Source organism: Lacibacter cauensis, assembly GCF_007830055.1.
Classification (GTDB): Bacteria; Bacteroidota; Bacteroidia; order Chitinophagales; family Chitinophagaceae; genus Lacibacter; species Lacibacter cauensis.
On sequence record NZ_VLLE01000004.1, the window covers coordinates 461,370 to 519,040 of the forward strand.

At 41.8% G+C, this 57,671-nt stretch carries 45 protein-coding genes (2 of these 45 cut by a window edge); 21 read left to right on the forward strand and 24 right to left on the reverse strand.

Annotated elements, in window-relative coordinates; genetic code table 11:
- A protein-coding gene (locus IQ13_RS12105; protein WP_144886640.1) for a hypothetical protein crosses the window boundary here: on the reverse strand, window positions 1-311 show its 5' portion. 298 nt of this gene lie to the left of the window's left edge; only the first 311 of its 609 coding nucleotides appear in the window; its start codon is at window positions 309-311; the stop codon falls past the left edge of the window.
- Between the two features lie 25 nt (window positions 312-336).
- On the reverse strand, window positions 337-3,609 hold the full coding sequence (locus IQ13_RS12110) for a TonB-dependent receptor plug domain-containing protein (protein ID WP_144886641.1): 3,273 nt from the start codon (window positions 3,607-3,609) through the stop codon (window positions 337-339).
- Between the two features lie 119 nt (window positions 3,610-3,728).
- On the opposite strand from IQ13_RS12110, the gene IQ13_RS12115 reads away from it, so the two are divergent.
- From IQ13_RS12115 to IQ13_RS12125, 3 genes are read left to right on the forward strand one after another with little or no spacing between them, the layout of a single operon-like run.
- Complete coding sequence (locus IQ13_RS12115) at window positions 3,729-4,574, forward strand: alpha/beta hydrolase (protein WP_158637384.1); 846 nt, start codon at window positions 3,729-3,731, stop codon at window positions 4,572-4,574.
- A 39-nt stretch (window positions 4,575-4,613) separates the two neighbouring features.
- Window positions 4,614-5,105 carry an RNA polymerase sigma factor gene (locus tag IQ13_RS12120; protein WP_144886643.1) on the forward strand — a complete coding sequence of 164 codons (492 nt, stop codon included), beginning with the start codon at window positions 4,614-4,616 and terminating at the stop codon, window positions 5,103-5,105.
- Window positions 5,092-5,700 carry a hypothetical protein gene (locus IQ13_RS12125; RefSeq protein WP_144886644.1) on the forward strand — a complete coding sequence of 203 codons (609 nt, stop codon included), beginning with the start codon at window positions 5,092-5,094 and terminating at the stop codon, window positions 5,698-5,700. The genes IQ13_RS12120 and IQ13_RS12125 overlap by 14 nt, the downstream gene beginning before the upstream one ends.
- A gap of 248 nt (window positions 5,701-5,948) precedes the next feature.
- Here the strand turns inward: IQ13_RS12125 and IQ13_RS12130 are convergent, their stop codons facing one another.
- From IQ13_RS12130 to IQ13_RS12155, 7 genes are all read right to left on the reverse strand, one after another.
- Window positions 5,949-7,394, reverse strand: a complete 1,446-nt coding sequence (locus IQ13_RS12130) for an RtcB family protein (protein ID WP_144886645.1) — start codon at window positions 7,392-7,394, stop codon at window positions 5,949-5,951.
- A 115-nt stretch (window positions 7,395-7,509) separates the two neighbouring features.
- On the reverse strand, window positions 7,510-7,950 hold the full coding sequence (locus tag IQ13_RS12135; protein ID WP_144886646.1) for a hypothetical protein: 441 nt from the start codon (window positions 7,948-7,950) through the stop codon (window positions 7,510-7,512).
- Between the two features lie 9 nt (window positions 7,951-7,959).
- Window positions 7,960-8,088 carry a hypothetical protein gene (locus IQ13_RS21650; RefSeq protein ID WP_262711287.1) on the reverse strand — a complete coding sequence of 43 codons (129 nt, stop codon included), beginning with the start codon at window positions 8,086-8,088 and terminating at the stop codon, window positions 7,960-7,962.
- Window positions 8,089-8,640: 552 nt separating this feature from the next.
- Window positions 8,641-9,471, reverse strand: a complete 831-nt coding sequence (gene purU, locus IQ13_RS12140) for a formyltetrahydrofolate deformylase (protein WP_144886647.1) — start codon at window positions 9,469-9,471, stop codon at window positions 8,641-8,643.
- A gap of 135 nt (window positions 9,472-9,606) precedes the next feature.
- Window positions 9,607-10,014, reverse strand: a complete 408-nt coding sequence (locus tag IQ13_RS12145) for a Dabb family protein (RefSeq protein ID WP_144886648.1) — start codon at window positions 10,012-10,014, stop codon at window positions 9,607-9,609.
- 35 nt (window positions 10,015-10,049) lie between these two features.
- Window positions 10,050-11,159 carry a PA0069 family radical SAM protein gene (locus tag IQ13_RS12150; protein WP_144886649.1) on the reverse strand — a complete coding sequence of 370 codons (1,110 nt, stop codon included), beginning with the start codon at window positions 11,157-11,159 and terminating at the stop codon, window positions 10,050-10,052.
- Between the two features lie 121 nt (window positions 11,160-11,280).
- On the reverse strand, window positions 11,281-11,904 hold the full coding sequence (locus IQ13_RS12155; RefSeq protein ID WP_144886650.1) for a 2'-5' RNA ligase family protein: 624 nt from the start codon (window positions 11,902-11,904) through the stop codon (window positions 11,281-11,283).
- Window positions 11,905-12,206: 302 nt separating this feature from the next.
- Between IQ13_RS12155 and IQ13_RS12160 the strand changes: the two genes are divergently transcribed.
- The 3 genes from IQ13_RS12160 (at window position 12,207) to IQ13_RS12170 (ending at window position 14,839) form a co-directional block, all read left to right on the forward strand.
- Window positions 12,207-12,644, forward strand: a complete 438-nt coding sequence (locus tag IQ13_RS12160) for a LexA family protein (protein WP_144886651.1) — start codon at window positions 12,207-12,209, stop codon at window positions 12,642-12,644.
- Between the two features lie 130 nt (window positions 12,645-12,774).
- A complete protein-coding gene (locus tag IQ13_RS12165) occupies window positions 12,775-13,365 on the forward strand; it encodes a hypothetical protein (RefSeq protein WP_199758247.1) in 591 nt (196 codons plus the stop codon).
- A gap of 118 nt (window positions 13,366-13,483) precedes the next feature.
- On the forward strand, window positions 13,484-14,839 hold the full coding sequence (locus IQ13_RS12170) for a Y-family DNA polymerase (protein WP_144886652.1): 1,356 nt from the start codon (window positions 13,484-13,486) through the stop codon (window positions 14,837-14,839).
- A gap of 24 nt (window positions 14,840-14,863) precedes the next feature.
- Here the strand turns inward: IQ13_RS12170 and IQ13_RS12175 are convergent, their stop codons facing one another.
- The 3 genes from IQ13_RS12175 to IQ13_RS12185 form a co-directional block, all read right to left on the reverse strand.
- Window positions 14,864-15,811 carry a DUF72 domain-containing protein gene (locus IQ13_RS12175; RefSeq protein ID WP_144886653.1) on the reverse strand — a complete coding sequence of 316 codons (948 nt, stop codon included), beginning with the start codon at window positions 15,809-15,811 and terminating at the stop codon, window positions 14,864-14,866.
- Window positions 15,812-15,867: 56 nt separating this feature from the next.
- Entirely contained in the window at window positions 15,868-16,248 is a 381-nt protein-coding gene (locus tag IQ13_RS12180) for a DUF779 domain-containing protein (RefSeq protein WP_144886654.1), read from the reverse strand.
- Between the two features lie 77 nt (window positions 16,249-16,325).
- Complete coding sequence (locus tag IQ13_RS12185) at window positions 16,326-17,858, reverse strand: aldehyde dehydrogenase family protein (RefSeq protein WP_144886655.1); 1,533 nt, start codon at window positions 17,856-17,858, stop codon at window positions 16,326-16,328.
- Between the two features lie 153 nt (window positions 17,859-18,011).
- On the opposite strand from IQ13_RS12185, the gene IQ13_RS12190 reads away from it, so the two are divergent.
- A complete protein-coding gene (locus IQ13_RS12190) occupies window positions 18,012-18,953 on the forward strand; it encodes an AraC family transcriptional regulator (RefSeq protein WP_144886656.1) in 942 nt (313 codons plus the stop codon).
- Here the strand turns inward: IQ13_RS12190 and IQ13_RS12195 are convergent.
- Together IQ13_RS12195 and IQ13_RS12200 are read right to left on the reverse strand one after the other, a co-directional pair.
- Complete coding sequence (locus tag IQ13_RS12195; protein WP_144886657.1) at window positions 18,950-21,559, reverse strand: MGH1-like glycoside hydrolase domain-containing protein; 2,610 nt, start codon at window positions 21,557-21,559, stop codon at window positions 18,950-18,952. The genes IQ13_RS12190 and IQ13_RS12195 overlap by 4 nt on opposite strands.
- 176 nt (window positions 21,560-21,735) lie before the next feature.
- The gene (locus IQ13_RS12200; protein ID WP_144886658.1) at window positions 21,736-22,542 is read right to left on the reverse strand and encodes an N-acetylmuramoyl-L-alanine amidase; all 807 of its coding nucleotides are present in this window, start codon (window positions 22,540-22,542) and stop codon (window positions 21,736-21,738) included.
- 139 nt (window positions 22,543-22,681) lie between these two features.
- Here IQ13_RS12200 and IQ13_RS12205 point away from each other — a divergent pair, with 139 nt between their 5' ends.
- Entirely contained in the window at window positions 22,682-23,269 is a 588-nt protein-coding gene (locus IQ13_RS12205; protein ID WP_144886659.1) for a WG repeat-containing protein, read from the forward strand.
- 49 nt (window positions 23,270-23,318) lie between these two features.
- Here IQ13_RS12205 and IQ13_RS12210 read toward each other — a convergent pair whose 3' ends face one another.
- The 4 genes from IQ13_RS12210 to IQ13_RS12225 form a co-directional block, all read right to left on the reverse strand.
- Window positions 23,319-26,690: a methylmalonyl-CoA mutase family protein gene (locus IQ13_RS12210; RefSeq protein WP_144886660.1), complete on the reverse strand. Its 3,372-nt coding sequence runs from the start codon at window positions 26,688-26,690 to the stop codon at window positions 23,319-23,321.
- 123 nt (window positions 26,691-26,813) lie between these two features.
- Window positions 26,814-28,166, reverse strand: coding sequence for a RagB/SusD family nutrient uptake outer membrane protein (locus tag IQ13_RS12215; protein WP_199758248.1), 1,353 nt, complete (start codon window positions 28,164-28,166; stop codon window positions 26,814-26,816).
- Window positions 28,167-28,185: 19 nt separating this feature from the next.
- Complete coding sequence (locus IQ13_RS12220; RefSeq protein ID WP_144886661.1) at window positions 28,186-31,275, reverse strand: SusC/RagA family TonB-linked outer membrane protein; 3,090 nt, start codon at window positions 31,273-31,275, stop codon at window positions 28,186-28,188.
- A gap of 165 nt (window positions 31,276-31,440) precedes the next feature.
- Window positions 31,441-32,133, reverse strand: a complete 693-nt coding sequence (locus IQ13_RS12225; protein WP_144886662.1) for a zinc metallopeptidase — start codon at window positions 32,131-32,133, stop codon at window positions 31,441-31,443.
- A gap of 563 nt (window positions 32,134-32,696) precedes the next feature.
- Here IQ13_RS12225 and radA point away from each other — a divergent pair.
- From radA to IQ13_RS12245, 4 genes are all read left to right on the forward strand, one after another.
- Window positions 32,697-34,091 (forward strand): DNA repair protein RadA, encoded by a 1,395-nt coding sequence (gene radA, locus IQ13_RS12230; RefSeq protein WP_144886663.1) that lies wholly within the window; start codon window positions 32,697-32,699, stop codon window positions 34,089-34,091.
- A gap of 61 nt (window positions 34,092-34,152) precedes the next feature.
- Entirely contained in the window at window positions 34,153-34,848 is a 696-nt protein-coding gene (locus IQ13_RS12235; protein WP_144886664.1) for a ComF family protein, read from the forward strand.
- Window positions 34,849-34,881: 33 nt separating this feature from the next.
- Window positions 34,882-36,306 carry a choice-of-anchor Q domain-containing protein gene (locus IQ13_RS12240; RefSeq protein WP_242009535.1) on the forward strand — a complete coding sequence of 475 codons (1,425 nt, stop codon included), beginning with the start codon at window positions 34,882-34,884 and terminating at the stop codon, window positions 36,304-36,306.
- Window positions 36,307-36,409: 103 nt separating this feature from the next.
- On the forward strand, window positions 36,410-36,943 hold the full coding sequence (locus IQ13_RS12245; protein WP_144886666.1) for a glutathione peroxidase: 534 nt from the start codon (window positions 36,410-36,412) through the stop codon (window positions 36,941-36,943).
- Between the two features lie 98 nt (window positions 36,944-37,041).
- On the opposite strand, the gene IQ13_RS12250 is transcribed toward IQ13_RS12245, so the two are convergent.
- Together IQ13_RS12250 and IQ13_RS12255 are read right to left on the reverse strand one after the other, a co-directional pair.
- Window positions 37,042-38,163 (reverse strand): DUF4249 domain-containing protein, encoded by a 1,122-nt coding sequence (locus IQ13_RS12250; RefSeq protein ID WP_144886667.1) that lies wholly within the window; start codon window positions 38,161-38,163, stop codon window positions 37,042-37,044.
- Entirely contained in the window at window positions 38,160-40,529 is a 2,370-nt protein-coding gene (locus IQ13_RS12255) for a TonB-dependent receptor (RefSeq protein WP_144886668.1), read from the reverse strand. Before IQ13_RS12255 ends, IQ13_RS12250 begins: the two co-directional genes overlap by 4 nt.
- 122 nt (window positions 40,530-40,651) lie before the next feature.
- Between IQ13_RS12255 and IQ13_RS12260 the strand changes: the two genes are divergently transcribed.
- The 3 genes from IQ13_RS12260 to IQ13_RS12270 all read left to right on the forward strand — a co-directional run bounded on the left by IQ13_RS12260 (window position 40,652) and on the right by IQ13_RS12270 (window position 44,684).
- A complete protein-coding gene (locus IQ13_RS12260; protein ID WP_144886669.1) occupies window positions 40,652-41,827 on the forward strand; it encodes a DNA polymerase III subunit in 1,176 nt (391 codons plus the stop codon).
- 463 nt (window positions 41,828-42,290) lie between these two features.
- Entirely contained in the window at window positions 42,291-43,724 is a 1,434-nt protein-coding gene (locus tag IQ13_RS12265; protein ID WP_144886670.1) for a PSP1 domain-containing protein, read from the forward strand.
- 138 nt (window positions 43,725-43,862) lie between these two features.
- Complete coding sequence (locus IQ13_RS12270) at window positions 43,863-44,684, forward strand: alpha/beta fold hydrolase (protein ID WP_158637385.1); 822 nt, start codon at window positions 43,863-43,865, stop codon at window positions 44,682-44,684.
- Window positions 44,685-44,932: 248 nt separating this feature from the next.
- Here the strand turns inward: IQ13_RS12270 and IQ13_RS12275 are convergent, their stop codons facing one another.
- Entirely contained in the window at window positions 44,933-47,869 is a 2,937-nt protein-coding gene (locus tag IQ13_RS12275) for a serine hydrolase domain-containing protein (RefSeq protein WP_144886672.1), read from the reverse strand.
- 180 nt (window positions 47,870-48,049) lie between these two features.
- Here IQ13_RS12275 and IQ13_RS12280 point away from each other — a divergent pair, with 180 nt between their 5' ends.
- Both IQ13_RS12280 and mutL read left to right on the forward strand, forming a co-directional pair.
- A complete protein-coding gene (locus IQ13_RS12280) occupies window positions 48,050-48,592 on the forward strand; it encodes a Uma2 family endonuclease (RefSeq protein WP_144886673.1) in 543 nt (180 codons plus the stop codon).
- A gap of 57 nt (window positions 48,593-48,649) precedes the next feature.
- Window positions 48,650-50,491, forward strand: coding sequence for a DNA mismatch repair endonuclease MutL (gene mutL / locus IQ13_RS12285; protein WP_144886674.1), 1,842 nt, complete (start codon window positions 48,650-48,652; stop codon window positions 50,489-50,491).
- On the opposite strand, the gene IQ13_RS12290 is transcribed toward mutL, so the two are convergent.
- A complete protein-coding gene (locus IQ13_RS12290; RefSeq protein ID WP_158637386.1) occupies window positions 50,488-51,759 on the reverse strand; it encodes a D-alanyl-D-alanine carboxypeptidase/D-alanyl-D-alanine-endopeptidase in 1,272 nt (423 codons plus the stop codon). The two genes, mutL and IQ13_RS12290, sit on opposite strands and share 4 nt — an antisense overlap.
- Window positions 51,760-51,894: 135 nt before the next feature.
- Here IQ13_RS12290 and IQ13_RS12295 point away from each other — a divergent pair, with 135 nt between their 5' ends.
- Window positions 51,895-52,344, forward strand: a complete 450-nt coding sequence (locus IQ13_RS12295; RefSeq protein ID WP_144886676.1) for a GreA/GreB family elongation factor — start codon at window positions 51,895-51,897, stop codon at window positions 52,342-52,344.
- A gap of 121 nt (window positions 52,345-52,465) precedes the next feature.
- Here the strand turns inward: IQ13_RS12295 and IQ13_RS12300 are convergent, their stop codons facing one another.
- Complete coding sequence (locus tag IQ13_RS12300; RefSeq protein ID WP_144886677.1) at window positions 52,466-53,602, reverse strand: arginase family protein; 1,137 nt, start codon at window positions 53,600-53,602, stop codon at window positions 52,466-52,468.
- Between the two features lie 261 nt (window positions 53,603-53,863).
- Here IQ13_RS12300 and pheS point away from each other — a divergent pair, with 261 nt between their 5' ends.
- Entirely contained in the window at window positions 53,864-54,895 is a 1,032-nt protein-coding gene (gene pheS / locus IQ13_RS12305) for a phenylalanine--tRNA ligase subunit alpha (protein WP_144886678.1), read from the forward strand.
- A 52-nt stretch (window positions 54,896-54,947) separates the two neighbouring features.
- On the opposite strand, the gene IQ13_RS12310 is transcribed toward pheS, so the two are convergent.
- Window positions 54,948-55,838: a hypothetical protein gene (locus tag IQ13_RS12310; RefSeq protein WP_144886679.1), complete on the reverse strand. Its 891-nt coding sequence runs from the start codon at window positions 55,836-55,838 to the stop codon at window positions 54,948-54,950.
- Window positions 55,839-55,921: 83 nt separating this feature from the next.
- On the opposite strand from IQ13_RS12310, the gene IQ13_RS12315 reads away from it, so the two are divergent.
- Together IQ13_RS12315 and IQ13_RS12320 are read left to right on the forward strand one after the other, a co-directional pair.
- The gene (locus IQ13_RS12315) at window positions 55,922-56,770 is read left to right on the forward strand and encodes a 3-hydroxyacyl-CoA dehydrogenase NAD-binding domain-containing protein (RefSeq protein ID WP_144886680.1); all 849 of its coding nucleotides are present in this window, start codon (window positions 55,922-55,924) and stop codon (window positions 56,768-56,770) included.
- A gap of 74 nt (window positions 56,771-56,844) precedes the next feature.
- Window positions 56,845-57,671, forward strand: the 5' portion of a protein-coding gene (locus tag IQ13_RS12320) for an NAD-dependent epimerase/dehydratase family protein (RefSeq protein ID WP_144886681.1). It continues 160 nt past the right edge of the window; only the first 827 of its 987 coding nucleotides appear in the window; its start codon is at window positions 56,845-56,847; its stop codon lies off the right edge, out of view.

Consider the following 57,671-nt stretch of genomic DNA (forward strand, 5'->3'; position numbering starts at 1 on the left):
ATCAATACTATAATAACAGCAGCCAACAATACAATCGGCCACATATCCTTTGCAAATAACTGCTCGTAATACCAGCTTGATATGAAAATACCGGCAAAACCTACAAAGGCCCATATACCCCACGGGTAAGCAGCTATAAATACAGCCATTGGACGATCGGTTGTTACCGGGTATTCTTTCAACAGTTCATTGCTCGCAAAAAACTTCGATCCTGATGTTTGCCACCAACTTTTTTCTACAGGTGCATAACGTTCTTCCAAAGCCTGCAACAGCTGTTTCTTTCGTTCGTTAAATGATGTACTACTGTTCATTCAAAATTTAAATTACAGAAAAACATCAGTCATTACCAACAGCTGCTATTTCAATTTCGCCATACTGGTTATCCATCGCAATCGTTTCAACCTGTATCGATTGATCGGGTTTTCCAAAATTGCGGAACACACAAAGCCGGATATAGGAAGGTGAAGTGCTGTTATAACTCCGGCCAGCATAATAATTCACCGTTACTTTATACTTTCCTTTCGATGCAGTTTTAATCGTGTAGGTTTCAATTCCGCTGGCAGAACCATAAACATACGCACTGTTTTTTTCGGTTGCTACAAAGCCGCCGTTCTTTGAAGGATGACCGTACAGCACCATCGATTGCACACCCGGTTCATTGATCTGCAGGTTTAGCCTGCTGCGTTCATTATCTTCTGCAACAATCAGCAGATCTGCAGATAGTGCTTTGATCAGTGTAGGATTGATGGCAGACAGATCAAGTTTTGCACGATGCAGCTCAATCATGGCATTCATATCATTCAGTAATACTGCTTTCAACCCGGCTTGTCTTCCTTCATCTGATCCAAAATTGACATTGATGCCTTGGTATAACAGATCAACTGACTGTTGGTATTTCTGCTGTTGATAATACACCCATGCAAGATCACGATAGAGATATAATTCCGCTGCATGCACACTCAACAGATCGGTCAATAATTCTTCTGCTTCGCTGTACTGCTTCCAGCGTTCCAAAATAAATACAGCAGTGCGATGCATATAAAAATCGTTGGGCACAAGTTCCATTGCTGTCATCAACGCAGCCAGCGCATTGCTGTTAAATCCGCAGGAAAATAAATGTTCAGCCATATCTACATGAAACGCCGCAGATTGACCATATTCCATTTTCAACGCTTGATACATGGCAATCTTCTCAGACAATGCAACCGACTTCATTTCCTGCAAATACTCTACATCTTCCTGTTCACTCATTTTATACTTACGATAACGGTAATAGTAATGCGTATAGTTCTTGCCCTTTTTTAACTGAATGACGATGGCCCCATTCGCAGCTCTTGACCCATACAATGCTGTAGCCGATGCATCTTTTAATACAGTGATGGATTCAATATCGTTCATGTTCAATGATTGAAAAACAGTTTCGGCCTTCACCGGCATACCATCAATTACATACAGCGGTTGCGCCGATGCACCTAACGATACAGCGCCTCGTATGCGTATATCGGGTATTGCACCCGGCACACCGGAATTGCCCGTTACCTGCATACCGGCTACTCTCCCCGCTAACACTTCACCAATATTTGTGTATCCCTGGAAAACATCACGCTGCTGTACGTACGCAACAGATCCTGTCATCTCTCTTTTTTTTGCAGAACTATAACCAACCACAACTACTTCACTCAACTCATTGTTTCTTTCAATGGAAATGCCGGCTGCATGTCCCTGCAGTGCAGTTTGTACAGAGGAAGTTTCACCAATCTGTTGTTGCATTTCGTTTCGTACAGGTGCCGGACCAACAACAACAGGCTTCGCTCCGGGTTTGTATTGTAATAAGGTTGCCGATGCATCCCAGTTTTTGATCCGTTGATTATACAACTCAACAACACTGTTAAGATTCGTTTCTGTTGGTTGCTTGTCCATTGCACGGCGTTGCATACGTGTGTCTTTCTTTACATAATTCAATCTTCTGCACTCCTCTTCCAGGTCTTTGGGCGGCGCAATATTAAAGCGGATATAATCTTCTACACGTTCCAGCACAAGAAACGCTGTTCGTTGTGTGACCACCCGTTCATCCAAACCAAAATCGAGTACATCATTCCAATCGTTGCTAGTTGTTGCCTCCCTGTAACGCATCAACATCTTCAAACGATCGATACCCGATGATACCTGCGTTGATGCAGTTGATAACGGAATCACTTCCACATTACTTGCTAACTGATTGTTGCCATAATAAAAACGAAGCGTATCTGTTGGCACATGCATGCTGCCATAGATCAAAATGGGTTGATCGATCTTTACAGGCAACGCCGATTCGATGATCGTTTTTCCGTTCACCGATTCTACAGCCATCAGCATCCGCTCGGCCTGCGATGTCTTTTCAATGGCTTCATCAATAGTCAAACGCCTGAGATCAACAACTGCACCACCACTGCCTGCAACAGCTTTTAAATAAACACTGTCGGCCGGTGCAGAATGTAATGCATAAAGTAATGTATTGCCCTGTGTTGGCATCCGTTTGCCAAAGCTGTTATAGCCATCAGAAAAAAGAAAGGTCACAGTAGAGCTAACAGTTGCAAAATTTAACCGGCCGATGCCTGTTGCACCTTCGTAGGTCAATGCAGTTAAATACTGTTCCAGCTGACGAATAGTTTTGCTGTTGATGTTGTACACAACTGTATCGAATGGTTTATGCCGGAATGGAATAACTGTAACTGTTTTTGTTTGATGATAAAGCAGGTATTGTTTTAAAAAGCTGATCTCTTTCTTAGTATCCCGTTTTGCAGAAGAAGCAGAAGCATCCCAAAAAACGGTTACTGTTTTTGGACTGATGGCATAATAACTCGACAACTCTTTATGGAGTTGCAAGGCAAAATAAAATTTACTTGCAGCAGGTTTTGTAACCAGTATCTGAGTTGCAGTTAATGGAAGTACAACATCAACAGCTTTGTTTAACACAACCGAATGCATTTCGGCTGTTGACAGAAATCCATTGGGGATAGCTGTAAATTCTGCTCCGCTGCCGGGCAACGAGCGAAAAAATGGTTTTGCTGTTTGAATGATCGCTTCAAACCGGAAAGAGAACGCAGTTGTGACATCATTATTATCAAAAGGAAGCAGATAGGTTTTCTCGTTTGCAACAATGGGCAATACTTCGTGCAAGGCGATGGTTACCTTTCTGCTTTTCATTGCAGGCACAGGATAAATACGCAGACTATAAGTGTTATCATATTCTTTTACAAGTAACGCAGGGTCGATGCGTTTACCCACAATAGTATTGTATGCATTCGTCGCCTTCCATCGCTCTTCAATAGAACCTTCCCTGTATTGACCATTGAGCTCCAATTGAAAATCGGTAACAACCTGTCCCTTTCGTAAATTAAACCGATACAACCCTTCTATTTCTGTATCCCGGTTGTTATAAAACTCCAGCTCTATAAATGTTACAGCTGTAATACCATCGGTTTTTACTGCTACCGAACAACGTTGCAGGATCATCTTTCCATCAAACACCCTCGGCTGAACCGTCGTTTTTACAGGCAGCGAGGGTTTAACCTGGGCAGTTAACAACAAACAAGTGCTGAGCAGAAAAACAGTAAAGAGCAGGCGCATAAGACAGAGTTTGCCTGATGGATGCAGCCTGTTTTCCAATTACACAAAATATTTTTTCTTTTTTCTGTAATAATTCTTCCGCACCTGCATCCAATAAACAGAAACAAACAACAGACAATATGAAAAAGCTTATCAGTTTCCTTATCATCAGCCTTATCTTCTTTCAGTCTAACGCTCAAATAAACGCCTTTAAAGTTGAAGTAACCGGTAAGGGCAAACCCGTTATTCTGATACCCGGCTACAGTTGCAGCGGCGAAGTGTGGAACGAAACCGTTGCGCATTTGAAAGACCGTTACGAGTGTCATGTCATCACCATAGCCGGCTATGCAGGCGTACCAAAGCTGGATACGCCCATTTTAAAAACTGTACGCAACGAACTGATCAACTATGTACAAACAAACAAGCTCAACAAGCCGATACTGATCGGTCATAGCCTGGGTGCTTTTATGAGTTTGTGGGTGAGCAGTGTAGAGCCCGATCTGTTTGGAAAGATTATTTGTGTAGATGGGTTACCGTTTGTTTCTGCAATTGCAGATACAACTGCCAATGCAGAAGTATTAAAAAAGAATCCGCAGTTCAATCCGGAAACTGTAGCAAAGAATTTTGAAATGCTCCCCACCGAAAATTATGTAAAGAATATGACTGGCGCCATGTTGTACCAGGTTAGTGATACAGCCCGTGCAATCCAGATTGCAACCTGGAGTGCACAGTGTGATCGTCGCACATTGGGTTATACCATTGTAGAAATATCAACGACCGATCTGCGTGAAGCGATTGCCAACATCAAACAACCGGTATTGGTGCTCGGCAGTATTTATGGTACAGAAGCCAACAGTCATATCATGTTGAATCATCAGTATAGAAAAGTACCCAACAAAACCATTGAGGTTGCCAACAGTAAACATTTTATCATGTACGATGTGCCCGAATGGTTTTATGCAAAAGTGGATGCGTTCTTACAATAAGTTTTGCAAAACCAAATTCAACATTATCTTACCAACCGAATGAAACAGGAAGAACAGTTTACGGCATTATACAAGCAATACGCTCCCGGTATTCGCAAGCTCTGTTTGGGTTATACCGGCGATGCCATGCTGGCCGAAGATCTGTTGCAGGAAAGCTTTGTAAAAGTATGGAAGAATATGGATAAGTTTCGTGGAGATGCTGCCTGGAGCACCTGGATCTACCGCATTGCTGCCAACACCTGTTTAACACATCTGCGCAAAAAGAACGAACAGTTTGTGGATGCGGATGAAGAACGATTAGCAATGATACCTGATGACGAACGCAATAAAGAACAGGAAGTACAGCTGTTGTACAAATGCATCAGCAAGTTAGCAGAAACAGACAGGCTCATTATTACACTGGTACTCGAAGACAAATCGTATGAAGAGATTGCCGACATTACCGGCATTACCGAAAACAACCTGCGAGTAAAAATTCACCGTATTAAAAAACAGCTCAGCGAAATTTATAGCAGTTATGAAAGACTTTGATGCATTAAAAGATTTGTGGCAGCAATCGAAACCCGCTGAACAAAAATCAGTGGATCTGCAAGCCATCACCCGTCAATCGAAAGATACAAAGGCAAAGCTGATGCGTCCTTTACTGATTGGAAGTATTACGTTGTTTCTTACTCCGTTCTTTGTTATTTGGGTGGTGTACTTCAGCAAGGTGCAATTGAACTGGATCAGTACACACATCAGCGTAGCAATTATAGCACTGGTAGTTTGGCTGCAATCGATCCTTACATTCTTTACCTGGAACAAACTCCGATTGATTGACGATACAGCAGCACCCGCACAACATTTGCAGCAATGGGAAACCTATTATGCGTTTCGCAAAAAACAAATTCAATGGAATAAGCCGCTTTATTTTCTGTTCCTCAATTTAGGGATGGGTTTGTATTTCCTGGAAGTCGTGAATGGTCGCCCGATTGGTTATGTTCTTACGCTGGTTGCCTTTTATGCAGGCTGGATGCTGTACGCTTATTTTATTCTCGGCAAACGCATTTTGGAAAAAGAAGAAAAACGATTGAAAGGAATTATGGATGAGTTGAAAGGAATTGAAGAGCAGTTGAAGCAGGAATGATAAATTATTACATACGATTTTCTTCCGAAGGAAGTAAACGTTTATAGAACAAACATAAATAAATCACCTGCTCCGTAGGAGCATCCCGTTTATTACAGGCCGCTCCTACGGAGCGAAACCTCCTCTATCTTTATCAGTCTATCAACAGGTAGTCCCTACGGGACACAAAAACTCCTGCTGCATTTCTGCAACAGGAGTTGAGCTGGATTATAAATTATCAATTATTCATTACCACTTTATCCGTTCATCTACTCTCCTTCCACTTCTCTGCTTTTCTGCCAAGGTTTTATACTGGGGCCATCCATCTTTACAATCTTTGGTGTAAACTTTCCAACAACATCAACCAACGATTGCTGACTCTGCATCACCAGTTCAATATCCTTGTAAGCAAATGGCGCTTCATCCAATCCGCCGCCCATTAATTTCACGCCATGTTTTTTCAATTCATCTTTCAATGCATTATGCGTAATACTTTGCATGGCTCTTGAACGGCTCATTAAACGTCCAGCTCCATGCGATGCTGAGTTAACGGATGCGGATTCACCTTTGCCTTTTACAATAAAACCTGTGGCGGTCATACTTCCGGGAATAATACCCAGTACATCTTTGCCTGCAGGCGTTGCGCCTTTCCGGTGAACGATCACCTCTCTTCCTTCCCACTTTTCTTTCCATGCAAAGTTGTGATGATTCTCTACCATCTTCATCGGTCTTCGTCCAAGCTGTTTGGCGATCTTGTTATGAATAACATGGTGACAGGCACTTGCATATTCACCGGCTAAATTCATCGCTAACCAATATTCCATTCCTTCCTCTTCATTCAAATCTAACCAGGCAAGATTTTTTGCATCTTGCGGTAATCGTCTTTTGCTGATGGCTATTTTGGTATAATGGTTGGCAATATTTGCACCCAGTGCTCTTGAACCTGAGTGACTCAACAGGCCAACATACTTACCGGGTTCTACTCCCAGCACTTCATCTTTCTCTGCAATTTCAACTACACCAAACTCTACAAAGTGATTACCACTTCCGCTGGTACCTAATTGCTTCCATGCACGACCGTGCAGATTTTTCAGCAACGGCAATTCAAAGAACAATTCGTTATCCATCACTTCGTGTTCTTCGCTTTGCTTGAACTGTGCACCGCTTCCGAACAAGGTTGCTTCACCAATTTCTCTTGCAAAGAAAGCTTCACGTTGCACCAGCTCTTTCGGATCGATATCGTAAATGCTCAAACACATTCTGCAACCAATATCCACACCTACACCATACGGTATCACTGCATTCTCGGTTGCCAGCACACCACCAATCGGCAAACCATATCCATGATGCGCATCGGGCATTAACGCACCTGCTACTGCCACCGGCAACTTTGCAGCAGTGTACATCTGGTGCATGGCGCTTTGTTCAATATGTTCGCTTCCGAATACATTGAATTGAATTCCGTTTTGATTCAACGATAACTCTCCTTCACTTTCTTTTTCTTCCGGCATCAATTGTTTTGCAATCAATGCCAGTACGGCATCATCTAAATAATTTGCAGGCGATGCTAGCACTGCTTTCAACAATTCCATTACTTCCTCCTTTGCAGTATGCTTATACTGCTTTTGTATAATATTCATAGCGATGCTGATGACCGGTCCTTCCGGGTAGCCAATCGCTCTTAATTCTTTTCCTGCTATTTTTAACTTACTCATTGTTCTTACTTTAAGTTACTGCTTTTTGGAAAAGCACCCCTGCTGCATCGCATACCGCTTGCATCGGTAAACAGGGGTTGCTTATTTCCTCCTCTGCACATAATCTGTTTATTGTTTAATTCAATGTTTCCTGTCTTGCGAAACCGATTACCGTTCTTGTTTGTTCCGCAACAACCGGCTCCGGTTCTGCCCGAAACACTTTCAATGCTTCCAGCAATCCGTTTGCCCAGTTGTACTGCCGGTCGGTATGCAATACCTGTACATAGTTTCCGGCCAGTTCAATCATCCTGTTATCAGTTAATACAAACACAGTGTTGTTGAAAAACATTTTCTGTTCTGTATGATCGAAATAAGAATGTTGATACACGTTCACAATCTCGCTTCTGTACTGTTCGTTCACATACGCAAATGCTTTGGTTACATCCAGTTCGCCGATAAAGCTTACACAAGGCATCCGGTCGAAGCGTGTTACATAAAACACTTTCACGTCCATGTAATGCCCGTTAAACAAAGCACCTGCATCATTCATCCGTCTTGCAAATAATCTCCATAACATAACTCCTCCTTAGTTTTTTGCAACAGCGTTTGTTACAGCGTTGCGGTTTTGGTTAATGTGTTCTCGTCTTTTTTCAATCAGCCATTGGATGATGTACGCAACAATCCAGATAGCTGCTCTGATCAATACCTGGTTCATAGCATGCTGTTTGAACATAAAAAAGCCCGGTCGTTCATTCACTCCGGGCCTGTTCTTCTGTACAGCGTCGCTATAGAGAATTACATTCCAGACGGAGATGAAGGATGTATTTGTTTTCGTTTTCGGGCATACGATTCCTGTTACTGTTTTTACTGCAACTTGTAATGTGCAGTTGTAAAAACAGTTGACTGAATCGCAGATGTTGTACTTGTGTTTTAATCATTCGTACGTTGTTTACAGTGTTATAGGTTCAGCAACGGCCATGGTTTATAAAAACATTGCATAAACAAAAAACCCCGCAATCTCTTGCGGGGTCTGTTTTATAGCGAAATCAGTTTTTCAACTTTATTCAACAGCAGCACATGCCCCGCAAACAGTATAGTCACCCTTGGGACTAAACCGATTCACTGTTTCAATATGTAACTGTATGCGTAGCATTGTTTGTTGTTTATAATTTTTGTGAGTGCAAAGATGAATTTATTTTTTTGATGTTGCCAACTTTTTTGAAAAGAATTTTTAAAAATATTTTTTCAATGTTGTTGCAAACAACAATCAATACTCAAACACGATGGTTTTGTTTTGATACACAAACACACGGTCTTCAAACAATAATTTCAACGCTTTTGCCAGCACTGCTTTTTCAATTTCTTTTCCTGCTTTGATCATGTCTTCAATACCGAATGTGTGATTAACAGGAATAATCTGTTGTTCGATGATGGGACCTTCATCCAGGTCGTTTGTAACATAATGTGCAGTGGCGCCAATCATTTTTACACCACGGCTATGCGCCTGCCTGTACGGATTTGCACCAATGAACGCTGGCAAAAAGGAATGATGAATGTTGATGATCTTTAACGCAAACTGTTGTACAAACGATGGCGAAAGAATACGCATGAACTTGGCCAGTATGATATAATCAAATGCATACGCATTGATCTGTTGCATCAACTCCTGTTCAAATGTTTCTTTGCTTTTGTTTTCATGTGTGATAAAATGGAATGGAATATCGAAGCGTTCGCAGATATCCTGCAGCACTGCATGGTTACCGATAACAGCCTGTACCGATGCACCCAATGTGTTAAAATGATTCCGCACCAGTATATCGCTGAGGCAGTGATATTCTTTTGTAACGAGCAGTACAATTTTCTTTTCGGGTTCGGGGTTGATGCTGATGTTTGCATCAACAGGTAGTACTGCTTTCAGTTGCAGCTGCAATTCTTCTACAGCTGTTTCCTGCGCACTTACAATACGTGCAAAAAATACATTCGCCTGTACATCCACATGCTCACGCATGGAAACAATGTTGAGATTGCGTGCTGCCAGCACACCGGTAATAGCGGCTACAAGACCAACTCTGTCTTTACATTGAATGAGAATAACCATTGTTTAAATTTACTGTTTAATTGCAACAACAAGGGTTAGCAAAAGAAAACGTCACTGCTTAACAGTTAAAGCAATCTACAAATGAGACTGCTTCGTTCCTCGCAGTGACGTTTCCTATATAATCTTCTATCTTATTTATACATCTACCGAATCATACACAATCACCTTACTCCACAAATGCGAATAGTCTTCCACAAATTTTAAATGAATCGGATCAACCTGGTAGCTGGCCTGGTCGGCAGCATTTGCAAAATGCGTAAACCATGAAACGGCATAGCCACGTTCAATAACATCCCGGTTCGTATCGGCAGGCTTGCCGATGTGAAAATTTTGGATGGTCTTTACTTTTGAAAGCTTGGTTAAACCTTCAACCAGCTTATCTCTGTCTGTTTTGCTATCAGCATTCTTTAACCAGAAATATACGTGATGAATAAAAATGTTTTTGAGCTCTTTGTCCATGGGTTTTTGTTTGAACGAAGATAAGCCGGTAATGGCAGCTGCAGCAGCTGAAAGTTTTGCGATGAAGGATTTTCTTGTTTGCATTTCGACTGTTTGAAACTCCAATTTACAGCGTATTCTTAAAACAAACTCGTCTGCATCCCCGGCCTACTGAACTTTGTTCTGTCCAAACTCCATTCTTCTGCATTCATGCCATAGAGCTTCCCGTATTTTTTATACTGCTGCGCCACCAGTTGTGCAATAGGTCCTTCGCCACGCATGCGTACACCAAAGCGTGTATCGTTTACTTTTCCATCATGACTGTGTTCAATATGATGCCAAACTTTATCGGCACGGTCAGGGAAGTTTTTATACAACCAGTCGTGAAATAAAAATTTGATGGCACCATTCAACCGAATGAATGTGTAAGCAGTAAACGTTGCACCGTTATCTCTTGCTGCTTTCATGATGCGTTGCATTTCGTGTTCGTTCAGCCCGGGTATCATGGGCCCCATCATAATACCCATGCGTACACCGGCACTGCTGAGTTCGTTAATCACTTTCAGTTTTGCTTTTGCTGTAACTGTTCGTGGCTCCATTACTCTTCGCAGGTCTTCGTTGAAGGATGTGATGGATACCATGGCCGATACAATATTTTTCTTTCCCATTTCCTGCAGCACATCTTTGTCTTTGAGTATCCATGCATTTTTGGTGAGGATGCCAACCGGTTGATTAAACTCATTACATACTTCTAAAAGTCCTCTTGTTAAACGATAGGTTTGTTCAGCAGGTTGATAGCAATCGGTATTACCGCTGAGCATGATAGGTGTAGCATCCCACTTCGGATGCATTAAAAATTTACGCAGCAGTTGTGCTGCATTTTTCTTCACCAATATTTTTTGCTCAAAGTCCATACCTGCACTATAGCCCCAGTACTCATGCACATTGCGTGCATAACAGTAAATGCAACCGTGTTCGCAACCGGCGTAGGGGTTCATGCTGTAGCTCATCCCCACATCAGGACTTTCCACTTTGTTCACAATGGTTTTCGGATGCACTTCGATGTATTGTGTTTTGAGATTTGTTTCTTCCCATTCATCAATGCCTTCGATGTGTTCTTTGGTGACTTCGTTTTTTAAAAAGCGGTTCTTAGTGTTAAACTGTGCACCACGGCCGGCATGATACGGTTGCGTTTCATCGGCATCTTTCGGTTTTACTTTATAATGATCCTGTTGTAGTTTATCTGACATGGAAAAAATTGTGAACGGTGAATAGAAATACTGTTGTACAAGAGTGCGACGCCAATTCAGCTTAATAGCAGCACACAACTCTGTTGCATACTATCTCGTTTTCTTTTTTGCTCTTTAACTCTTAGCCAAATAAGTCTCCCTGCTTTGTGGTGACGGCAAGGTTCTGAAACTCCAACCGCCGTACGATCTGGTAACGCTGTTCGTTCAACGGTCGTTTCAGCAAGAGCATTCCATCGGCAATAAAACGCCCGGTGAAATGTTTGTGACTGTATTCGAGCCAGCCTTTTTCGTATTGCCAGGGTTCGAGCTTGCGTGCAATAGTGAGGTGCGGCTCAAGAATGAAATGCGGTTTGTTATCGTCGTTGAGTTTCATGAGTCGCTGTGCTTCCGTACGAATGGTTTTCACCAATGACTGTATGGGCAGCTTACTCACTAAATTGATATAAATTGTGTGCGAAGGAAAACTGCCGTAATCACGCAACTCCACTTTCAATGGATGAAAACCCATAGCGATCATGTTGAGGCGGTTGACCAAGCGTTCTTCCATGAGTTCGTACTGCAGAAAGTTGGCAAGTGTAATGTGTGGCTTGCCCCACTTTGCATAATCGTTCTTGTACTTTTCTGAAAATTCTGTTTTCACTTTTACAATACGATTACCTAATTCTTCATGCGGACTTAATACGAACAGATACTCGTACACACGATAGCCGGGAATAGTAGCGGTTGTGATTGATTGTAATTGCATAACAAACAATTTTAAATTTTTGATTGGCGATTTTAGCTATGCACACGCATTACGCTTTGCTGCATTGTTTCTATTGTATCAATACAACAGCAGTGCAAACGATGCACAAATAGTTCCGGCTTGTTTGTAGTGTACGTCAATCAGCGTACTGATTGATGGGATGAGTTTGAATTAGTGCAGTTGAAAAAAATATTTTCGTCAATTGCACTACTAAATTACTAAAAGTTTTAGCTTTACCAAACTTTCTTACAAACCCAGACATACTTTTTTATCACACTCCAAGAGAGAAAAATTTATTCATTATGGATGGGGAAGATTTTTTTGGCAGCGCTTATAAAGGCAGTAAACAGTTTACACAACAACAGGTACGTACAGCCAATGCCACGGGCTTTGGTGCAGCAGCCGATGACTATGCCGAACGTGGTATTGATTTGAATGAACAACTCATTAAAAACAAACCGGCTACATTCTTTTTTAAAATGAAAGGCGATGCCATGGAACAGGCCGGCATTTTTGATGGCGATATTTTAATTGTAGACCGTTCGTTGAAATTGGTGAATGGAAAAATTATTGTTGCCATATTAAATGGCGAACTATTGGTGCGAAGGTTTCACAAAAATTTTTCATCGGCCTTTCTGATACCGGAGAACACAAGGTACAAGCCAGTGAACCTGGCGGAGTTTAGTGATTTTAAGGTATGGGGAGTGGTTGTCTACTCCATTCGATCATTGGAAGGATGATGCAACCCTGACGGCGGCTACAAGCCCCGTCAGCGGTTCATTTAGAATTTATTTATTGCTTTCCATTTTCATCAAACCACCGTCAGGGCTGTAAGCCGCTGACGGGGTTAAAAAACAACTGATCATCAATATGCTCACCGAATCACTTGTTGCAGGAAATTATTATCACATCTTTAATCGAGGTGTGAATAGCGAAGATTTGTTCAAAGAAAAAAGGAATTACTATTATTTCCTGCAGCAGTATCAATTCTACTGTACTGATGTATTAGAAACATACGCTTATGCGTTGTTGAAAAATCACTTTCATTTGTTGGTATATGTGAAAGAGACAGAAGCTGTTCTTCGTAAAGACGGTCATGGCGTGTATCAGCCAGATGCTTCAAAACAATTATCGCATTTCTTCAACTCCTATGCACAATCGATCAACAGAGCATATAACAGGACGGGACCTTTGTTTGAATCTGCTTTTAAAAGAAAGCTGATTGATGATGACAGCTATCTTACTTCTGTTATTTATTACTGTCACTATAATGCGCAATTGCATGGATTTGTAAGCGACTTTAAAGAGTGGGAGTTTTCTTCTTATCACTCAATTGTGAATAACAATACCTCTTTTCTGGCATCTTCAAAAGTAACAGACTGGTTTGGAGGAAGAGCATTGTTTGAACAAGCACATGTAAACACCTATGAAAGAAAAGATGCAGCAATTTTTTTTAATTGAGTAGGAATTCGTTTCATCAAACCGCCGACGGGGCTACGAGCCGCCGTCGGGGTTTAGTACCAAACCCCGTCAGCGGTTACAAACCCTGACGGCGGTTCGATGAACAAAGGACTAACATATGCCGACAACATTACAATCCATACAAACCGATCTGTTTGCACATCATACTTTGAATACAGGCTACCGCAGCATGTATGCTATTGTTGATTGCAACAATTTCTATTGTTCCTGCGAACGCTTATTCAAACCGCATCTCGATAACAAACCGGTTGTTGTACTCAGTAACAACGATGGCTGTATTATCAGTCGCAGCGATGAAGCCAAAGCATTGGGTGTAGATATGGCGGGGCCTTATTTTATGGCGAAGCCATTGATTAAAAAACACGATGTGGCGGTGTTCAGCAGCAACTACAATTTGTACGGCGATTTAAGCATGCGGGTGATGGATACGTTGCGGGTCATCATTGGCGAAGAAAACGTAGAAGTGTATTCGGTAGATGAAGCCTTTGTTGATCTCAGCATTTTTCCAACACAAGACCTGGAACGTATTGCACGTGATATGCGGGAAACAGTAGAACAATGGACGGGCATTAAAGTATCCATTGGCGTGGCACCAACAAAAGTATTGGCGAAGCTGGCCAATCGCCTATCGAAGAAAAACAAAAAAGAAACCGATTGTGTAATGGTGCTCGATACCGAAGAAAAAATAAGAGCCGGACTGGAGAAAACACCAGTGGGCGATATCTGGGGCGTCGGTCACCAGTACGCCAAAAAACTAAAAGAGCAATGGTTTATTGATGATGCCTTGCAACTGAGTAAAATGAGCGAAGAGTTCGGACGAATGCATTTAGGCGGCGTGGTTGGTGTGCGGTTGATTCGTGAACTGAACGGTATTGCATCGAAAGATATGCAGGACGAGCTCGTTACGAAAAAAATGATCGCTACCACCCGCATGTTCGGCAGCCCTGTTGATAACATTCACGATATTAAAGAGGCCGTTGCTACCTATACATCAAGGGCTGCCGAAAAATTAAGACGACAGTACAGCGCCGCCAGCATCATCAGTGTGTTTGTGGTGGCAAAAGGCGAAAACCACAACGTTACGTTTAACCGGGGTATTACACACAGCAGGTATACTATATTACCTACGGCCACAGCCTTCACCAACGAATTAATTAAACCGGCTGTTGCATTGGTTGATCATTTGTACAAAAAAGGGACGCAGTATAAAAAAGCAGGGGTGATGTTGAGTGGACTTGTACCCGATGCATCCATACAGGGTAATTTATTTTTACCGGAAACAAAAAACAACGGACGGTTATTGATGGACATGATCGACAACATCAACTTCAGTCAGCGGGATGATGTATTGAAGTTTGCAGCCAGCGGTACAACAAGAGACTGGAAGATGCGGCAGGAATTACGCAGTCCACGGTATACAACACGATGGGAAGAGTTATATGAGGTGAAGTAAAGTTATAACCAACCCCGTTAGCAGTTAAAAATCTTTATCAAACAAACCACGCTGTTTTGGCTTTGGTTTTTCACGCACACCTCCTTCAATAAACTTCGGCTTCATTAAATTCAATCCCATCTCTGTATTCATCTTATCAACCAAATAAACGGTAAGTTCAGGCGATGTTGCTTCATCGTGCATATGCATAAAGAAATAAATCTCTTCCATACCCTGCTGTTGCCATTGTTTCATACGTTGCACCCATACATCGCAACGGGTGTAATCCGATTTGTGCAGGCTGTTGCCTACATATCGGATAAATACCTTCGGCACCGTTACATGCATGTGTGCACAATCTCTTCGGCCAGCAGTATCGGTAATCACTGCACCAATGTTCAGTTGTTTTAATGTAGTGAAGAGTTCGTTCCGTATTTCTTCTTTACCAAACCAATCGGGGTGGCGCACTTCTAAAAAGAACTGCAAGTCTTTTGGCAACGATGCCATGTAATCGAACAACTCTTGTTTACGCTTCGGCGAAAAGGTATCACTTACCTGTACGAAGATGGGACCCAGATGTTCTTCAAACCCAACAATACCACGGAAGAATTCATTGGTAATAAAATCTTTTCCTGTCAAACTTCCACGGTGTGTTACACCCTGGTACATCTTTGGGCAAAATTTAAAATCCATTCCCTTTGCTTTCTCTGCCCATTTGCGGATGCCTGCTTCGCCGTATACTTTGTAATGCGTTGCATTCAGCTCAATGCTGTTATAATGTTGCACATAGTGCTGCAGAAAATCTTTCTCTTTTGTTTTGGGCGGATAGATCTTGCCAACCCATTCTGTTCGTCCCCATTTGGCACAGCCGAGATATACTTTTGCTTTTGCAACGGCTTTACCGCTGAGCACTGTTTTATTAAATGCTGGCTCTGCAGGTAACGAAAAATCAATGCTGTCGAGAAGCTGTTCATCAACACGTCCAAATTCCATCTGTCAATCTTTTTTCAAATCTACAGCAGAATTGATTTTGAAAAAAAGCCTTTGCTTCACGCCGTTTCAATTTGCAAAAGTGGTTGCAGATTTTCCAGTTCATCATCGGTAAACAATCTCGACTCAATAAAGAAGCGAACGCCCAACGGAATTTCCAGTGAGAAACTGCTGCCCCTGCCCGGCGTAACATTCAAAATAAGTTGTGTATGCTTCCAGTAAGTAAACTGGTCGGCACTCATATAAAATTTGCAACCTTCAATTTCACCTAAACAAACATCACTGCTGCCCACACGAAATTCGCCTGCAGTAAAACACATGGGCTGGCTTCCATCGCAACAGCCACCACTTTGGTGAAACATCAACGGGCCATGCATTTCTTTCAGCTTTGCAATTAATTCGTTTGCTGCAGCTGTTGTAACAATACGTGGTATCTGCATAAAAAAAGTTTAAAAGAAAACAGCGGCACAGGGCCGCCGTTTCTGTTTTTGCCGTTTACGATTTGCCACTTGCTATTCTAAAAAAATCCTAATTTCTGTTTGCTGTACGATATCAGCATGTTCTTCGTTTGGCGATAATGATTCAACATCATCTTATGTGTTTCTCTTCCGAAACCTGATTTCTTGTAACCACCAAATGGTGCATGTGCAGGATACGCATGATAACAGTTTACCCATACACGACCTGCCTGTATTGCTCTCGGCACCTGGTATAATTCATGTGCATCACGTGTCCACACACCTGCACCCAAACCATACAATGTATCGTTGGCAATAGCAATGGCTTCTTCGGTTGTTTTAAATGTTGTAACAGATGTAACCGGTCCGAAAATTTCTTCCTGGAAAATGCGCATCTTGTTATGCCCTTTAAAAATGGTGGGCTTAATGTAGTACCCATGTTCTAATCCGCTGTTCTGGTGAAACGCTTCACCACCACATAAAACTTCAGCACCTTCCTGCTTACCAATATCGAAGTAGCTGAGAATTTTTTTATATTGATCTTCCGATGCCTGCGCACCCATCATCACAGTTGAATCGAGTGGATTACCAAGCTTGATGGCATTAGTGCGTTGAATAACAAGCTTCATAAATTTCTCATAGATATTTTCATGCACCAGTATGCGTGAAGGACAGGTACATACTTCACCCTGGTTCAATGCAAACATCACTGCACCTTCTACGGCTTTGTCAAAAAACTCATCATCTGCATCTGCTACAGATTCAAAAAAGATGTTGGGGCTTTTACCACCGAGTTCCATTGTAACAGGAATTAAATTTTCCGATGCGTATTGCATAATCAAACGACCGGTTGTGGTTTCGCCGGTAAAGGCTATTTTATTAATACGTGGAGAGGTGGCAAGTGGTTTGCCTGCTTCGGGACCAAAGCCTGTTACAATATTGAGTACACCTTTTGGAAGAATATCGCCCACAAGTTCCATGAGGCACATAATACTCGTTGGTGTTTGCTCGGCTGGTTTTACAATAACGGTACAACCTGCTGCCAATGCCGGTGCAATTTTCCAGGCAGCCATCAGTAATGGAAAGTTCCAGGGAATAATTTGACCTACAACACCGATGGGTTCGTGCAGATTAATACTTACTGTTGTTTCATCGTGTTCACTAATGCTTCCTTCTTCGCTGCGTAATACGCCGGCAAAATAACGGAAGTGATCGACCACCAATGGAAGATCAGCTGCCTTTGTTTCACGAATAGCTTTCCCGTTATCAATTGTTTCAACTGTAGCGAGGTAATCGAGGTTATCTTCAATGACCTGTGCAATCTTCAGCATCAAATTACTTCTGTACGAAGCGGCTGTTTTACTCCAGGTTTGAAAAGCTTCTGTAGCAGCATCAATGGCTTTTTCAATATCCTGCGCATTGCCTCTTGCGGCCTTTGTAAATACTTTTCCATCGAGTGGAGAAACGTTATCGAAATATTCGCCATTGGAGGGAGCAACCCATTCTCCTCCGATGTAATGGTCGTATTTCGATTTAAATGTTGGGCGTGCTGCAATAGTTGTTTGGGGTGCAGCGGCTGTAACTGTACTCATGGTGCAAGCTGTTTAATCGTTAAATAATAAACCGAACTTCCCCAAAGCATTTTTCAAAGCGGTGGATTTTTGTATTTTTTTGTAGCACAATTGTACCAAAGCTGTAATTAGGTTTTGCCAATTCCTTAATTTCAGGAACAGAAAACGATACTCTTGCCGGTAAAAAACTATTTACACAAAATTGATCTTACGCAGCCAAAGCAATTACAAACGCTGGTGGAAAATCGCCGTGTATTTAACCTGCAGAACTGCGAACTGAATGTGTTTGAAAGTTACCAGGAAGCCTATCGTGTTCCGTTAACCTTCCACGATTTTGTTATTACCAGTATGGTGCGTGGTAAAAAAGTAATGCACCTGTTTGATAAGCCCAGCTTTGATTATTTACCCGGCGAAACAGTGATTGTGCCGGCCGATGAAACAATGGTGATCGACTTTCCGGAAGCGCAGGCCGATAAACCAACGCAATGTATTGCATTGGCTGTTGATGCACGTTATGTGAACAATACCATTCAGTATTTAGATAATTATTACAACAGCGATCCTGATACAGCGCATAACTGGAAACTGCAGTTCAACCAATATCATTTTGCCAATGAGAATGAAGTAACTGACCTTATCAATAAACTGATTCGTGTGTGCAGCAGTCCTGATAAAGCAAAAAATATTTATGCTGATCTGAACCTGAAGGAATTGTTGATTCGTTTAATGCAGAGCCAGCACCTTTTGCAGGTACGTGCAGAAAGCGGTGAACAGAACAACCATAGCAGGCTGCATCACATTCTGCATTACATCAACGATCATCTTACCGATAAGATTGCTGTTGATACCCTCAGCCGTAAAGCGTACATGAGCCGTAACGATTTTTTTCGCTGGTTTAAAGAACAATTTGGAATTACACCGTTGGAATACATCAACCGTGAACGCATTAAACTCGCCAAACAATTACTCATCGATCCGAAGAACACGGTTACCGCTGTTGCCATGCAATGCGGTTTTGCTGATGTAAACTATTTTGTTCGCTTGTTTCGCAAAGCGGAAGGTATTACACCCGGCGCTTACCAAAGCTGTTCGTTACAACAAGGTTATTCTGCTTAACTAAACTCATACAACAGTTCAGCAATCAAAGCTGTCCAGCCGGTTTGATGACTGGCGCCTAATCCCTTACCACTATCGCCATGGAAATATTCGTAGAAGAGAATGAGCTCTTCGTTACCCGGTTGTTTGTAAAACCAGTTGTAGGTTTCATGACTGCGACGTTCACCACTTGCATCAAGCCCCAATAAATTAATGTTGCGGTATGCTAATTCTTTTGCCACATCACGCAGGTTGAGATAAGTACCCGAACCTGTTGGATATTCCACTTTCACCGAATCGCCGTAGAAATCGCCAAACTCTTTAATGGCTTGTATGGTTAAGAAGTTGAGCGGAATCCACACCGGACCACGCCAGTTACTGTTGCCGCCAAACATATCACTGGTACTGTCGCCGGGATCGTATTGAATGGAATAGGTATGTCCATCAATCACTACTGAATAAGGATTCTTTTCATGATCTTTTGATAATGCACGGATACCACCCACTGATAAAAATTCTGCTTCATCTAACAAGCGTGCAAGTATCGCCAGCAAACGTTCACGTGGTACCAGCGAAATCAATATTTCTTCACTGTCACTCTTCTCTTCGTTGGGCCAGAAACGGTTTTTCGATTTACGATAGTTTTCGAACCAGGTGATACGCTTTTTAAAATCAGTTAACCGGGCAAGACTGCTTTTATGAATCGTTGATACCGCAAACAAACTGGTTAAACCAACAGCTGATTTAATACGCAAAGGCTGATGACTTCCATCGTGCATCACCAACACATCGTAATAGAATTTATCTTCTTCGTTCCATGTGTGTTGCTCGTTCAAGGCTTCAGCAATCAATACAAAATGTTCGAAGAAGCGTGTAGCTGTATCTTCAAATGCATCATCGTGCATGGCAATCTCCAATGCAATGTCCATCATGTTCAACGCATACATCCCCATCCATGCCGTACCATCGGCTTGTTCTAACTGATGATTGCCGGGAATATGATGAGAGCGATTGAACACACCAATATTATCCAAACCAAGGAACCCTCCCTGGAATAAGTTGTTGCCGTTTTCATCTTTACGGTTGATCCACCAGGTAAAGTTGATGAGTAGTTTTTGAAAGATGCGTTTCAGGAATTGTACATCGCCTTTGCCTGTGCGTTTCTTTTCAATATTGTACACATACCAGGCGGCAGTGGCGTGCACCGGCGGGTTTACATCGCCAAAATTCCATTCGTAAGCCGGCAATTGTCCATCGGGTTTCATATACCACTCACGCATAATGAGCAGCAGCTGATGTTTGGCAAACACCGGATCAATTGCTGCCATGGCAATACACTGAAAAGCCAGATCCCAAGCAGCATACCAGGGGTACTCCCATTTATCCGGCATGGAAATTACATCGGCATTTTTCAAATGCACCCAGTCGTGGTTGCGGCCAAATTTTTTGCCGTTATTCACCGGAGTAATACCATCTGTTCCATTGATCCATTGCTCTACATCAAATGCATAAAACTGTTTGCTCCACAACAAGCCTGCATACGCCTGTCGTGAAATACGTTTCTGATCTTCTGTAAGCGAAGAAGGAATGATGGCATTGTAATATTCATCTGCTTCCCGCTTGCGCTGATCAAACAGGTTTGTAAAGCCATCAAAAAAAGCATTGTCTACATAACCATCCACCAAACGGCAATAAATGGTTTTCGTTTCTTGTGCTTTCAAGTGCAAGTCATACACTGCTGCGCATTTGGTTCCGTTCTTTTTTTCACGCAGTTTTTTCTTATGCTTATTATTAACTACCGCTTCATGAAAAGCATCTTTCACAAAAATGCTTTCGTTGGCTGAACCATTAAGCTTCTCTTTGTTGGTTTCGTTTTCGGTAAACCACAAATCATCGGCTTGTGTAAAATAGAAATAGTAATCGCCCAAACGATTGTACCATGCATGTACACAGTTATTGTTTACATACTCCAGTACAGGCTTTATCTGCTTTTCATCGGTACTCCACTTATTTGAAAACCACAACGTGGGTAATACCGTAATATCGGCTGCACGATGGTAACGATTGGTGATATCAATTTTAATGAACACATCGTTACTATGCTGCTTGGCATACGTAACTTTTACATCGAAATAGTGATTGTTTTTAAATGCTGCGGTATCGAGTATTTCGTATTCCGGTTCGAGACGGTTTCGCTTTTTATTTTCTTCATACAGTTTTTTGTACGGAAATAAACCCTGTGGATACTTGTACAAATACTCCATGTAATAATGCGAGGGAAGATTGTCGAGGTAGTAATACAACTCTTTCACATCTTCGCCATGATTACCGCTATAGTTACCTAAACCAAATAAGCGTTCTTTTAAGATGGGATCTTTCCCGTTCCATAACGCCACGCAAAAACAAAGATTCTGGAAGTAATCGGAAATACCGGCTAATCCATCTTCACCCCACAAATACGAACGAAAATGCGAATGCTCAAAAGGAAAATAGCCCCAGGCATCGCCATACTCACCATAATCTTCACGCACTGTTCCCCACTGGCGTTCGCTGAGGTAAGGACCCCAACGTTCGAGCGGAACAGTTTTATTGGCATTATCTAAAAGTCGTTGTTGTTCTGCTGTCATACTCATTTATTTAACCAATGCTTTCTACAGGTACAGGAAAACTAAAGCGGCAATATATTTTATTCTGCAGTGTAATACGTATAAAACTGCTTTGCAAACGTTTCCTGTTGCAATCTTTTTTAAGATGGAAGCAATTCGAAAGATTATTCCAAACGAATAACCGGAGAAAATTAAAGTTACAGGTATTTTTTGTGGAGTTGATACAGCACTTTCGTCGCCTCAGGCGTCATACCACGGGTGGTATCCATTAAAAAATGACGTTTAAAGCCAACAATGGCAGCTGAAGAATCTTTGATATCGTATCCTACAATACGTATCGCCGTGAGGTAATCGAAGTTTTGCGGCACCTGCACGTTGGCCGTATCGTTCCACCACAAACCAAAACCTTTTTCGCTGAGTGTTTTCCAGGGAAAGCGCCAGTTAGGATCGTTTTTACGTGTGGGTGCAATATCACCATGACCAATAAAATTTGCAGCGGGAATATTGAATGATTTTTTCAAACGCTCCAACAACAAATTCAAACTATTGATTTGTCTTTCATCAAAATACTCAAAACCATTATTATCTAATTCAATACCAATACTGCTGGAATTAATATCGCTTGCATTACCCCATTTGCTTACACCTGCATGGTGTGCCCGTAGATAATCGTTGAGCATGTGAAACACGGTACCATCTCTGCAGATTACATAATGTGCACTCACTTGTGTACGTGGCAGCGTAAACGTTTTCAACGTTTGCTCGCAACTGTTTTGTGCTGTGTGATGAATTACAACATAATTCGGTCTTCGCATGGAGAGGTTGGTCGTACCCACAAAATAAGGCGCATTGTTTACCGAATCCTGCAGCGGATACTGCCGCAACAATTTCGCAAACGCCTTGCTTTGCTTTTTGTACGATTTATTCGTGGCTTTGTATGGATTGTTCGAACAGCTTCCGGCCAGCAACAGCAGCACCGGCAGCAGCACATACAGTTTTCTCATAGTGGCAATTTAGCCCATTTCGTCCAAACGCTGTTTTTCTGCCCATTGTCATTCGCTCTTCTGCCTGTTATCATAGATTTTCACTGTAACTGTATCTACCTTGTTTAAACGATTTACTCACTATCTAAATACATGAACAATGAAAAAGTATTTTATCTTATTCATGCTGTTCATTGCAATTGACACAACTGCACAGAGCTGGGCAAAAGATTACGATTATGTAGATGAATTTGCATTTGGACTGGCAAAAGTTACCAAAGGAAGTAAGTATGGTTATGTAAACAAACAAGGTGTGCTGGTTGTACCACTCATTTATGATGAAGCAATGACCTTACGTGAAGGCAAAGCCACCGTTAAAAAGGATGGCAAATGGGGTTACATTGATTCTACCGGAAAAGCTGTAGAAGAATTTAAATATGAAGATGCAGGCTGTTTCCGTGAAGGATTGGCAGTAGTACGCTTGAACGGCAAGTATGGTTTTGTAGACCACAATTTCGCTCTTGTTATTCCTTATCAGTTTGAAAACGCCAGAGGTTTTGCAGAAGGACTTGCTCCTGTTTCAAACAGCAAAGGCTTGTGGGGCTATATTAACAAAAGCGGAAAACTGGTATTCGAATACCAATACAATTTCGCCGACTTTTTTGTAGAAGGTCAGGCACGTGTTATGAAAAACGGCAACCTGATCATGATTGACAAAAAAGGAAAAGAAGTAAAAGAAAATGAATAGCAAAGTTGCTTTGTAAAAAAATGCCGCTCTGTTGAGCGGCATTTTTTATTTACATATTTCTGCGGTACTGACCGCCAACTTCGTACAAAGCATGTGTTATTTGCCCGAGTGAACAATATTTTACTGTTTCCATCAGCTGCGCAAAAATGTTACCGTTGCTTACAGCTACTTCTTTCAACTTTTTCAATTGAGCAGCGCTCTGTTGCTCATTGCGTTTCCAGAATGCCTGCAGGTTGCTTATCTGTTGTTCTTTTTCTTCAGTAGTACTACGTATTACTTCGCCCGGAATAGTTGTCGGGCTGCCATTTTTGTTAAGGAATGTATTTACACCTACAATCGGTAATTCACCGGTATGTTTCTGATGTTCGTAATACAAACTTTCTTCCTGTATCTTGTTACGCTGGTACATGCGTTCCATTGAACCCAACACACCACCACGTTCGGTAATGCGGTTGAATTCATTCATCACCGCTTCTTCAACCAAATCGGTTAACTCTTCAATTAAAAATGAACCCTGATTTGGATTTTCATTCTTCGCCGTACCAAGTTCACGGTTAATGATCAATTGAATGGCCATTGCCCTGCGCACACTTTCTTCTGTTGGTGTGGTAATGGCTTCGTCGTATGCATTTGTATGGAGTGAATTACAGTTGTCGTAAATCGCATACAACGCCTGCAATGTGGTGCGTATATCGTTGAAGTCGATTTCCTGTGCATGCAAACTTCTGCCACTTGTTTGAATATGATACTTCAACATCTGGCTGCGTTTGTTGGCTTTGTATTTATACTTCATGGTCTTTGCCCAGATCTTTCTTGCAACACGGCCAATTACACTGTACTCCGAATCCATCCCGTTGCTGAAGAAGAACGAAAGATTCGGAGCAAAATCATCAATGTTCATTCCACGGCTCAAATAGTATTCAACATACGTAAATCCATTGGCCAGTGTAAATGCTAGTTGTGTGATGGGATTGGCACCTGCTTCTGCAATATGATATCCACTGATGCTGACGCTGTAAAAATTGCGGACGTTTTGTTCAATAAAATATTCCTGCACATCACCCATCAACTTCAAGGCAAATTCTGTTGAGAAGATACAGGTGTTTTGCGCCTGGTCTTCTTTTAATATATCGGCCTGCACTGTTCCTCTTACTTGCTGCAATGCAGTTTGACGGCATTGTTCATATACATCGGCAGGCAACACCTCATCACCACTTAAACCGAGTAAACGTAACCCAAGTCCGTTGTTGCCTGCAGGTAACTCACCGGGGAAGGATGTGTTGTTATAAGATGGCTTTGCACCCTTGCCAAATTTCTTTTCAAATGCTGCATCAACTAAATGCTGTTGTCCATTCGCTTCAATCCATTTCTCACATTGCTGATCAATTGCTGTATTCATAAAGAACGCCAGCAACATCGGAGCCGGACCGTTGATGGTCATACTCACCGACGTTTTCGGGTCGCAGAGATCAAAACCACTGTAGAGTTTTTTTGCATCATCCACCGTTGCAATGCTTACACCGCTGTTACCAACCTTGCCATAAATATCCGGACGATGAGCAGGATCTTCGCCATACAGTGTTACGCTATCAAATGCAGTTGATAAACGCTTGGCCGGTTGATCGAGTGACACATAGTGAAAACGCTTGTTGGTACGTTCCGGGCCACCTTCACCAGCAAACATTCTTGTCGGATCTTCACCTTCACGCTTCAATGGAAATACACCTGCAGTAAACGGAAAACTGCCGGGCACATTTTCCTGCGCCTGCCATTTGAGCAGATCGCCCCAGTCTTTGTACTTCGGTAACACCACTTTCGGAATACGTGAACCACTTAAGCTCGTGCTGAACAAAGGTTGCTTGATAATTTTATCACGTACTTTGTATTCATAAAAATCCTGCTGATAAGCTTTTACTTTTTCGGGCCAATGTGCAATGAGTTTTTTTGCAACGGGAGTTTGTTGATCTGTATAAAGTTGAATTTGTTGTTGGATGGTTTCCAACAAAGCAGCATCTGCTTTGTCTTTAATAATCTCTAACGTTCCCTGCAACTGATAAATTTTTGATGCAATGGCTGCCTGCTCTTCTACCAGTTGATTATAATCTTTAACTGTATCTGCAATTTCGCTGAGGTAACGCACACGTGCCGGTGGAATGATCAATGATTTACTTACCGTATCTCTGTGTGCAATATGATCAACGCTGCCAAATTTTACCTGTGTTTTTGTTTCAACAGCAAGCATAATTTTTTCAAACAATTCATTTACACCTGCGTCATTGAACTGCGAAGCAATGGTGCCAACAATCGGCAATTCATCATCTTTCGCCATAAACAGTTGATGATTGCGTTTGTATTGTTTGCGCACATCGGCTAATGCATCTAATGCACCAGCTTTATCAAATTTGTTGATGGCAATTACATCGGCATAATCAAGCATGTTGATCTTCTCGAGTTGCGATGCTGCACCATATTCCGGTGTCATCACATATAAACTCACATTGCAATAATCAAGTATTGACGCATCGCTTTGTCCAACACCTGCACTTTCCAAAATAATAAAATCAAAGCCTGCTTCTTTACAAATGTCGATGGCTTCCTGCACATGAGCGCTTAATGCTTTATCACTTTCTCTTGTTGCAAGGCTGCGCATGTAAGCACGTGGACTGGAAATGGAGTTCATACGAATACGATCGCCCAACAAGGCTCCACCTGTTTTTTTCTTCGATGGATCAACTGAAATAACAGCAATCGTCTTATCAGCAAATGCATTCAGGTATCGACGAACAATTTCATCTGTTACGGATGATTTACCTGCACCGCCTGTTCCGGTAATGCCCAGTACAGGTATATTGGCACTTGGAGTTTGGATCCGATAGCTATCAGATTTGGAATTTTGGTTTCCATTTTCCGCATTGGTAATTTTCCGTGCAACCGTTCTTACATCTTTCAGCTCACCTAAGGTCATTGGTGTTTGATAATTACCACTGCCGTTCAGTGAAATATCACATTGCTTGATTACATCTTCAATCATTCCTTCCAGCCCCATCTGTCGGCCATCATCCGGCGAATAAATGCGGGTGATGCCGTATTGATGGAGCTCGGCAATTTCATCGGGCAGAATAGTACCGCCGCCTCCGCCAAATATTTTGATGTGGCCGCAACCATTCTCCTCCAGTAAGTCTTTCATGTATTTGAAAAACTCCACGTGCCCGCCCTGATAGCTGGTAATGGCAATACCCTGTGCATCTTCTTCAATGGCTGCTTCTACAATTTCGTGTACACTTCGGTTGTGACCCAGATGAATAATTTCGGCGCCTTTGCTTTGCATAATGCGGCGCATGATATTGATAGCCGCATCATGACCATCGAACAAACTGGCGGCAGTAACAATACGCACTTTATTGGAGGGTGTGTAACTCATAATTTTTATCAATGCTACTTAGCTAACAAATGTTTGCAAAAATAGTTAATTCTGTTGCAAGGTAAAGGGTAAAAAAAATGCTCCCGTTTGCGGGAGCATTTTTTATTTAAAAGCTTCATCAGCTTAGTTCGTATAACCGGGGTTTTGTACCAGGTTAGGATTTGTATTCATTTCACGGAAAGGAATAGGGAACACTGCACGGTTATCGAAAGCCGGACGACCATTAACTGTTTCGCCCAAACGCTTTGCATCGTGAATGCGGAAACCTTCGTGGGCAAGTTCTAATCTTCTTTCCAATAAAATATCTGCAAGCGTAACTGTTACAAATGTTGGAGCACCTGCACGTGTACGTAAGCGGTTAATATCGTTTAAAGGAGTATCGCCAACAGTTGTAGATAAACGCTGGTTACATTCTGCACGAATAAGATACAGCTCGGCTAAACGAATAACTTTTACATTTTTAAATACATCTCTCCATTTGCCACTGCGCCAATCGCCTGCAAAATCATAAAACAACGCTTTACGTTGGTCAACTGCCGGATAAAGATTCAGGTGGGCCTGTAATATCACGATATCACCATCACGACCACCAAAAGGAGGTACAGAGTAAAATGTGTGGCAGTTATTTGTACCGTCCTGATCATTTACTACAATTGAGAAAACATCTTCGCTTGTGTAAGCAGATGTGTTAAAAGCAGCCGCATAAGTACCTACAGTACTGAAGTTACCTGCTGCCGCAGTTAACCCTGTATTAGCTGCATCACGTGCTGCAGCATAGTTACCCATTTGAAGATGTACACGTGCCAGTATTGTAGCTGCAGCAACTTTATTTGCATACACGCCATTTTTATTTGGCAGCAGGCTTACAGCTTCATTTAAGTCTGCTAAAATCTGGGTATAACATTCAGCAACTGTATTTCGAGCAGGAAAATCAACATCGCTGAAACCGGTTGTAGGAGTTGTTCTCACAATTACACCAGGATTTGTTGCAGGGTTGCCATCATTGTATGCTTTTGCAAAAAAGCGTGTTAATTCAAACAACACCGCTCCACGAATAAAAAGGGCTTCACCTTTTACCTTGTTACGGTCTGCAGCATTAACCTTATTAACATTTGCAATAACATTATTTGCAATGTTGATTGTGCTATAACCACTTGCCCACATATTAAGTATAATCGGATTAGTGGTTAAAATGGAGTTACCGTATACTTCTCTGTAAGTATTAAAAGTTCCTGTCCAGTTTAATTCTCCGGAAGCTGCCATCAGGTCGCCAAAAATCTGGATATTTCCACCATACAAATTACCAGAACTTAAGGCATCATAAGCCCCAACCAACACCTGCTTCACATTTGCATCAGTTGCAAACGCCAGGTCGTTACCAATTGCCTGTGGATTTTTTAGATCTAATTGCTTGTTGCATGCAGTAAACATTGATCCTGCTGCAATAAGTATCATTGAATATTTTAAAATTTTCATTTTGATCAGTTTTTTTAAATTAGAAACCAATGTTTAAACCAAACGTTACAGAACGGATCTGCGGTGCAGCATAAAAATCGCCACCCTGATTAATATTGCCTGCTCTGTAATCTGTGTTTACTTCAGGATCCCAACCTGTATACTTTGTCCAGGTAAATAAGTTTACACCTGTAACATATGCACGCACAGAACTCAATTTCACCTTATTCAAAACAGAAGAAGGAATATTGTAAGCTAATGTGAGTTGCTTTAAACGAACATAGCTGGCATCTTCCATATATTGTGTTGAAACACTTGGAGAATTAAAATCACCAAACCAATTCAAACGTGCTTCAGGAACATTTGTTACATCACCGGGCTTTTGCCATCTTTTTAACTGATCCTTTGTCTGGTTATCGAACCAATCACCACGGGCACTCATGAAACCACCTGCACCGTTTACTACTTCGTAATCAAAAACACCCTGGAACAGAACACTTAATTCAAAACCCTTGTAAGTAAATGTATTGGTAACGCCACCAAACCATTTTGGATTAGGATCACCTACTACAAAATTTCCTGCTGAATTATAATCGTTTGTTGTTGTTTTGCCATCCTGCTCATAATACAAGGCATCACCATTTGCAGGATCAACACCTGCATAACGTGGGCCATAATGCACACCAATTGGTTGTCCAACAATCAATGCGTTCATGTAACGACCGTCGTTAAATGAAAGAGTATCTTGTTGTCCGTCAATTTTAAGTACTTTGTTTTTGTTGTGCGAAACGTTGATGCTTGTCGTCCATTTGAAATTACGCACATCTACATTTATCGTGTTCAGGGTAAACTCAATACCCTTGTTTTCAATTTCACCAATGTTACGTGTAATAGCAGCGAAACCTGATGTTAAAGGCAGGGGATAGTTATAAATAAACCCTCTTCCATTTCCTGCAGAACGCTTGTTATAGTAATCTGCTTCAAATACGAGTTTGTTTTTGAGAATACCTAACTCAAAACCAACGTCAAGCTGGTTGGTAGTTTCCCATGTTAACAGGTCGTTTTGAAGTGAAGCAGGAGCAAGACTTGCGTTACCTGCATAACGGCCAGTACCATAAACACCTCTCCACGCATAGTTACCAAAACCTTGCTGGTTACCTAAGCTACCATAACTGGCACGAACCTTCAGGAAGCTGATTGCCTTAACATCACGCAGGAAGCTTTCTTCACTCACTACCCAACCAACTGATGCTGCAGGGAAGAAACCATAGCGTTTGTTTTCGCCAAACACAGAAGAACCATCCATACGGGCACTTAAGCCAAGCAGATATTTATCGTTAAACTTATAGTTTACACGACCGAAGTAAGAAAGAATTGCAAATTCGCTTAACGATGAAGTTCCTCCTGTAATTGTTGCTGCGTTCGCAATGTTACGCAGATCATCATTTGCAAACTGCTGGCCTTCCACAGAAGAAATGTCGTTGGTAAGTTTTTCAAACGCCATACCCAACGTTGCATCCAAATCATGCTTCTCTTTAATCGTTGTATTATACGTAAAGTAGTTATTGGTTGTATAACGTACGCTTCTTAACCAATCTGAGTTACCAACACCGTTTGTTCCTTGACCTGTGATTGTACGACGGCCGTAAAATGAATTATCATTTTGAGTAAGAACATCTAACCCATATTCTGAACGGAAGTTGAGCCCTTTCATTATGTTCAACTGTCCGTACACTGAATTGATGTTGCGGAAAGTAGTTGAAACGTAAGATGCGTTTTCTGTTTCGATCAGCGGATTATAATAAGTAGTTGTTGGACGATCAAAAAGCTGTCCCTGATTGTTACGCACAGGTGTAATTGGTGCTAAAGCCACAATTTGCATTGGTGTATTAAACAGGTTATCGGCACCAACACGTCTTGCACTTGAACGGGAAACAGTTGAATTAACACCCACCTTCAAGCGGCTGTTTAATTCCTGATCGAGATTAATACGTCCTGCGTAACGTTTAAAATTATTGTAGAACAGAATACCATCCTGATCATTATACGAACCGCTGATGAAGTATTTTGTTTTTTCGTTACCACCTGATGCGTTTGCTTCAATGATTTTGGTTTGTGACTCCTGAAAAGCAAGATCTTCCCAATTTGTATTTACGGTATCGGCTCTCCAGTTTGCGCCACCAGTGTTTATACCGCTGTAACGGTTAAAACGACCTTCTACAATATTTGTCATGTAAGTAATAGCAGCTGCTTCAGATGGAAAACCTGCACCATTACCAGCCCTGTTAAAGTGGTACTTCGCAGCGTTTACTGCAGCCTCTTTAAAGAATGCGATATATTCCGTTGAATTCAAAAATCCTCTTTTATTCGTAGGAGTGTTTGTACCGTATTGCATGTTAACGCTAAACTTCGCCTTGCCGGATTTACCTTTCTTTGTGGTAATCAATACCACACCGTTGGCACCACGTGAACCATAAATAGCTGTGGCGGCAGCATCTTTTAAAATTTCAAAAGATTCAACGTCATTGAAATTAATATCGGCCAATGCGTTACCTGATAAAGAACCGGTGTTCATTGGAATTCCATCAATTACATACAAAGGATCATTTGATGCACTGATAGAAGATGCACCACGGATACGCACTTTAATTCCTTCACCTACCTTACCGCTTTGTGACTCTACGAACACACCTGCTGCACGTCCCTGTACACCTTGTATAAAGTTTGGAACAGGAGTGTTTGCTACATCCGCTCCTTTAACACGGGAAACAGAAGTCGTTAAATCACGCTTTACTGTTTGGCCATAACCAACCACGAGTACTTCCGTTAAGCTGGTAGTACCAGGTGTCATGCTGATTGCTACGTCTCCGCCTGAAACAGAAACCTCCTGATCTTCGTAACCTACAGATGAAATTTGGAGTACGGCGTTATTTCCACTGAAAGAAATTTTAAAGGTGCCGTCAGCCCCTGTGGTGGTAACCTTTGTGGTTCCTTTTACTTTAACGGTGGCTCCAGCAAGGGGAGATCCATCTTTGGAATCGGTAACTTTTCCTGTTACGTCTTTGGTTTGTGCCCAAACCTGACATAACGACAATAGCAAGGCTATTGCCAATCCTAACAATTTTCTCATTTTTACTTGTTTTGGTTTGATAATAGAGGATATCTTAATTTGTACACTCTGAATTTTCAGACAGGATGTTTTTCATTTATGCTGCATCCTTTACTTAATCATTTAACCGAAAATAAGTAAAAACCAGACAGTTAGCTTGTAGCATTATATGGCAGACGATCAAATTTAATCTCTTCGGCTCATATAAATTAAAATATACTGTACTAAAGTTACTAATGATGCCAATGCCGCTACAACATAAGTGGTTGCAGCCCACTTCAAGGCATCTTTTGCTCTAGGGTGCTCCTGCGCTGTTGTGGCATTTGAGCGTTCGAGCCATGCAAGCGCTCTGTTGCTTGCATCAAACTCTACCGGAAGGGTTATAAGTGAAAAAAGGGTTGTAACCGCAAATAACACAATACCAACCAGTAAAACAGTAGGATTGCCACCCCCAAAACCTAACATACCAACCCCGATGGCCAAAATCCATTGGGAGAGCGTTGTACTGATCTGAACAGCCGGTACCAGGCGAGAACGCAACATAAGCCATTGATAAGCAGTGGCATGTTGCACAGCATGGCCTACTTCATGGGCCGAAACGGCGGCAGAAGCTATAGAGCGTCCATTATAAACATCAGGACTAAGGTTTACCGTTTTGTTTGCCGGGTTATAATGATCGCTTAGAAATCCGTCTACGGACACTACTTGCACATCATAAATGCCGTTTTCACGCAACATTTTTTCTGCCACTTCTTTTCCGGTTAAACCGCTCATTAAAGGCTGTTGGCTGTACTGCTTAAACTTCGATTTCAGGCGCATTTGAACTAAAAAACCAATGCCCATAAAAACCAGGGAAACGAAAAGAATTCCGAACGTCATAAACTATTTAAAATTTAAAACAACCTAACATCAAATTAGTTTCCAAAATATTTTTTTGTCAAAAAATGCAGGGTACAAAAAATGCCTAAGTCGTTTTGACAGAGAGAGTTACGTCTGATCATTGCCGTAAGCAAAAGAAGCAAATAAAATCACCATTACAGCAGACGTATCTATTTAATTAACAGCTAGTTATGCGTAATTCAGTAAGCTTCCCGGAGCCTATTAAAAGCAGTAATAATTTGGTAAAACTTATGCACATCGGCCAAAAATAATTTTGTAATGTGGCGGCAATTTGTAATTTAGCAACAGAATTTAATGGGTTAGTAAGTACAAAGGGTTGGAAGAAATTCCAGCCCTTTTACTTTGTACAAAACCCTCCATTTTTGGGTTAGCTCTACGCCTCTTTTTTGTAAAAAAAGCCTGCTCAATTGCTAATTCTTTGTGTCTAAAAAAATAACGGCCTACTTCTTTCTACTTAGTTTTCTGATCTCACTTTTTTTGAAAATAATTTTCATGCAATCGTTTTTTTTGATGCACTTTTATGCGCTTGAGAAAATACAATCATGAGTAAAATCAAAACATCTTTTTTTTGTCAGAATTGCGGGTACGAATCGGCAAAGTGGCTGGGCAAATGTCCGGCATGTAATGAGTGGAATACTTTCGTTGAAGAAATAATTACAAAAGATAAAAGCAACCCGCAAAAACAAAGCTGGAAAGAACAACCTTCTGCCGGGGAAATGAAAACTATTTCGCTGAGCGAAGTAAAAAGCACCGAAGAAAAAAGATTACTTACACAAGATGCAGAACTAAATCGTGTGTTAGGAGGTGGTATTGTACCGGGAAGTATTGTATTGATTGCAGGTGAACCCGGCATTGGAAAATCAACTTTGTTTTTACAACTTGGTTTGCATTTAAAAAATGTTACCACCCTTTATGTAAGCGGCGAGGAAAGTGAGCAACAGATTAAAATGCGTGCAGATCGTTTACAAATGACCAATGAAGATTTCTATCTGCTCACCGAAACATCTACCAACATTATTTTCCAGGAAATAAAAAAACTGAAACCGAAAGTTGTCATTATTGATTCGATTCAAACATTACAAACACCTTATATTGAAAGCGGACCAGGAAGTATTTCGCAAATAAGAGAGACAGCAGCAGAGTTGCAACGCTTTGCAAAAGAAACCAACACACCGGTATTTCTTATTGGGCATATCACGAAGGACGGCAATATTGCCGGGCCAAAAATACTGGAGCATATGGTTGATACGGTACTGCAGTTCGAAGGTGACCGGCACTATGCGTATCGTATTCTTCGTACAATGAAAAACCGTTTCGGCTCCACTTCGGAGCTGGGTATTTATGAAATGAACGAAACGGGCATGCGCCCTGTAAATAACCCAAGTGAAATACTCATCACACAAAAAGAAGATCAGCTGAGTGGTATTGCCATTGCTGCTACCATGGAAGGCATGCGTCCTTTATTAATAGAAGTACAGGCGCTCGTCACACAAAGTGTGTACGGTACTCCGCAACGCACAGTAAGTGGTTTCGACTTGCGTCGTCTGCAATTATTATTAGCTGTATTAGAAAAGCGTGGCGGTTTTCATTTTGGAATGAAGGATGTGTTCTTAAACATTGCAGGTGGGTTGAAAGTAGAAGATCCCTCCATTGATCTGGCTGTATTGTGTGCACTGCTTTCAAGCTACGAGGATGTACCGCTGAATCCGCATATCTGCTTTGCAGGTGAAGTGGGATTAAGTGGAGAAATAAGAGCAGTCAATCGCATTGACCAACGCATTGCAGAAGCCGAAAAACTTGGCTTCGAAAAAATCATCATCAGTAAATACAATATTGGTCAGAGTAAAGAAAACGAGAAGAAGTTATTACAGAAGTATAACATTGAAGTAATCACCATGAGCAAAGTAGAAGAACTGTACCAGTATTTATTTCAATAAACTGCAGATAGAGTGAACGGCTACTATTGCAATTAACAGGCGTGTTGTTTATCTTACTGAAATGATCAACACCCGAAAATTAGTGAATGATTTTCTGCATCTGCTTTATCCGCATACTTGTGCCGGTTGTGGCAGCGATCTGTTAGAGAATGATCAAGAGATTTGTATGCATTGCTTTGCCAACCTGCCCGAAACAAATTTTTCGTTGTATGCAGACAACCCCATCGAAAAAATATTTTATGGCCGTTTACAAATTGCACATGCAACTGCAGGCTATTACTTTAATAAAAAATCTGCGCTGCAAAGGCTCATTCATCAATTAAAGTACAAAGGCAACAAAGAAGTGGGTTGGCAATTGGGTAAATGGCTCGGATTACAATTGCATAAAAGCAACCGCTTTACAAATGTGCAGGCATTGGTTCCCTTACCACTGTTCCCCGACAAGGAAAAACGCAGAGGTTACAATCAATCAACAATCATTTGCGAAGGTATTGCAGATGTATTGCAACTTCCTGTGTTAACCGATGTTGTAAGCCGCAAGCGTTATACCGATACGCAAACCAAAAAAGGCCGCAGCGACCGCTGGACAAATGTTGACAATAGTTTTGCTATCAGCAATACTGAACTGCTTACAAATAAACATGTGCTGCTGGTAGATGACGTAATTACAACAGGTGCTACATTAGAAGCTTGCGGCACGGCATTGAAAACAGTACAAGGTTTAACCTTAAGTATTGCTGCTTTAACCTGCGATTAAACCAGATGCTAAGTTTAACAATTACGCCAGGTTGTGTTTCAGCTTTGGTTGCTTATTTTTACAACAGTGAAGAACAATTTCCCCATACTGCTTATCCTGTTACTTGTTGTATTTGGCGCCTGCCGTAAAGAATCGTTTACCAACAGTAAAGAAGCCCGTTTAAATATCGGCAACGATAGTTTGCGATTTGATACGGTGTTTACTTCGGCCGGTTCCATTACCGAATACTTTTTAATTAAGAACGAAAACAAACAAAAGATCAACATCAGCAATCTGCAGTTAATGGGCGGCACCGCATCGGCATTTAAAATGAATGTTGATGGCAGCCAGGGAACACAATTCAGCAATATTGAACTGGCAGCCAACGATAGTATGTATGTATTTGTGCGGGTGAATGTAAATCCAACTGCAGCCAATCAACCATTTCTTATTCGTGACAGCATTAAGCTGGAATGGAACGGCAATACCAGCTTTAAACAACTGGAAGCATACGGACAAAATGCGCATTACATCCGTAGCACGATTCTTCAAGGAAATAATAACTGGACCAACGACAAACCTTATGTGATCCTTGGTGGAATGATTGTGGATACCAATGCAGTACTCACCATTCAAAAAGGAACACGTGTACACCTGAATGCTGATGCACCTTTTATTGTTGACGGAACGCTTGTTGTGAATGGTACAAAAACAGACAGTGTTGTGTTCCGCAGTAACCGACTCGATGATCCTTACCGTGATTATCCCGGCAGCTGGCCTGGCATTTATTTCCGTGGCAGCAGCATCAACAATCAACTTACGTATACTTATATAAAGAATGCCTACCAGGGAATTATTGTAGAACAACCTGCAAGCAACAGCAACCCTAAACTTACGCTCAACAACTGTGTACTCGATAATATTTACGACATCGGTTTGTTTGCAGTCAACAGCAGCGTTACCGCCAACAATTGTTTAATTACCAACTGCGGCAACAACATTGCATTGCTGTACGGTGGTAGCTACATTTTTAACCACTGCACTGTTGCCTCATTTTCCAATTCGTTTGTACAGCATAAAACACCTGCTTTAATTGCCAGCAATTTTGTAAAGCAAAACAACATTGTTTACACATCTACATTAAGTGCAGTATTCACCAACAGTATTATCTGGGGCGATGAAGGTTTGGTAGAAAACGAAGTAATAGTGCAGAAAGAAGGAGCTGCGGCTGCTAATCTTACACTCACCAATGTGCTGTTCCGGGCAAAGAACGATCCATCGAACACTACATTTAATAACGTACTGCGCAATACCAATCCACAGTTTGATAGTATTGATGTGGTACGCCGCTACTACGATTTTCGGTTAAAAACCGGTTCGCCGGCTATTAATAAAGGTGTTGTTACCTCGTTAACCACCGATTTCAATGGCCTGCCCCGTGTTGGCCTCCCCGACCTCGGTGCTTACGAAAAACAATAAACTTAAAAATGATGAACGGAGAAAATTCTCTGCCGTTTTCATCTCAACTTTGAACTGTATCGTAATTACTGTGTTATTATTATCAGACTTAAAACGAGAAAAAATGATCCGATTAATTTTAGCAGCTATCGTATTTGTATCGTTTGCTTTCACCGGCATCGATAAACAACCGACCGTTTATAGTTTTAAAGTAGAAGGTATTGATGGTAACAGCATCGACTTCTCTAAGTTCAAAGGCAAGAAAATCTTAATTGTAAACACAGCATCAAAATGCGGTTATACCAAGCAGTATGCAGAGCTGGAAGAGTTATACAAAAAGTATCAGGATAAGCTGGTGGTTATTGGTTTCCCCGCCAACAATTTTGGCGGACAGGAACCCGGCACCAATGCAGAAATTAAAGAATTCTGCACCGGTACGTACAATGTAACGTTTCCGATGGCGGCCAAAATAAGTGTGAAGGGCGACGACATGCATCCGTTATACCAATGGCTTACCAGCAAGGCGAAGAATGGCGTGCTGGATGCGGAGATCAAATGGAACTTCAATAAATTTTTGTTGAACGAAAAAGGTGAACTGGTTGCTTATTTCCCAAGTAAAATAACTCCGTTGAGCGAAGAGATTACGAGTAAGTTATAAGGACTTGTCTAATTATTAAAAGGCAGGAGAAGTTCTAATTCTCCTGCTTTTTTTATTTCAACGGAACCGCTGCCCAGTTTAATGATTGTTTATAACAACTACCAAACCATTTCTCTTTTAATGTGCATGCCAGCAAAAATGCCATAACCGTTTTGAATATTTGAGAACGTATTTACCGGTTCTGTAAAAGGATTACCTCTATTGGTAACATTTTGTACATAGGTAGAAAAATAATTATATCCGGCCTTACTTATTGTAATAATATCAAGAAAATAATGAGCCTCTTTTTTTACAATTTCACCATTTACAATAGAGTACGTACCACCGGGATAATAGTTGATCAATGTATTTAATTGCTTATTCTGGATGGGTGTTTCACTTAACTTTTCGCCAAAAAGCAAATAATAGTAATCTCCGATTTGTTTAAACTGAACATCAGTAATATAAGCCTGATGTTGTTTAAAGTTTGCTTCCTTAAATACTGCAGATGCTCCTTCATAGCTGTATTGATATATTGCAGGAAGTACTGCTGAGGGATAAAAAACAGAATCGAGATTTCTCTTAAACTCCGACAATCCAATAAATACCTGGCCTGCTAATTTTGAAAGCTTAAACGAATCGGTTTGATAAAGCAGTCTCTTCACACGCAAAGAATCAAATGTTTTATTTGTAACCGAATAAATAGACAATTCTTCTCTCAAATAGTATAAAGGACGTATAAGGTAACATTTGGGTTTTAAATCTGTATCTGTGAATGATACTTTAGAAGAAAAAACTGTAGCAGGGTCAAAAAAAGGGCTAAACGAAAATTTAAATGGAACAGTATCCGTTTTAATATCCGTAACACTAATAGCAGAGGGGATAGTATCCTTTGCCGTTAAAAGTGGATAACCCGCAACCTGAACACTAATTGAATATGTTTTACCCGTCACAGGCTTTTTATTAAGTAACGAAATATAATTTCCATCTCGTTCATGTTTTAATTCCTCTACAAAGTTGCCATCCTCAAAAAGCTTTACCAATGCATTATAAATGGGCTCAGGCAACTCTGATGATGATGAAGGGCTTAATGTTACATTCACTTTCCATATACTATCTGGATAAAACAGACAGTTTACCACAGGCTTTTTCTTGAACCGGACTTCTACATCATTCTCAACCTTTACACAGCCGTATAGAAGCAAAATTTGCAAAAAAAGAAAACAGGTGTAACGTATCATTTTGCGCCAAATTTAAACTGATAAGAAACGGAAGGCAGAATTGGAAAAAGGTTTACAGATGTAAGAACTAACCCTTTCGATTGAGACTCACGAAGTGTATAAAAAAAAGGATTCGCCCGTGAGTAAATATTGTAAATACTGATATTCCAAATACGCAGTCCACGCTTCTTTTGCTTATGAAAATTTAAACTTAAATCAGCTCTGTGATAAATTGGAAAAGTAAAATTATTTCGTTCACTGGCATTAAGTATAATAGTTGCGTTAACATCGTACAGAAAACCCGGGTAATTTGAAACGCCTGCTAAGGCTAAATATTGAATATCGGGAAGCGTCATTCGGTTACCGGAGCTTAATGCGAAATTTACAGCAAGATCAATTCTCTTAGAAAACTCATACATCATTACAACCTTAAAATCATGTCGCCGGTCATACTTATACCAAAACCATTTGCCATTGTTAATTTCTTCAAACTTTCTTCTTGACCATGATAAAGTATAGCCAGCCCAACCATTAAACTTCCCTTTCTTTTTTTGGAAGAACAATTCAGCACCATAACTTTTTCCTAGACCGGTTACAACCTGCTTTTCCCAGTTTGATGAGCTGTTTACAAAACTTGCGCCATCTGTATATTCTATAACGCCATTCATTTGTTTTAAATAAACATCGGTTGAAATTTCATAGGTATCTTCTTTCCATTTTGTCTTATAACCAACAGAGTACTGAGTTGCATACTGTGGCGGAATGTTTTTTGTTGCAGGCACCCATAAGTCAACTGGTAACCCTGGCCCATTGTTCGTTAATAAGTGAATAGGCTGCATGGTATATGTAAATGAAGAATAGATTTCTTGATTGGGGTTTATTAAAAACCGCAGGTTAATTCTTGGTTGAAAAGAAAAAGTCTGCCAGTTGTTAACATGATATTGATTTATATGCACACCTGTATTTGTGCGTACCCTTTTCGAAATTTTATATTGTGCCTCTACAAAAGCAAAACCCTCGTACGTATTGATTTCCCCAGCCGATTGTTGATCTGTTTGCTGTACTCCCGATTGGCTATATCGTAACAGTGAGCCCGCTGGGTTATATTTATTATTACGAATACCTGCACCAAATTTAAATTGAAGATTATCTGATACATACCAATCTGCTTCGGAACGCCAGCATATTTCCTGCACTTTGGATTTGAATTGAAAAGAAAAGTTTTTAGATAAATCTTCATTCCCATTTACATCTTTAAACTGATTGCTGTATGTGGATTTGTAGTTGTACAAAGAATAACTTAAACTGTGTGCAATAGTTAAACTGCTTGATTTTATAGCCGAATAACGCAAGGAAACAGTAGTGTTGCCCCAAACTAAACCAGATAAAGATTTTGTATTACCTGTAAAAGTTCCGTTATCATCACTCTGCGCTTCTGTTGTTGTATTTAAAAAATTATCTTGCCCCATGTAAAGGCTTAGTGATAATGATTTTTTCTTCGGCAGCAGGAAGTTCATCTTCGCAATACCATCATAAAAAAAATAATTGAGCTGATTGGGATTATTTTGCTGAAATGGCTTTGCAAGCAGATCCGCAAAACTGCGCCTTGCAGTAATTATGAAAGAAGATTTTGATTTTTTAATTGGCCCTTCAATTGTAATTTTTGATGATAGCAACCCGATTGTATAATCAACTAAATGACGCTCTTTATTACCATCTCTCAGTTTTATATCAATAACGGAAGAAAGCCTCCCGCCATATCTGGCAGGAAAATCTCCCTTTATCAGATCAACAGTTTTTACAGCATCAGAAGGAAATAAAGAAAGAAAGCCAAACAAATGAGAGACATTATAAATGGTAACCCCGTCTAACAATATTAAATTTTGATCGGCTCCACCTCCTCTTACATACAAACCAGTACTACCTTCCCTGCCAGACTGAACACCTGGCAAAAGCTGTATAGCTTTTATTAAATCCTTTTCGCCAAACAACATAGGAACTTTAGAAAGTTTTTTTACCGGTATGCTAATAGAGCCCGGTAAATCGAATGGTTTAGGTGCAACAATTGTAATGTTTGCAATTTCCTGCTCCTGGGGTTTAAGTTGAATTACCAAAAAGGTGTCTGCCTGTAAGTAAAAAGCAATCTCTTGTTGCAGGTAAGATGTATGTGTAACAATTAATTTTTGTACTTCGCCTGCTTGTAATGCAATGCTAAAAAAACCATTTTCATTTGCAACAACTGACGAGCCATTTGAGAGGGCAGTAATTGTTGCTCCGTTCATTCTTTCCTTTGAACCAAATTCTTCAATTACGCCACTTACTTTTTTTAACGATTGTCCGCTTGCCTCAAGATAAAAGAGGACCAATAAGAGAAAAGCATTTTTCATTATTTGATAAACGTATAGAGAAAAAATAAATTATGAAAAGCTCTATATCTTTTGATCTTAATCATGTTGCTTAATAATCAACTATATTAAGATTTCATTTCCTCAAATCTTATCTTCGCCGCATGCAATTCTCTCACATCATTGGTCAGCAATCGGTGGTTCAGCAATTGAAAGAAATGGTTGATAACAACCGTCTCAGCCATGCCCTGCTGTTCATTGGTAAAGAAGGCAGCGGCGGCTTACCGCTGGCACTCGCCTTCAGCTCCTATGTGGTGAGCCAGAGCGAAAAAAACAAACCTGTTGCCACCACAGCCGGTTTGTTTGGCGATGAACCGGTGGCAGCAGCTACCAGTCACGGTGCAGAACTGGCCGAGCAATACATTCACCCCGATATTCATTACAGCTACCCGGTTATTCCCCGCAAGAGTGGCGATAAACCCATCAGTGTTGATTATGTAAGCGAATGGCGGGAGTTCATCAAACAATACCCGTACGGGAATGTGTATGATTGGCTGCAGTTTATTGGTGCAGAAAATAAGCAGGGAAATATTACAGCGGCCGAATGTGCCGACATCATCCGCAAACTGAACCTCAAAAGTTTTGAGAGCGAATACAAAATTCTCATCCTATGGATGCCCGAATACCTCGGCAACGAGGGCAATAAACTGCTGAAGCTGATTGAGGAGCCGCCGGCCAATACCTTATTTATATTGGTAGCCGAAAACGAAAGCCTGGTGCTGCCCACCATCCTCAGCCGTTGCCAAACTGTACGCATACCTCCTATTGAAATAAGCGATGTGGCTGATGCCCTGGTGCAACGCAGCAAACTGAGCGAAACACAGGCCCTGCAAATTGCAGCTGTGAGCGAAGGTAACTACCGGGAAGCCCTGCAACTCATTCAACATGCAGAAGAAGACTGGCAATCGCTGTTGCGGGACTGGCTCAACTCCATTTTAAAAACCGGCCCCATAGCGCAGGTTAAATGGGTCGATGTGGTGAGTGCACTTGGCCGTGAAAAGCAAAAACAGTTTCTCCGCTACTTTACGCATTTGCTGGAGCAGAGTATCCGCCTGCGTACCATGGGCGAAGAGCACCTGCCGCTCACCGGTGCCGAAAAAGATTTTGCCCTGCGTCTCAACAAGCTTTGCGATATCAGTCAGCAGCAGGCCATTACCGAACAACTCGACGATGCAGCCTATCATATTGAACGGAATGCCAACGCTAAAATGCTGTTTATGGCGCTTACCATTAAACTCTACCATATTATTGCCAACCATACGGTCATTGAAGTGGGCTAGTTTCTGGCATTCCGAGGCTCGAGGAATCTGCCGATCATTCGTAGTTATTCCTGGCAGCTCTCTCCTTCGTCGAAATGACAGGAAAAGCAATCTGCTTCTGCACAACTGTTAGCTTTGCATTTAATTCCCTATTTTTGATGGAATTGACCTGTGGTAAAGGATTTACGTGAAAGAACGGGTCAGGAGTGAACGAAGGATTTTGTGCGTAAGCGAATGAACTACTAATCGTCTTTTGTTGCGTCGATGCAGCTATTTTTGGTCTGCATTCCGACTTAAATCGTCGGAGCTCTTGTACTGCATTGCCCGTTTCGGCAAAGCATTTCAACATAACTCTTATCAACCGGCTTTATTTGCTGCATAGCAAACAAAGCGTACAAGTGAGTGACACAACCAAAGCCCGGCAATATTCTGCAGCTTGCTCCCACATCTTCCTCATTTTTTTAACGTTTAATACCTCATTATAATGGGTTGTTCAAGTTGTAGTACGGGAAAACCGGGAGGTTGCAAGAGCAACGGCGGCTGCAGTACAGGTGGATGTAACCGCCTGAATGTGCACGACTGGCTGGCAAACCTGCCCTTCAGCGATCCCGACAGCGATTGCCGTATTGTGGAAGTAACATTTAATAACGGCAGCCGGAAAGAATTTTACCGCAACAATACCTTGCAGCCGTTCATGAAAGGCGATATGGTTACTGTAGAAGGTGTAAGCGGTTTTGATGTGGGCATGGTGAACCTCAGCGGTGAGCTGGTGCGTTTGCAAATGAAGAAGAAGGGTGTAAAAGAAGACAACCCCGAGATTAAAAAGATCATGCGCAAGGCCAACGATATGGACCTGCAGAAATGGAGAGAAAGTAAGGAGCGTGAAAAACCATCGCTGGTACGTGCACGGGCAATTATCATTCAGCTGAAGCTGGATATGAAGCTGATTGAAGTGGAGTTCCAGGCCGATGGACGTAAAGCAACTTTCTATTATACTGCCGAAGACCGTGTTGATTTTCGTGAACTGATCAAGATTTACGCCAGTGAGTTTAAGATTAAGGTAGAAATGAAACAGATCGGTATTCGCCAGGAAGCAGCAAAAATTGGCGGTATCGGCAGTTGCGGCAGAGAATTATGCTGCAGCAGCTGGCTCAGCGATTTTAAGAGTGTAACCACTACCATTGCCCGTTACCAGAACCTTACGATTAATCAAACAAAACTGAGCGGACAATGCGGCCGTTTAAAATGTTGTTTGAATTATGAGCTGGATACGTACCTCGATGCATTGCAGCAGTTCCCCAACAATGCCGATACGCTTGAATTAACACGGGGCACTGCACAGCTGATTAAGAAAGATATTTTCAAAAACCTGATGTGGTATATTTTACCCGACAGCAACAAACAATATCCTGTACCGATCGATCGTGTAAAAGAAATCAGGGCCATGAATGCAAGAGGTCAGCGCCCCGATGAATTAGGTGCTATTGAACTTTCGCCTGCAAAAGCAGAAGAAAAAGAACATGCACATGTGGAGTTGGTAGGCCAGATTAGTTTGCGTACGCTGGAGCGTAACAGCAAAAAAAGAAGAGATAAAGAAAAAGCACAACAGCAGAAACAACAACCACAACGCCCCGGCGGAAGTCAAGGTCAAGGCCAACGACAAGGCGGGCAGCAACAACAAAACCGTCCGCCGCAACAGCAACGCCAAGGTGGACAGCAACCGGGTGGCAAACCACAAGGCGGCCAGGGACAGCAGCAGCGGCCACCACAACAAAACCGTCCGCAGCAACAGCAGCGCCCAGGTGGACAGCAACAACCAAAGCAAGGTGGGGGCAACCAGCAGCAACGTCCGCCGCAACAAAACCGGCCACAGATCGAAAAGAAAAAAGATCAACCGCCGCAAAACGATAATGCATAAGCAAACAAACCCCAACGAATGTTGGGGTTTTGTTTTAACCAAACATGAACAAGATTGTAATTGAGTTTGTAATCAACCGCATCAAACATTTCGTAACTTACCTGAATGCCCCGCTGGATGAAACGATCGTTTAGAGTTTTGGGAATACTGTTACTGCTATGGCTTGTGCTTGCACAAAGCTGTATGAAGATGCGCATCAGCGACAGTAAGGCCAAAGAAAAATTTGCAGAACAGGGTGTTGCATTGCAAACAGCTACTTTACACATCAACGGGTTTCCGCTGCATTATGCACAAACCGGCAGCGATACATTGCCCACCTTATTATTTGTACATGGTACACCCGGCAGCTGGGATGCATTTGCTGCTTACCTGCGCAACAAAGAGTTGCTGCAGCATTACCGCATTATTTCTGTTGACCGGCCAGGTTTTGGTTACAGCGATTTTGGCCATGCCATGAATATGACGGAGCAGACAAAGATCATCAGTGCCTGGATGGATTCAGTGTACAACGGTAAGCCATTTGTACTGATTGGTCATAGTATGGGAGGACCGATGATTGTAAAACTTGCAGCAGCCCGGCCTTCTTACACAAAAGCATTACTGATACTTGCTGGTTCCATGGATCCTGCAGCGGAGAAGCCGGAAAAATGGCGACCGGTATTATTCAAAACACCGTTGAATTATTTAGTGCCCGGTGCCATGCGGCCCAGCAACGAGGAATTATGGTATTTAAAAACCGATCTGAAAGAAATGCAACCGGATTATGAAAAGATTACCTGCCCCGTTTATATTTTACATGGCACAAAAGACATACTGGTGCCCTACAGCAATGTAGGTTACATGCAGAAAATGTTTACACAAACCGATTCGGTTTATGTGGGCACATTCGAAAAAGAAAATCACTTTATTGTGTGGACAAAGGAGAAAGAGATTGTAGCGTTGTTGATGAAGATGAAGTGAGTTGTCATCCTGAGGAACGAAGGATCTGTTTGGCATCGGTACAATTGTTCAGCAGATCCCTCCTGCGTCGGGAAGACAGCAATACTTGTCGAAGTACGTCATGTCGACGAAGGAGCCATCTCTGAATAATTTTAATGTCACACTTTATCTGTGTAATTGCAATATACTTACGAAGTAGAGATGTCTCGTGCCTCGACATGACGGTCGCAAAGTTTGAGTAAACAGATACCTCACAATTATTAAAGAATCTATTTCCCCAACAACACTTTATAAATCGCATCCTGTACTTTGCCTCTCACATTCAGCGTTAGCAGCTTCGTGTTGGTACCGCCTTCGGGGTATACACGATTGCTTAAGAAAATATATACGATCTTATTCTCAGGGTCGCCCCATACGCCTGTTCCGGTGTAACCGGTATGTCCAAATGTAGAAGGTGAAACCAGCAATGCAGGATAAGGTTCTTTACGGGTGGCATTATCTTTTTCCGGTTTATCAAAACCTAAACCACGTCTGCTGTTTTCACTGCCGTAGGCGATGAATTTTTGTACAGTTTCGGATTTGAAAAAAGTTTGGTTTCCGATTGTTCCACCGTTGTTCAGCATTTGCAGAATCATCGCCAGTTCATACGCTGTGCTGAACAAACCTGCATGACCTGCAATACCGCCAAACATCGCTGCACCGGGATCATGTACATCGCCCCGTAATAACTGCCGGCGGAACTGCACTTCACGTTCGGTTGGTACAATGCGGTTAACAGGCAAATGATTCAGCGGACGAAACCCTGTTGCGGCAAGCTGCAATGGTTGATAAAATGTTGTACGAACATATTCATCCAATGTTTGTCCGGTCAATTGTTCAACAATCTTTCCGAGAAAAATAAAATCATTATCGCTGTACACGTACTTACCGTATTGCCCCATTTCACTTTGCAGAATACGTTGGTACATGGTATCTACCCAATCGTTGCGCATATAAAATGTATCTGCCACACGAACATTGTATGTCTCACTCGGACCGTTTACATACAACTGAGCAGATGGTATACCGCTATTGGTATCAATCGTTTCTTTATAAAACGGAATCCACGATTTTAATCCGGCCTGGTGCAGGAGAATATCTTCGATAAGCAGATCCTGCTTATTGCTGCCATTTACCCAAGGCAGGTAATCGCCCAAACGTTTTTTCAGATCAAGCTTTCCTTCTTCATACAACTTCATCACCGAAATAGTAGTGGCACAAATTTTTGTAACCGATGCCATATCAAAAACCGACTCAGTTGTCATCGGTTCCTGTTGTTCGTACGTATAGTAGCCGTATGCTTTTTCGAAAGCGATCTTTCCATCTTTCACTGCCATTACCACACAACCCGGAAATGCTTTTTTCTCAATTGCATCTGTAACAATCGAATCAACTGTTGCAAACTTTTCCGGCGCCAGTAAACTACGTGGCAACCCTGCCTGCTTCGGATCGGTATAGGTAATGCCTGTTCCAAATTTTAACTGCTCACAAACCGTTACCGGTAATTTACCCGTTGGTTTTTGGTTTCCGTAAATAATATCGAAAGCGGCTTGTTGTGTATAAGCATCATCTTCGTAACAAACCAATGCATTCTTTGCATCGCAGAAATTTTTCATGGCATAGGGATTGCCAAATAAGACCAATGCAGCATTGGGTAATTGTAACAGGCTATTGGTTAACTGCAAAGCGGTACTGCTGATGCCGAAATTATTTTGCGGCCTGCGACTGTAACCATGTAAACCAATTACCACATGGCTGTAATTATGTTTGATCAGTTCCACCAGCGATAAAATTCTTCCTGCATCGCTTTTGTACGAAAAGAAAAATACATCTGCTTTCAACTCGTTGCGCATTTTTTGCGTCATGCCATTTTCTGTTACAGCGCCGATAGCCACATACGCTATTCGTTTTTCTGCACCTGTTACCTTGCTTACAAACGACATGGCTGCTGTTGACAGCGGTAACATCTGCTGCTCATTGCGAACCAGTGTAGCCGATTTTTGTGCCAGTAGTTTTTTAAAGGCATCTGTTTTTACATTGAGATCGTTTACAAGATTATTGGTGTCGATGGGTTTCAATTCTGCAAGTCCGTGTAAATACTTGGCCATTAACACACGATGCACACGGCTGTTGAGATCATCCCAGTGCAGCTTCTTTTTCTTTAATGCAGTTTTGATTTTTTTAATCGCAGCCGGAATATCAGAAGGTAAGCACAACAAATCGTTGCCTGCAATCAACGATTGTACACTGGCTGCACCATCGGGATAAAACTTTTTTACACCCTGCATTTCCAATGCATCGGTAAACGTAAGCCCTTTGTAGCGCAGTTCTTCACGCAGCAGTTTTGTTACGTTGTTATACGATAAGGAAGTTGCTTGGCTTTTTGTATTGTCAATTGCGGGAATGTACAAATGCCCGATCATTACACTGCCTACTCCGCTTTCAAACAGTTCCCGAAACGGATAAAGTTCTAATGAATCAAGTTGCGATTTTGTTTTGCTGATGATGGGCAAATCGTAATGACTGTCTGTTTCTGTATCGCCATGCCCGGGGAAATGTTTGGCACATGCCATCACACCCATGTCCTGCATCCCCTTCATTACCTGCACACCAAACAACGCCACTTTATAACGGTCTTCACCAAAAGAACGATCATTAATGACCGGGTTGTTGGGATTATTATTTACATCAACAACCGGCGCAAAATTTACCTGTATGCCCATGCGTTTGCATTGCTCACCCAAAATTTTGCCATAACCATACGCAAGCGATGCATCCTGCACAGCGCCAAGCATTAACTGCCGGGGCAGCGATACCACACTATCCAACCGCATACCAAGTCCCCACTCGCCATCAATGGTAATCAGCAACGGTGTTTGTGCAATGCTTTGATAAAAGTTGGTGAGATTGGCTTGCCGCACCGGTCCACCCTGGAAAAAGCAAAGTCCGCCAACATTGTATTTCTGAATCAGCTCTGTTACCTGTTGCACATGTGCTGCACCCAAATTACTGTGTGCACGAATGATCATGAGCTGAGCAATCTTCTGATCTTTACTCAGAGTAAGCATTACACTATCGGCCCAACGTTTCGCCTGTTCAACTTTTGACTGAGAAAATGAAGAAGAGAACGATGCTGCACAGGCCAGCAACAGGATTAATTTTTTCATATGTTCACTTTTATTGCCTTTTGCCATCTGTTATTCGCCATAAAATCACGCTCGTTTTTAACACGAATTATTCGCTGATTTTTATAGCTCATTTCATGTACGATTTCTGCTTTTCGTTGAATTAAAATTAGCCAAAACAGCCTGCTTGCTATTGAGAATAATTTGAATAAATTTGTAACAATGTCATCTGCTCCTAAATATACGCCCCATTACACGTATGAAGACTACCTTTTATGGGAAGGGAAGTGGGAATTGATTGAAGGTATTCCGTATGCAATGAGTCCGGCACCATCAATCAAACATCAGCGTATCACTTCTGAGTTAAATTTCTTATTTGTGCAGGCATTAAAACAATGCAGGCACTGCAAAGTTTATCAGCCAATTGATTGGAAAATAAAAGACGATACTGTTTTACAACCAGACATGTTGGTTGTTTGTAAACCTGTTACAAATAACAACTATCTCGATTTTCCGCCAACACTTACAGCAGAAATTATTTCGCCTTCCAGTTCAAAAACCGACCGCAGAGAGAAGTATGAAATTTATGAAGAACAAGCTGTAAAATATTATCTCCTCATTGATCCTGCGTTCAAAAAACTGGAAGTGTTTGAATTGATCGACTCCGTTTTTCAAGCTGTTGCCGTAAATCCATCTGTATTTGAATTTTCGTTAGAAGATGGTTGTACAGCAACTGTTGATTTTACCGGCTTGTTTGATGAATAAACTTCGTATCTGCTTTCGTTTCCCGTAAATTTGCCGTTTCAAAACAGAGAAACGTACGTGCCGGATATCATTCAATTATTACCCGATCATATTGCAAACCAGATTGCTGCTGGTGAAGTAATTCAACGCCCTGCCAGTGCAGTAAAAGAATTACTGGAAAATGCAGTAGATGCAGGTGCAACAGAAATTCAACTCATCGTTAACGATGCGGGCAAACAACTGTTGCAGGTAATTGACAACGGTGGCGGCATGAGCGAAACCGATGCACGCATGGCCTTTGAACGCCACGCCACATCCAAGATCAGGGAAATTGATGATCTCTTCCGCATTAAAACCATGGGTTTTCGTGGGGAAGCATTGGCTTCTATTGCAGCCGTTGCACAGGTGGAATTAAAAACCAAACGTGCAGAAGATACCGCCGGTACGTATATTGAAATTGAAAACAGCATAGTAAAAAAACAGGAGCCGGTTGCAACTGCCAACGGAACAAGCATTGCCATGAAGAACTTATTCTTCAACGTTCCTGCACGACGCAACTTTTTAAAAAGCAATGCAGCCGAAATGCGGCACATCGTTGATGAGTTCATTCGTGTGAGCATGGCCTACCCGGATATTTTCTTTTCGCTTACTGCTAACGGGCAACAAATGTTTCACCTCGACAGAGGTACATTAAAGCAACGGATTGTTCAGCTGCTCGGCAATCAATACAACGCCAAATTAGTTTCGGTAGAAGAGCAAACCGATTACATGAATATCTATGGCTTTATCGGTAAGCCTGAAACAGCCAAGAAAACAAGAGGCGATCAATACTTTTTTGTTAATCATCGCTTCATCAAAAGTGCATATCTCAATCATGCTGTGGCCGGTGCGTTCCAGGAGTTGATTGCGACTGATAGTTTCCCGGCATATGTACTGTTTATTGATCTGGACCCTGCACAGGTAGACATCAATGTGCATCCAACCAAACAGGAAATAAAATTTGAAGATGAAAAGATTGTGTATGCCTTTGTGCAATCGGCCGTAAAGCATGCGTTGGCACAGTTCAGCATTACACCTACGTTGGATTTTGACCTGGACCCAACCATTCAGCAACTCGATGCAGTAAGCAAACCGTTTACCAGCGAACAGAAATCCCAGGCTTCTTCTTCATCGCTGTACAATACATTCACCCAAAAACATGCAGCCCATAAAATTGATCCGCAGCAAAAGAGTGAGTTGAAACACTGGCGTGATTTTTATGAACCCGTGAACAAGTCGACAGTCGATAGTCAACAGACAACAGTTGGTAACACTGCCGATTTTTCTGCAATCAGTCCATCAAAGATTTTTATACCGGAGCAGGATTTTTCGCAACAGCACAATACCTACATTCTTGCATCAACTGCAAAAGGAATGCTGATCATTCATCAGCAAAATGCACATGAGCGTGTGTTGTATGAACGTTATCTTGCTGCAGCCGATGGCAAACCAATAGCAGCACAGCGCAGTTTATTTCCATCAACCTTACATCTTTCAACTGCCGATGCAGTATTGTTGGGTGAACTGAGTGATGAATTAAAACAGCTCGGTTATTTGATTGAACCTTTCGGGAAAGATACGTACGTTATTCAGGGCACTCCTGCCGATGTGGAACAGGGTAATGAAGCAATGGCCATTGAATTATTACTGGAACAGTTCAAGCATTACACCAGCGATTTGAAGTTTTCCAAACGTGAAAAGCTCATTCGTTCATTAGCAAAACAACACAGCATTAAAGCCGGTCGTTCACTTACACAAAAAGAAATGAAACAGTTGGTGGAAGATCTATTCAACTGTGCACAACCCAACGCCACATCCAACGGATTTCCTGTTTACATGGAAATTAAAAAAGATGAACTGGAGAAACAGTTTGGACGTTAATTCTCTCTCCTCACCTGCTGTAAAAACTTCTCAACTGCTCTGCGTACACTTGTTGCAGATGTATTGTGATTGTTGACAATCACAGAAAACACTAGTAATTTATTTTTGGACGTGATGAGAAACCCGCTCAATGCCAGGTGACCGGTTAACGAGCCTGTTTTTGCAAAGATGAAACCGGCATCATCTACATAATAATTGCGGAGTGTTCCTGTATTACCCGTTGGCAGAATTGTTTTCAAACGTTCGAGACCAAATTCATCCTTCATTTTCAACAACAGCCACACAAAATCTTCTGGTGTAAATAAATTATAACGGCTCAATCCGCTTCCATCTACCCATTTTGGTTTTTGCGGAAAGCCGCTTAAATCATTCTTCAGCATATGAGCTATAAGTTTCTGTTCATCCATTTCACCAAACAATACATTGCTCACCATCAGCAGGGTTTGCTCGGCAAAGAAATTATCGCTGCGGTACATGAGTGGTTTAAACATCGAATCAACCGGCTGCGAATAAATCACTTCAGGATTGGTTATGCGAAAACTCTCTTCCGTGATTGTTTGATGAACAGTGTCTTTCAATAATTCCAACGCAGACTGCAGTCCGTTTGTTACAAATGGCACTTCCAGTTCTTTCTTCAACTCCTTGCCTTCCGTGATCGTGTATTTATTTTCGGTACGTGGACGGGTTACATCAAACGCCGTGGTCTTACCTGTTTTAAACTGCACATCCCAGTTTACTTCGGGATCAGTAAAAATAATTCCCGATGTATCCATCTTGCCATCACGTTCTTCTACATTCCGTTGCTGAATCCACTTGATATAGTTGCCATACACCGGCAGCGGACTACGTTCGGTCATGTAATAACCCAGGTAATCATCCCATGCCCAACCATAACCCAATGCTTCTGCTTTCCAGTTACTGTTATTAATAACAATGGGCTTGGTTTGCTGCTTTAAAAAATCAACAACGGGTTGTGTTTTATAATCAACATGCAAAAGTGTTGGATCACCGGTTGGTTGAATGTATAAGGTGTCGTTCTCTTCTTTGTATTGTAATCCGGGTAATTGTTTTCCTAAATATTTCAACCCTGCATAAAGTGTAGGCAGTTTGGTATTGCTGGCAGGAACAAAATATTTATTGCTGTTGTATTGATGAATGTATTTACCAGTCTCTGTATCATACACAGCAATACCTACAAAGGCATTGGTGAATGCAGAATCATTGATGAATTGCTTTTGCAAAGAAGTAGTAGCCGTTTGCTTTTGCACAGAGCATGAAACCAATACGACACCTATAAACAGCAGAAAGAAATTTATTTTACCAGCAACCATCAGTACTCATTTTGTTGATAAATATACATGCTTTCGCTGGCTGTTACAGGATGTATGCCTACCTTGTAAAAAATGACACGGAAAGAACGCACACATCAGCACTGCCTGTTACTGCTGCAACAAAAAATTGATGCATTGCAAAAGAACCTGCACGATCTTTCTGCCAGCGCCGGTAACGAAACCAAACGCACCGCCGGCGATAAGCACGAAACAGCCTTAGCCATGTTGCAGATTGAACAGGAGAATAACAGCCGGCAGTTGAAAGAAGTGCTGCAGCAAAAAGCAATACTTGAAAAAATCGATCCTCAACTGCAAACAGCAACGATTGTGCGTGGCAGTTTGGTTGAAACAAACAAAGGCCGTTTCTACATCAGTCTTGGTTTGGGAAAACTGAAAGTGGAAGAGGAAACAGTATTCGCAGTTTCACCCGAAGCGCCGCTGGGAAAATTATTGTTGATGAAGAAAGCGGGTGATGCATTTACTTTCAACGATACAGACTACAAGATCATCACCATCGAATAAGTACTTCGCTTCCTTTGTGCATGCTTTGCGCTCTTTGTGCTACAAAATGAGTTACACCAAGAACACGGAGTTTACACAAAGAGCTTCTGTGGAAACCCGTGCAATCTGTGAGCAATAAAAACTAATCTCTCTCCTGCGCCCGCAACCAACGCTCCGGTATTTCGCTATGGATGGCGAGTTGATAATCGGTTGCACTGCAGGCAATGAATTTTTTATTCGGTAGCTGCATCCACCAACGGCCGGTTTTATGACTGCTTAGGAACAGTACATCTGTATCGGCAATGGTTGTATGGTATTCGCTGAACTGGTGACGGTCTTCCAGCGATGCTTCTGTTTTTCCTTTGCTCAGTCCATCAATAAAATACCAGATCATTTGTGCAATCTGGATCGCTGTCAACTCATCCACATCCAACTTTGCATTGTAACCATAAATACCCAGTGTACTTAACTGGTCACTCAATCCTGCATAACGGGTGAGCGTACAAATATCCTGTCCGTTCAATCCGTTTGGTGAAGTTCTGTTCGCTGGAGCATAGGCATTCGCCATCGCAGCAATATCAATACTCAGCAGATCGCTGCTGCGGATCACCGGTTCCATTTCTTCCAACGCATCTTTCACCACGCCCACACGGAAACAATCGAAACGCAGACGATCCATTGTTTGCAAAATGGTTGGATGAACATAGTAACTCTGGAATGCCATGTGGTTATAGTGGCGGATGAAGTTGGGTTCACCCGTTAACATCTCCATTAAAAAGTTTTCGCTGCGAACAGGTGTATCGTTACTTAAATTGATGAATGCATCCACACAGCTCGCTTCAATAATCTGCTGGCGCTGTACATACGCACCGTATTGTGCCAGTGTAAGATCATGACTGCCGCCAAGAATCAGCACCGTTTTCTTTGCTTCCACCAGTTCTTTAATCACTGCTTTGGCTGCGGCATAGGTATCTTTCAATGCAGCACCCGCCATCACATTACCAATATCAGCAATCTTTACATCGGGGTGCCAGTTGTATAAACGGTATAAATTTTTGCGGATAACAGTTGGTGCATCGCCCAACGAAATACCATTGCCTGTGCCACGTTCTTCGGTGATACCCACAATCACCAGGTCAACATCTGTAAGGTCAGGAAACAGGAATGCATAGGTTTGGATATGACGGCCCAGCTGGGCATCGTTCAATTCTTCATCGCCTAACACAGCCGACAGATCAACCGGCTGCAAAAAATCTTCAATCATCTGTGAATCACTCATGTGTTTTCGTTTCGGTGGCAAACATAACAAAAAGAAGTACGAGGTAAGAGGTACGAAGTACGAAAAACCAAAATCCAAAAAAGCAAAGTCCAAAGAAAACAAGGCACAAGGCTCAGGGCACAAGAGAAAAATCCTGTATATCCCCCTGAAGTGGGACTTTTTGCTTGCTGCACAACCTTGATTCAGTACAAAAATTCAGAACAGTCACAACTATCAACCAGAAACTGGAAACCAGAAACTTCAAAGAATTATCTTTGCGGCATGGAACAGGTGTTACAACAGATTGAAACCTTAAAGAAAGAAATTGAAACCTTACAGATCGATAGCGCCAAGGCGTTGGAAGAGTATCGTATTAAATTTCTTGGCACCAAGGGCTTGGTAAAAGCGCTCATGGGCGAAATGAAGAATGTGGCCAACGAACAGAAGAAAGCCTTTGGTCAAACAATGAATGAGTTTAAGCAGTTTGCAGAAGCGAAATACGAAGAGTGGAAAGCATTGGCCGGTAATGGCACCGATGATACGGCTGCTAAAATTGACCTTACGTTGCCCGGCGATGCGTTGCCCATTGGCAGCCGTCACCCCATCAGCTTAATGCGCAACCGCATGGTGAATATTTTCCAGCGGTTGGGTTTCTCTGTTGCAGAAGGTCCGGAAATTGACGACGACTTCCACAACTTCACCGCTCTTAACTTACCCGAAAATCATCCTGCACGTGATATGCAGGATACATTCTATATCAGCACCGATCCTGCATGGCTGTTGCGTACGCACACAAGCAATGTGCAGATTCATGAAATGCAGAAAGGTAAACTGCCCATCCGCATTATTACACCGGGTCGTGTGTATCGTAACGAAACCATCAGTGCAAGAAGTCATTGCTTCTTCCACCAGATCGAAGGTTTGTATGTAGATGAGAAAGTAAGCTTTGCCGATTTAAAGCAAACACTCTACTTCTTTGTACAGGAAATGTTTGGCAAAGATGTAAAGGTTCGTTTCCGCCCTTCTTACTTCCCGTTCACCGAGCCAAGTGCAGAAATGGATATCAGTTGTTTGTTGTGTAACGGCGATGGTTGCAGTGTTTGTAAAAAAACAGGCTGGTTAGAAATTCTTGGTTGCGGCATGGTGCACCCGAAAGTGTTGGAGAACTGCGGCATCGACAGTAACAAATATTCAGGCTTTGCATTTGGCATGGGTATCGAACGTCCTGCATTGCTGAAGTATGGTATTAAAGATATTCGTCTCTTCAGTGAAAACGATGTGCGTTTTCTGAAACAGTTTACGGGAGCGGTGTAATTAAACAATAAATCTATGTGCAAAAGGTAACAACTAAAACTGTTGCCTTTTTTTATTGTTTTATTTTAAACACATACTTTGTTCCAACTTCAACACTGCTGTATCTGAAATCGTGAAAACCTTGCTGCAGCTGTAGCTGCCAGTTGAAACCCGGCTTTACAGTTCCTGCTTTTATACGACCAACTACAGGCTTGTCACCATTGTTTAAATAACCAAGATAACCCGCCACATTTGTTTGCAGCTGAAACCGATTGTGATTGTATTCAATACCTGCTCCAAAAAGAAATGCATCATTCTGCGGTATATCATTATTCAATTGCCAGACTAAAAAACCGGCCATAGCCGTATATCGCCATTTATTGCTTTTTGAAAAAGAGCCGCCCGTTGATGCATCAAAAAAATAACCAGGTGCGTCTGTCATGCGTGCAGATGCAACATCGGACGAAGTTGGATATCGATAACCCACCCTCACAGCAAGCGTATGTTTATACTTAGCAGGATCGAGCAACTGTATATTAATATTCATGTGTACATCTCCGATTGCCTTGCGGTTGTTGTACGACAGATAAAATACATGCCGTTCTGTTTTTAATGCATGGCTCATCTGAAAATATTCAACAGGCACCCACATTGCATCAACCGATACTTTGTTTTTAACGATACAATAACTGCCTTTCAGCACAGCGTTGAAGGTACGGTCGCCCGGCATAAAATGTGCAGCGGCAGCAACAGTTACAGAATGATTACTGTCAACTGTTCCGTTTGTAACAGAAGGAACAGGAATTGCATTTGGACCAAGATAAGCAGGACTGAATTTGATATAGTGCCTCCAGTGTGTTACACCATCCCATTGAACATTACGTTCCCACCAATCGGATGTTTGGGCAATGGAAAAAAGACATAAAAAGATTGCAGATAAAAAGCAGGTTAGTCTGATATACATGTAAATTTTTGGATGACGCAAAGTACTACAATTCTGAGCGGAATTCAATTACTGAAATTATCTTTACCCTTCAACTTTCAAGCATGATCCAATCAATTTGCGTTTGCGGTGCAGGAACAATGGGCAGCGGTATAGCACAGGCTGCTGCACAAAGCGGCATTTATACACTGCTGTTCGATCTGAACACGGACGTATTACAAAAAGCAGAAACATCCATCAACAGCAATCTCGATAGTTTAGTTGCCAAACAGAAAATAACAGAAGAACAACGCTCTGCTGTAAAAGCAAATCTGCAATTCATCAACGATATCAATTTTTGCATCGCCGATGTAATCATTGAAGCCATTATTGAAAAGCCCGAAGCAAAAATTGCGTTATTCAATCAATTGGCAGAAATCAACCACGGCGATACCATTTTTGCCAGCAACACTTCATCGCTCTCTATTTCACTGTTGCAAAAATCCATCCAGCAACCGCAGCGTGTAGCAGGTTTACATTTCTTCAATCCTGCCACCATTATGAAACTGGTGGAAGTAGTGCGTGGTGAGCAAACAAGCGAAGAGGTGATCAACACATTGGTTGCTTTAACCAAACAGCTGAACAAAGTGCCGGTGATTTGCAAGGATTCGCCCGGCTTTATTGTTAACCGTGTAGCACGCCCCTATTATATTGAAGCTTTGAAACTGGTGGAAGATGGTGTAGCCGATTTTGCAACAGTAGATGCATTGCTGGAAGCAAGTGGTTTTAAAATGGGACCGTTCAAACTTATGGATCTGATTGGCAACGACATTAACTATGCTGTTAGCTGCAGCGTGTATGAGCAGCTGGGTAAGCCCGAACGCTTGAAACCCTCTCCCATTCAACAAGAAAAAGTGGAATCAAATAAGCTTGGTCGAAAAACCGGCGAAGGCTATTACAAGTACTACGGATAATTGTATAATTGCTCAATGATAATCGAACGCACACCTTAATTTTACATTTTCTATTATAAATTATCCATTCCACCATGGTCTTCGTTACCGGCGGCGCAGGTTTAGTTGGCTCGGCATTGTTAAAACAGTTGTTGCAGGAAAAGCAGGGACCCATTAAAGCATTGTACCGTACCTCGATGCCATTGCTGTTAAGCGAAGAAGAAAAACAACAGATCGAATGGATCAAAGGTGATGTGCTCGACGTAAATCTGCTCGACGAAATCATGCAGGATTGCGAAGAAGTATATCATTCTGCTGCAGTTGTTTCGTACCACAGCAGCCGCAGGGAGCAGATGTATAAAATCAACATCGAAGGTACGGCCAACATGGTGAACATGGCACTCGCCAATAATATCCGCAAGTTTATTCATGTAAGTTCGGTGGCAGCGATTGGTCGTCTGCGTGCAGGTGAAAAGATCAATGAAAAAACGGAGTGGACAGAAGAAACGAACAACTCGCACTACGGCAAAACAAAATTTTTATCGGAGATGGAAATATGGCGGGGTATCGGCGAAGGGTTGAATGCAGCCATCGTTAATCCATCGGTTATACTGGGCGAGTCGAATTGGGAAAACGGTTCGGTGGCCATCTTCAAAAAAATATACAACCAGTTTCCCTGGTATACCAACGGCGGTACCGGCTTTGTAGATGCGAAAGATGTGGCTGCTGTAATGATCCGTTTAATGAAAAGCGATATAACAGCCGAACGTTTTTTGTTAAGTGCAGAACATTTAAGTTTTAAAGAGCTGTTTACCAAAATTGCTGCCGGTTTTGGCGTTCGTGCACCACAACGTTTAGCTCAACCCTGGATGGGTGGTATTGTATGGCGATTGGAAGCACTCAAAGCGATGTTCAGCAAAAA

Excerpts from the sequence above, each read along its gene's own strand:
- IQ13_RS12155 (WP_144886650.1), bottom strand. The coding sequence starts at position 11,904 with ATGCAATTACAATCAATCACAACCGCTACTATTCCCGGCTATCGTGTG.
- IQ13_RS12205 (WP_144886659.1), top strand. The coding sequence starts at position 22,682 with ATGAAAAAGTATTTTATCTTATTCATGCTGTTCATTGCAATTGACACA.
- IQ13_RS12220 (WP_144886661.1), bottom strand. The coding sequence starts at position 31,275 with ATGAGAAAATTGTTAGGATTGGCAATAGCCTTGCTATTGTCGTTATGT.
- IQ13_RS12275 (WP_144886672.1), bottom strand. The coding sequence starts at position 47,869 with ATGAAAAAATTAATCCTGTTGCTGGCCTGTGCAGCATCGTTCTCTTCT.
- IQ13_RS12145 (WP_144886648.1), bottom strand. The coding sequence starts at position 10,014 with ATGCAAACAAGAAAATCCTTCATCGCAAAACTTTCAGCTGCTGCAGCT.
- IQ13_RS12125 (WP_144886644.1), top strand. The coding sequence starts at position 5,092 with ATGAAAGACTTTGATGCATTAAAAGATTTGTGGCAGCAATCGAAACCC.
- IQ13_RS12265 (WP_144886670.1), top strand. The coding sequence starts at position 42,291 with ATGGGTTGTTCAAGTTGTAGTACGGGAAAACCGGGAGGTTGCAAGAGC.
- IQ13_RS12150 (WP_144886649.1), bottom strand. The coding sequence starts at position 11,159 with ATGTCAGATAAACTACAACAGGATCATTATAAAGTAAAACCGAAAGAT.
- IQ13_RS12110 (WP_144886641.1), bottom strand. The coding sequence starts at position 3,609 with ATGCGCCTGCTCTTTACTGTTTTTCTGCTCAGCACTTGTTTGTTGTTA.
- IQ13_RS12180 (WP_144886654.1), bottom strand. The coding sequence starts at position 16,248 with ATGCAGATACCACGTATTGTTACAACAGCTGCAGCAAACGAATTAATT.
- IQ13_RS12200 (WP_144886658.1), bottom strand. The coding sequence starts at position 22,542 with ATGAGAAAACTGTATGTGCTGCTGCCGGTGCTGCTGTTGCTGGCCGGA.
- IQ13_RS12185 (WP_144886655.1), bottom strand. The coding sequence starts at position 17,858 with ATGAGTACAGTTACAGCCGCTGCACCCCAAACAACTATTGCAGCACGC.
- IQ13_RS12280 (WP_144886673.1), top strand. The coding sequence starts at position 48,050 with ATGTCATCTGCTCCTAAATATACGCCCCATTACACGTATGAAGACTAC.
- IQ13_RS12170 (WP_144886652.1), top strand. The coding sequence starts at position 13,484 with ATGCCGACAACATTACAATCCATACAAACCGATCTGTTTGCACATCAT.
- IQ13_RS12115 (WP_158637384.1), top strand. The coding sequence starts at position 3,729 with ATGAAAAAGCTTATCAGTTTCCTTATCATCAGCCTTATCTTCTTTCAG.
- IQ13_RS12120 (WP_144886643.1), top strand. The coding sequence starts at position 4,614 with ATGAAACAGGAAGAACAGTTTACGGCATTATACAAGCAATACGCTCCC.
- IQ13_RS12300 (WP_144886677.1), bottom strand. The coding sequence starts at position 53,602 with ATGAGTGATTCACAGATGATTGAAGATTTTTTGCAGCCGGTTGATCTG.
- IQ13_RS12210 (WP_144886660.1), bottom strand. The coding sequence starts at position 26,690 with ATGAGTTACACACCCTCCAATAAAGTGCGTATTGTTACTGCCGCCAGT.
- IQ13_RS12175 (WP_144886653.1), bottom strand. The coding sequence starts at position 15,811 with ATGGAATTTGGACGTGTTGATGAACAGCTTCTCGACAGCATTGATTTT.
- radA (WP_144886663.1), top strand. The coding sequence starts at position 32,697 with ATGAGTAAAATCAAAACATCTTTTTTTTGTCAGAATTGCGGGTACGAA.
- IQ13_RS12160 (WP_144886651.1), top strand. The coding sequence starts at position 12,207 with ATGGATGGGGAAGATTTTTTTGGCAGCGCTTATAAAGGCAGTAAACAG.
- IQ13_RS12195 (WP_144886657.1), bottom strand. The coding sequence starts at position 21,559 with ATGACAGCAGAACAACAACGACTTTTAGATAATGCCAATAAAACTGTT.
- IQ13_RS12255 (WP_144886668.1), bottom strand. The coding sequence starts at position 40,529 with ATGAAAAATGCTTTTCTCTTATTGGTCCTCTTTTATCTTGAGGCAAGC.
- IQ13_RS12130 (WP_144886645.1), bottom strand. The coding sequence starts at position 7,394 with ATGAGTAAGTTAAAAATAGCAGGAAAAGAATTAAGAGCGATTGGCTAC.
- IQ13_RS21650 (WP_262711287.1), bottom strand. The coding sequence starts at position 8,088 with ATGAACCAGGTATTGATCAGAGCAGCTATCTGGATTGTTGCGTACATC.
- IQ13_RS12165 (WP_199758247.1), top strand. The coding sequence starts at position 12,775 with ATGCTCACCGAATCACTTGTTGCAGGAAATTATTATCACATCTTTAAT.
- IQ13_RS12245 (WP_144886666.1), top strand. The coding sequence starts at position 36,410 with ATGATCCGATTAATTTTAGCAGCTATCGTATTTGTATCGTTTGCTTTC.
- IQ13_RS12310 (WP_144886679.1), bottom strand. The coding sequence starts at position 55,838 with ATGTATATCAGACTAACCTGCTTTTTATCTGCAATCTTTTTATGTCTT.
- IQ13_RS12315 (WP_144886680.1), top strand. The coding sequence starts at position 55,922 with ATGATCCAATCAATTTGCGTTTGCGGTGCAGGAACAATGGGCAGCGGT.
- IQ13_RS12225 (WP_144886662.1), bottom strand. The coding sequence starts at position 32,133 with ATGACGTTCGGAATTCTTTTCGTTTCCCTGGTTTTTATGGGCATTGGT.
- IQ13_RS12295 (WP_144886676.1), top strand. The coding sequence starts at position 51,895 with ATGACACGGAAAGAACGCACACATCAGCACTGCCTGTTACTGCTGCAA.
- purU (WP_144886647.1), bottom strand. The coding sequence starts at position 9,471 with ATGGTTATTCTCATTCAATGTAAAGACAGAGTTGGTCTTGTAGCCGCT.
- pheS (WP_144886678.1), top strand. The coding sequence starts at position 53,864 with ATGGAACAGGTGTTACAACAGATTGAAACCTTAAAGAAAGAAATTGAA.
- IQ13_RS12215 (WP_199758248.1), bottom strand. The coding sequence starts at position 28,166 with ATGAAAATTTTAAAATATTCAATGATACTTATTGCAGCAGGATCAATG.
- IQ13_RS12135 (WP_144886646.1), bottom strand. The coding sequence starts at position 7,950 with ATGTTATGGAGATTATTTGCAAGACGGATGAATGATGCAGGTGCTTTG.
- IQ13_RS12235 (WP_144886664.1), top strand. The coding sequence starts at position 34,153 with ATGATCAACACCCGAAAATTAGTGAATGATTTTCTGCATCTGCTTTAT.
- IQ13_RS12260 (WP_144886669.1), top strand. The coding sequence starts at position 40,652 with ATGCAATTCTCTCACATCATTGGTCAGCAATCGGTGGTTCAGCAATTG.
- IQ13_RS12250 (WP_144886667.1), bottom strand. The coding sequence starts at position 38,163 with ATGATACGTTACACCTGTTTTCTTTTTTTGCAAATTTTGCTTCTATAC.